The sequence below is a fragment of the Bowmanella sp. JS7-9 genome (assembly GCF_004329715.1).
Lineage (GTDB): Bacteria > Pseudomonadota > Gammaproteobacteria > Enterobacterales > Alteromonadaceae > Pseudobowmanella > Pseudobowmanella zhangzhouensis.
On the sequence record NZ_JXSY01000026.1, the window covers coordinates 1 to 57,671 of the forward strand.

The 57,671-nt window shown below is 49.9% G+C and carries 57 protein-coding genes (1 of these 57 running past the window's edge); 26 read left to right on the top strand and 31 right to left on the bottom strand.

Annotated elements, in window-relative coordinates; genetic code table 11:
- Nucleotides 1–131 precede the first annotated feature (131 nt).
- Entirely contained in the window at nt 132–596 is a 465-nt protein-coding gene (locus TK45_RS14520) for an RNA-binding protein (RefSeq protein ID WP_131259573.1), read from the top strand.
- 32 nt (nt 597–628) lie between these two features.
- Here TK45_RS14520 and TK45_RS14525 read toward each other — a convergent pair whose 3' ends face one another.
- Nucleotides 629–1,894, bottom strand: a complete 1,266-nt coding sequence (locus TK45_RS14525) for a DUF5610 domain-containing protein (RefSeq protein WP_131259574.1) — start codon at nt 1,892–1,894, stop codon at nt 629–631.
- Between the two features lie 138 nt (nt 1,895–2,032).
- Here TK45_RS14525 and trmA point away from each other — a divergent pair, with 138 nt between their 5' ends.
- On the top strand, nt 2,033–3,133 hold the full coding sequence (gene trmA / locus TK45_RS14530) for a tRNA (uridine(54)-C5)-methyltransferase TrmA (RefSeq protein ID WP_131259575.1): 1,101 nt from the start codon (nt 2,033–2,035) through the stop codon (nt 3,131–3,133).
- An 8-nt stretch (nt 3,134–3,141) separates the two neighbouring features.
- Here the strand turns inward: trmA and fabR are convergent, their stop codons facing one another.
- Nucleotides 3,142–3,735 (bottom strand): HTH-type transcriptional repressor FabR, encoded by a 594-nt coding sequence (gene fabR, locus TK45_RS14535; RefSeq protein ID WP_131259576.1) that lies wholly within the window; start codon nt 3,733–3,735, stop codon nt 3,142–3,144.
- 182 nt (nt 3,736–3,917) lie between these two features.
- Here fabR and TK45_RS14540 point away from each other — a divergent pair, with 182 nt between their 5' ends.
- The 3 genes from TK45_RS14540 to TK45_RS14550 all read left to right on the top strand — a co-directional run bounded on the left by TK45_RS14540 (nt 3,918) and on the right by TK45_RS14550 (nt 7,152).
- Nucleotides 3,918–5,039, top strand: a complete 1,122-nt coding sequence (locus TK45_RS14540; protein ID WP_131259577.1) for a fatty acid desaturase — start codon at nt 3,918–3,920, stop codon at nt 5,037–5,039.
- A 110-nt stretch (nt 5,040–5,149) separates the two neighbouring features.
- Entirely contained in the window at nt 5,150–6,580 is a 1,431-nt protein-coding gene (gene sthA, locus TK45_RS14545) for a Si-specific NAD(P)(+) transhydrogenase (protein ID WP_131259578.1), read from the top strand.
- A gap of 50 nt (nt 6,581–6,630) precedes the next feature.
- Nucleotides 6,631–7,152, top strand: coding sequence for a uracil-DNA glycosylase family protein (locus tag TK45_RS14550; RefSeq protein WP_371414283.1), 522 nt, complete (start codon nt 6,631–6,633; stop codon nt 7,150–7,152).
- Here TK45_RS14550 and TK45_RS14555 read toward each other — a convergent pair.
- From TK45_RS14555 to pspA, 10 genes are all read right to left on the bottom strand, one after another.
- Complete coding sequence (locus tag TK45_RS14555) at nt 7,138–9,387, bottom strand: EAL domain-containing protein (RefSeq protein WP_131259580.1); 2,250 nt, start codon at nt 9,385–9,387, stop codon at nt 7,138–7,140. The genes TK45_RS14550 and TK45_RS14555 overlap by 15 nt on opposite strands.
- Before the next feature lie 174 nt (nt 9,388–9,561).
- On the bottom strand, nt 9,562–10,308 hold the full coding sequence (locus TK45_RS14560; protein WP_131259581.1) for a phosphoadenylyl-sulfate reductase: 747 nt from the start codon (nt 10,306–10,308) through the stop codon (nt 9,562–9,564).
- Complete coding sequence (gene cysI, locus TK45_RS14565; protein ID WP_131259582.1) at nt 10,301–12,013, bottom strand: assimilatory sulfite reductase (NADPH) hemoprotein subunit; 1,713 nt, start codon at nt 12,011–12,013, stop codon at nt 10,301–10,303. Before cysI ends, TK45_RS14560 begins: the two co-directional genes overlap by 8 nt.
- On the bottom strand, nt 12,013–13,803 hold the full coding sequence (locus TK45_RS14570) for an assimilatory sulfite reductase (NADPH) flavoprotein subunit (RefSeq protein WP_131259583.1): 1,791 nt from the start codon (nt 13,801–13,803) through the stop codon (nt 12,013–12,015). Before TK45_RS14570 ends, cysI begins: the two co-directional genes overlap by 1 nt.
- Before the next feature lie 148 nt (nt 13,804–13,951).
- The gene (locus tag TK45_RS14575) at nt 13,952–14,710 is read right to left on the bottom strand and encodes a TIGR04219 family outer membrane beta-barrel protein (RefSeq protein WP_131259584.1); all 759 of its coding nucleotides are present in this window, start codon (nt 14,708–14,710) and stop codon (nt 13,952–13,954) included.
- Between the two features lie 4 nt (nt 14,711–14,714).
- Nucleotides 14,715–15,704 carry a DUF2333 family protein gene (locus TK45_RS14580; protein ID WP_131259585.1) on the bottom strand — a complete coding sequence of 330 codons (990 nt, stop codon included), beginning with the start codon at nt 15,702–15,704 and terminating at the stop codon, nt 14,715–14,717.
- 10 nt (nt 15,705–15,714) lie between these two features.
- Complete coding sequence (locus tag TK45_RS14585; protein WP_131259586.1) at nt 15,715–16,158, bottom strand: copper chaperone PCu(A)C; 444 nt, start codon at nt 16,156–16,158, stop codon at nt 15,715–15,717.
- A gap of 66 nt (nt 16,159–16,224) precedes the next feature.
- The gene (locus TK45_RS14590; protein ID WP_131259587.1) at nt 16,225–16,551 is read right to left on the bottom strand and encodes a hypothetical protein; all 327 of its coding nucleotides are present in this window, start codon (nt 16,549–16,551) and stop codon (nt 16,225–16,227) included.
- Between the two features lie 10 nt (nt 16,552–16,561).
- Nucleotides 16,562–16,783, bottom strand: coding sequence for a PspC domain-containing protein (locus tag TK45_RS14595; protein ID WP_131259588.1), 222 nt, complete (start codon nt 16,781–16,783; stop codon nt 16,562–16,564).
- Nucleotides 16,784–16,837: 54 nt separating this feature from the next.
- Nucleotides 16,838–17,491, bottom strand: a complete 654-nt coding sequence (gene pspA, locus TK45_RS14600) for a phage shock protein PspA (protein ID WP_131259589.1) — start codon at nt 17,489–17,491, stop codon at nt 16,838–16,840.
- A gap of 386 nt (nt 17,492–17,877) precedes the next feature.
- Here pspA and TK45_RS14605 point away from each other — a divergent pair, with 386 nt between their 5' ends.
- The gene (locus TK45_RS14605; RefSeq protein WP_131259590.1) at nt 17,878–18,204 is read left to right on the top strand and encodes a hypothetical protein; all 327 of its coding nucleotides are present in this window, start codon (nt 17,878–17,880) and stop codon (nt 18,202–18,204) included.
- Nucleotides 18,205–18,683: 479 nt separating this feature from the next.
- On the opposite strand, the gene TK45_RS16260 is transcribed toward TK45_RS14605, so the two are convergent.
- From TK45_RS16260 to dusA, 3 genes are all read right to left on the bottom strand, one after another.
- Nucleotides 18,684–18,824, bottom strand: a complete 141-nt coding sequence (locus TK45_RS16260; protein ID WP_165490799.1) for a hypothetical protein — start codon at nt 18,822–18,824, stop codon at nt 18,684–18,686.
- Nucleotides 18,824–19,111 (bottom strand): hypothetical protein, encoded by a 288-nt coding sequence (locus tag TK45_RS14610; RefSeq protein ID WP_131259591.1) that lies wholly within the window; start codon nt 19,109–19,111, stop codon nt 18,824–18,826. Before TK45_RS14610 ends, TK45_RS16260 begins: the two co-directional genes overlap by 1 nt.
- Before the next feature lie 174 nt (nt 19,112–19,285).
- The gene (gene dusA / locus TK45_RS14615) at nt 19,286–20,308 is read right to left on the bottom strand and encodes a tRNA dihydrouridine(20/20a) synthase DusA (RefSeq protein WP_131259592.1); all 1,023 of its coding nucleotides are present in this window, start codon (nt 20,306–20,308) and stop codon (nt 19,286–19,288) included.
- Between the two features lie 164 nt (nt 20,309–20,472).
- On the opposite strand from dusA, the gene TK45_RS14620 reads away from it, so the two are divergent.
- From TK45_RS14620 to TK45_RS14645, 6 genes are all read left to right on the top strand, one after another.
- A complete protein-coding gene (locus TK45_RS14620) occupies nt 20,473–21,036 on the top strand; it encodes a hypothetical protein (RefSeq protein ID WP_131259593.1) in 564 nt (187 codons plus the stop codon).
- 297 nt (nt 21,037–21,333) lie between these two features.
- Nucleotides 21,334–22,266 (top strand): LysR substrate-binding domain-containing protein, encoded by a 933-nt coding sequence (locus TK45_RS14625; protein ID WP_131259594.1) that lies wholly within the window; start codon nt 21,334–21,336, stop codon nt 22,264–22,266.
- 69 nt (nt 22,267–22,335) lie between these two features.
- Nucleotides 22,336–23,619, top strand: a complete 1,284-nt coding sequence (locus TK45_RS14630) for a hypothetical protein (RefSeq protein WP_131259595.1) — start codon at nt 22,336–22,338, stop codon at nt 23,617–23,619.
- A 31-nt stretch (nt 23,620–23,650) separates the two neighbouring features.
- Nucleotides 23,651–24,091, top strand: a complete 441-nt coding sequence (locus TK45_RS14635) for a transcriptional repressor (RefSeq protein ID WP_131259596.1) — start codon at nt 23,651–23,653, stop codon at nt 24,089–24,091.
- Nucleotides 24,092–24,153: 62 nt separating this feature from the next.
- Nucleotides 24,154–24,579, top strand: coding sequence for a secondary thiamine-phosphate synthase enzyme YjbQ (locus TK45_RS14640; protein ID WP_131259597.1), 426 nt, complete (start codon nt 24,154–24,156; stop codon nt 24,577–24,579).
- A gap of 20 nt (nt 24,580–24,599) precedes the next feature.
- Nucleotides 24,600–25,805, top strand: coding sequence for an OmpA family protein (locus TK45_RS14645; RefSeq protein ID WP_131259598.1), 1,206 nt, complete (start codon nt 24,600–24,602; stop codon nt 25,803–25,805).
- A 51-nt stretch (nt 25,806–25,856) separates the two neighbouring features.
- On the opposite strand, the gene TK45_RS14650 is transcribed toward TK45_RS14645, so the two are convergent.
- From TK45_RS14650 to proB, 12 genes are all read right to left on the bottom strand, one after another.
- Nucleotides 25,857–26,852: a Gfo/Idh/MocA family protein gene (locus tag TK45_RS14650; RefSeq protein WP_131259599.1), complete on the bottom strand. Its 996-nt coding sequence runs from the start codon at nt 26,850–26,852 to the stop codon at nt 25,857–25,859.
- Nucleotides 26,853–26,927: 75 nt separating this feature from the next.
- Nucleotides 26,928–28,319 carry a replicative DNA helicase gene (gene dnaB, locus TK45_RS14655; protein WP_131259600.1) on the bottom strand — a complete coding sequence of 464 codons (1,392 nt, stop codon included), beginning with the start codon at nt 28,317–28,319 and terminating at the stop codon, nt 26,928–26,930.
- Between the two features lie 96 nt (nt 28,320–28,415).
- Nucleotides 28,416–29,366: a DUF4097 family beta strand repeat-containing protein gene (locus TK45_RS14660; protein WP_165490800.1), complete on the bottom strand. Its 951-nt coding sequence runs from the start codon at nt 29,364–29,366 to the stop codon at nt 28,416–28,418.
- Nucleotides 29,367–29,381: 15 nt separating this feature from the next.
- The gene (locus TK45_RS14665; RefSeq protein ID WP_131259602.1) at nt 29,382–29,852 is read right to left on the bottom strand and encodes a hypothetical protein; all 471 of its coding nucleotides are present in this window, start codon (nt 29,850–29,852) and stop codon (nt 29,382–29,384) included.
- Nucleotides 29,845–30,411: an RNA polymerase sigma factor gene (locus TK45_RS14670; protein WP_131259603.1), complete on the bottom strand. Its 567-nt coding sequence runs from the start codon at nt 30,409–30,411 to the stop codon at nt 29,845–29,847. Before TK45_RS14670 ends, TK45_RS14665 begins: the two co-directional genes overlap by 8 nt.
- Nucleotides 30,412–30,520: 109 nt before the next feature.
- Nucleotides 30,521–32,602 carry an EAL domain-containing protein gene (locus TK45_RS16435; RefSeq protein ID WP_131259604.1) on the bottom strand — a complete coding sequence of 694 codons (2,082 nt, stop codon included), beginning with the start codon at nt 32,600–32,602 and terminating at the stop codon, nt 30,521–30,523.
- 252 nt (nt 32,603–32,854) lie between these two features.
- Nucleotides 32,855–33,307 (bottom strand): 50S ribosomal protein L9, encoded by a 453-nt coding sequence (rplI, locus tag TK45_RS14680; RefSeq protein WP_131259605.1) that lies wholly within the window; start codon nt 33,305–33,307, stop codon nt 32,855–32,857.
- Between the two features lie 29 nt (nt 33,308–33,336).
- The gene (gene rpsR, locus TK45_RS14685; protein WP_131259606.1) at nt 33,337–33,564 is read right to left on the bottom strand and encodes a 30S ribosomal protein S18; all 228 of its coding nucleotides are present in this window, start codon (nt 33,562–33,564) and stop codon (nt 33,337–33,339) included.
- A gap of 14 nt (nt 33,565–33,578) precedes the next feature.
- Nucleotides 33,579–33,965, bottom strand: coding sequence for a 30S ribosomal protein S6 (gene rpsF, locus TK45_RS14690; protein WP_131259607.1), 387 nt, complete (start codon nt 33,963–33,965; stop codon nt 33,579–33,581).
- A gap of 147 nt (nt 33,966–34,112) precedes the next feature.
- A complete protein-coding gene (locus TK45_RS14695) occupies nt 34,113–34,985 on the bottom strand; it encodes a DMT family transporter (RefSeq protein ID WP_131259608.1) in 873 nt (290 codons plus the stop codon).
- A 3-nt stretch (nt 34,986–34,988) separates the two neighbouring features.
- Nucleotides 34,989–36,200, bottom strand: a complete 1,212-nt coding sequence (locus TK45_RS14700; protein WP_131259609.1) for a serine hydrolase — start codon at nt 36,198–36,200, stop codon at nt 34,989–34,991.
- 51 nt (nt 36,201–36,251) lie between these two features.
- Nucleotides 36,252–37,355, bottom strand: a complete 1,104-nt coding sequence (gene proB / locus TK45_RS14705) for a glutamate 5-kinase (protein ID WP_131259610.1) — start codon at nt 37,353–37,355, stop codon at nt 36,252–36,254.
- A 102-nt stretch (nt 37,356–37,457) separates the two neighbouring features.
- Between proB and TK45_RS14710 the strand changes: the two genes are divergently transcribed.
- The 5 genes from TK45_RS14710 to TK45_RS14730 all read left to right on the top strand — a co-directional run bounded on the left by TK45_RS14710 (nt 37,458) and on the right by TK45_RS14730 (nt 43,615).
- On the top strand, nt 37,458–38,336 hold the full coding sequence (locus TK45_RS14710) for an acyltransferase (protein WP_131259611.1): 879 nt from the start codon (nt 37,458–37,460) through the stop codon (nt 38,334–38,336).
- Between the two features lie 6 nt (nt 38,337–38,342).
- Nucleotides 38,343–39,236 carry an acyltransferase gene (locus TK45_RS14715; RefSeq protein ID WP_131259612.1) on the top strand — a complete coding sequence of 298 codons (894 nt, stop codon included), beginning with the start codon at nt 38,343–38,345 and terminating at the stop codon, nt 39,234–39,236.
- A 2-nt stretch (nt 39,237–39,238) separates the two neighbouring features.
- Entirely contained in the window at nt 39,239–40,501 is a 1,263-nt protein-coding gene (locus TK45_RS14720) for a mechanosensitive ion channel family protein (protein WP_131259613.1), read from the top strand.
- Between the two features lie 89 nt (nt 40,502–40,590).
- Nucleotides 40,591–41,592, top strand: coding sequence for a porin (locus TK45_RS14725; RefSeq protein ID WP_131259614.1), 1,002 nt, complete (start codon nt 40,591–40,593; stop codon nt 41,590–41,592).
- Between the two features lie 16 nt (nt 41,593–41,608).
- On the top strand, nt 41,609–43,615 hold the full coding sequence (locus TK45_RS14730; protein ID WP_131259615.1) for a methyl-accepting chemotaxis protein: 2,007 nt from the start codon (nt 41,609–41,611) through the stop codon (nt 43,613–43,615).
- Nucleotide 43,616: 1 nt separating this feature from the next.
- Here TK45_RS14730 and TK45_RS14735 read toward each other — a convergent pair whose 3' ends face one another.
- Nucleotides 43,617–44,825, bottom strand: coding sequence for an ectonucleotide pyrophosphatase/phosphodiesterase (locus tag TK45_RS14735; protein ID WP_131259616.1), 1,209 nt, complete (start codon nt 44,823–44,825; stop codon nt 43,617–43,619).
- A gap of 137 nt (nt 44,826–44,962) precedes the next feature.
- Nucleotides 44,963–46,789, bottom strand: coding sequence for a translational GTPase TypA (typA, locus tag TK45_RS14740; protein WP_131259617.1), 1,827 nt, complete (start codon nt 46,787–46,789; stop codon nt 44,963–44,965).
- A gap of 417 nt (nt 46,790–47,206) precedes the next feature.
- On the opposite strand from typA, the gene glnA reads away from it, so the two are divergent.
- The 6 genes from glnA (at nt 47,207) to TK45_RS14770 (ending at nt 54,105) form a co-directional block, all read left to right on the top strand.
- The gene (glnA, locus tag TK45_RS14745; RefSeq protein WP_131259618.1) at nt 47,207–48,616 is read left to right on the top strand and encodes a glutamate--ammonia ligase; all 1,410 of its coding nucleotides are present in this window, start codon (nt 47,207–47,209) and stop codon (nt 48,614–48,616) included.
- A gap of 74 nt (nt 48,617–48,690) precedes the next feature.
- The gene (locus tag TK45_RS14750) at nt 48,691–49,209 is read left to right on the top strand and encodes a DUF4124 domain-containing protein (RefSeq protein WP_131259619.1); all 519 of its coding nucleotides are present in this window, start codon (nt 48,691–48,693) and stop codon (nt 49,207–49,209) included.
- A gap of 93 nt (nt 49,210–49,302) precedes the next feature.
- The gene (gene glnL / locus TK45_RS14755; RefSeq protein ID WP_131259620.1) at nt 49,303–50,367 is read left to right on the top strand and encodes a nitrogen regulation protein NR(II); all 1,065 of its coding nucleotides are present in this window, start codon (nt 49,303–49,305) and stop codon (nt 50,365–50,367) included.
- Nucleotides 50,367–51,770 (top strand): nitrogen regulation protein NR(I), encoded by a 1,404-nt coding sequence (gene glnG / locus TK45_RS14760; protein WP_131259621.1) that lies wholly within the window; start codon nt 50,367–50,369, stop codon nt 51,768–51,770. Before glnL ends, glnG begins: the two co-directional genes overlap by 1 nt.
- A gap of 102 nt (nt 51,771–51,872) precedes the next feature.
- On the top strand, nt 51,873–52,331 hold the full coding sequence (locus TK45_RS14765) for an Lrp/AsnC family transcriptional regulator (RefSeq protein ID WP_131259622.1): 459 nt from the start codon (nt 51,873–51,875) through the stop codon (nt 52,329–52,331).
- Nucleotides 52,332–52,542: 211 nt separating this feature from the next.
- Nucleotides 52,543–54,105 carry an aminotransferase class V-fold PLP-dependent enzyme gene (locus tag TK45_RS14770; RefSeq protein ID WP_131259623.1) on the top strand — a complete coding sequence of 521 codons (1,563 nt, stop codon included), beginning with the start codon at nt 52,543–52,545 and terminating at the stop codon, nt 54,103–54,105.
- Between the two features lie 85 nt (nt 54,106–54,190).
- On the opposite strand, the gene TK45_RS14775 is transcribed toward TK45_RS14770, so the two are convergent.
- Both TK45_RS14775 and TK45_RS14780 read right to left on the bottom strand, forming a co-directional pair.
- Nucleotides 54,191–54,898, bottom strand: coding sequence for an SDR family NAD(P)-dependent oxidoreductase (locus TK45_RS14775; RefSeq protein ID WP_131259624.1), 708 nt, complete (start codon nt 54,896–54,898; stop codon nt 54,191–54,193).
- A gap of 3 nt (nt 54,899–54,901) precedes the next feature.
- Complete coding sequence (locus TK45_RS14780; RefSeq protein WP_131259625.1) at nt 54,902–55,486, bottom strand: nitroreductase family protein; 585 nt, start codon at nt 55,484–55,486, stop codon at nt 54,902–54,904.
- A 117-nt stretch (nt 55,487–55,603) separates the two neighbouring features.
- Between TK45_RS14780 and TK45_RS14785 the strand changes: the two genes are divergently transcribed.
- The 3 genes from TK45_RS14785 to TK45_RS14795 form a co-directional block, all read left to right on the top strand.
- Nucleotides 55,604–56,494, top strand: a complete 891-nt coding sequence (locus TK45_RS14785; RefSeq protein ID WP_131259626.1) for a LysR family transcriptional regulator — start codon at nt 55,604–55,606, stop codon at nt 56,492–56,494.
- 95 nt (nt 56,495–56,589) lie between these two features.
- Nucleotides 56,590–57,288, top strand: coding sequence for a pirin family protein (locus tag TK45_RS14790; RefSeq protein WP_131259627.1), 699 nt, complete (start codon nt 56,590–56,592; stop codon nt 57,286–57,288).
- Nucleotides 57,289–57,344: 56 nt separating this feature from the next.
- On the top strand, nt 57,345–57,671 hold the beginning of the coding sequence (locus TK45_RS14795; RefSeq protein ID WP_254426637.1) for a cryptochrome/photolyase family protein. Its footprint extends 1,182 nt past the window's final position; 327 of the gene's 1,509 nt are visible here — the first part of the coding sequence; its start codon is at nt 57,345–57,347; its stop codon lies off the right edge, out of view.

Genomic DNA, 57,671 nt, shown 5'->3' on the forward strand with positions numbered 1-57,671 from the left:
GTTTGCGCAAGTTTTAAACAAGCTGATTATTTACCCGCCAAACACCTCTGTTTGTTTTGCATTCAAATTATTGGCTAAAGCTATTTAAATCAGTAAGATAGCCTTGTATTTCTATTTCCGGATGTATTTTCATGGATTCTCCAAAATTTGTTTCAGCTCTTGTATTACTGGTTGTCGCAGCCATCGCCTATTTTATTAGTGATAACTTTTTAACCCTTGCTCCAAGCGTAGCCATTGCCGTTGGCACTCTGCTGGGTGGCTTGACTGTTCTAGTGTTCTTCACTGTCGTGCCAGGCACCGCAGCTATACCTGAACATATCACCGAAGAAGACAACAACGACGACAAAGTCACATTATATGTGGGTAACCTGCCTTATCGGGTAAATGAAGGTAATGTGGAACAGCTGTTTAGTCGCTTTAGCCGTGTGTACTCTGTACGTCTGATGCGTGACCGTAAAACCGGTAAACGTAAAGGATATGGATTTGTCGAAGTCGATAGCATGTCTGCGGAAAAAGCTATTGGCCAGCTCAATGACAGTACATTTGAAGACCGAACCCTGAAAGTTCGTCTCGCCAATCAAAAAGCCGCGGAATAACCGCGGCTTTTTTTGTCACTCTATATAGGTATTTAAGGTTGATTTGCCGACGCTGGCTGATTTAACTCTTCCAGCCTTTGCTTGTTAAACCCATTAAAGCGATTAATTGCCGCGATAAGATCCGGCACTTGTACATCTTTCATCTGATTAATAATACCCGCTACCAGCGAGTCAAAGCTTTCCGGGCCAGACAGGGTTTTATCCGCGCGCTCGGCTACATCGACCATTTGCGATAAATATTCAGCAATTGGGCGAATACGGTTCTCAATACTCTGTGGTTGCTGCTTTTCCTCTTTTAGCGACGCTACGTCCTGGTAAGTTCGGGTTACCTGCGTCTGCTGCGTTTGGGTTAACTGCAACGCAAAGCTTGTCAGTGATTGCTCATCGAAACCAATCGATAAGGCTTTTTCAAACGCTTTATCTATATCACCGGCAAAAAACTCATCGGCAAGATCAGCCGTCTTTGCAACAAGATCGGCAATCGCAGTCAGTTCGTCCTCATTCAAATCGCCCTCTACGCTAAATTCAAAGCGCTTTGAAGCAGCCAGCACTGCATTGAATTCTGATGAGCGACTTGTCTCTGTCTCTGCGGGCTGTGGCGATGTTTCACCATTTTCATCAGCATTCTTTTGCTGATCACGCAATTGCTGGAATTGCACCGCCATACTGCGGATCGACTCGAAACTAATATTTACTTTGTCACCTTCTTTGGTTTCGATCGTTAACGAACCAGCCTGCAACTCGGAACTGGAGACGCTGAGACGTTCGGTGACAGACTGTTCACCAAAGATTTCTTTGCGCAGATCATGCAATCCTTCCGTAATGCGCTGATGACTTTTAACAATGCCATTATCTATTTCATCGTTCATCAGGCCGGCCAGATCTTTGCGCGCCATTTTTATACCTTTAGCAACGCCCGCCTCTGCCTGACCAAACATTTTTTCAAGTTCGGCATTATCTGCTCCCCCCGCTTTAGCACCACGAATAACGCCACCAACAAAGGACAGTACGTTTTTGGCGATTTCTTCAAAATCAAACGCACTCTTGGTATCAGCGTTTTCAACCGGAACGGGTATCTTTAGTGATTTGTCCGAGACCTGCAGTGACTGCATTAGCGACGCGGATAATATTCTCGCTCCCATCACACTGGATGATTGCAAGCTTAACGTCGTCTGTTGCACCAATGTCGTGGCCGCCGGCAATGGTTCACGAGTTGCCACGTCATTCGTTTTAGTGGTTTGCGGCGCAGACTCTCGTGATTCAGGACGAGCAACGCCCTTAAGTTCACCTATATTCATAAATAAATTCCTCTCAACCTCAACCGCTGTTATCGGCGCCTTTACTAAAAACTGTAGACTTTTTGTTCACTATTGATACTGGCAATTTAATCGAATGTCCGTAAAATCTGCCCCCCAATTTTACGACAGGCTTATTGTATGCGCGCAGATCAACTCTCTACTGACCTTTATCCAACTCAGCTCGAGGAAAAAGTTGCGCGGATCCGTGAGCAATTTGCCGGTTTTACGCAACTGTCTCCGGAAGTATTCACCTCTGAGCCAGCCCATTATCGCCAGCGGGCGGAATTTCGGGTTTGGCATGAGGGCGACGAGCTGTTTCACATCATGTTTGATGCGCACAGCAAAGAAAAATACCGGGTCGACCAATATCTGGCGGCAGACGAACGCATCAATCATGCCATGCAGGTCATTATTGACTACCTGCGCCCACGCCCAGCCCTGCGTAAAAAGCTATTTCAAATAGATTATTTGAGCACACTGAAGGGTGAATTACTGATTAGCCTTATTTACCATCGTCAGCTAGATGAAGAATGGATAAACGAAGCAAAGCAATTAAAAGCTTACCTTAATCAATTTGGCGATACGCACCTGATCGGCCGTGCGCGGAAACAAAAGATAGTGCTGGATCAGGAGTTTGTGGTGGAGTCCTTACCTGTTGCTGGCAGGCACTATCAATTCAAGCAAATTGAAAACAGCTTTACCCAGCCTAATGCCGGGGTGAACAGCAAGATGATTGAGTGGGCACTGGATGTCACAGTGGATAACAAGGGTGATCTGCTGGAGTTGTACTGTGGCCTGGGTAACTTCTCATTGCCTCTGGCACAAAACTTTCGACGGGTGCTGGCAACCGAAATCAGCAAACCGTCAGTTGCGGCTGCACAATATAATATCGCCGCCAACAACATCGACAATGTGACAATTCTGCGCATGTCGAGCGAAGAATTCACGGCTGCAATTACCGGACAACAAACTTTCAGTCGCCTCGAAGGTATCGACTTGGCCAGTTATCAGTGTGATACGATATTGGTTGACCCACCAAGAGCAGGCCTCGACGACGCGACGCTGGAGATGGTCAGTGGCTACCAGAATATTGTCTACATATCCTGTAACCCTGACACACTGGCAGACAATCTGGCAGTTTTGCAGCACACCCACGAGATCAAACGTTTTGCCCTGTTTGATCAGTTTCCTTACACCCACCACGTGGAAACCGGGGTTTATCTGGTGCGCAAAGCCTGAGTCCGAGGTTATTTAAACGCTGCGGCGCCGATGGCGATAATTCGTAACTGGCGGATTAATTGATCTGCCAATTGTTGGCGCTGTAGTTTATTCATATCGATCACGTCGGCCCCGGCGGCAAATACCAGCTTGACCATGGCATCGGCCTGTAATGCTGCGATTTCCTCACTGAGCTGGGTATGGGTTTCGATATAATCGGTCAGCTCCAGAGTGAAGTGCTTAATCTCGCGGGCAACCGCATCCCGAAACGCAATGGATGTGCCAGAGCGTTCACGTAACAGCAGTCGAAAAGCATTGGCGTTTGCAGTGACAAACTCCAAAAACGTAGTCACCGAGACTTTTATGACGTCACCGCCACTTTCAATCCGTTGTCTTGCCTGACGCATGAGCTGACGCAGTGCCAGGCCGCCTTCATCCACCAGTGTAAGTCCGAGCTCATCCATATCCGCAAAGTGCCGGTAAAACGAGGTTGGGGCAATGCCCGCTTCACGGGCGACTTCACGTAAGCTGATACTGGACAGACTGCGCTCCTCACTGAGCAAATTAAACGCTGCATTTATTATGGCGTGACGGGTGCGACGTTTTTGTTCCTGACGGTTCATGTAATTTTTTGATTATTAACCTTATCAGTAGTTTACCGCTAATTATCCACGGTTCACAGCAATACTGCACAATGGGGTATACACTTGTTACCTTATGAATTAAGACAAACTGTGCTTTTCGCTTGTTTAAATGCCCCGGCTAATTTAAATTAGCGTACAGTTGTAAGCTGTAATTTTTTACCATGCAAAAACCCAAAATTATCTTCATTAACGTTTTACTGTTTTCACTCACCGGGCTCGCTGCGCTATTTCTGGTCCCTATTGAAGCCATCATGCATGGCATCGACTGGAAAGAATGGTTGGCTTTCGTCCTGTTGGCCGGCTACGCAGGTATGTCGATTACCGCAGGGTATCACCGTTTATGGTCACACAAGGCCTATCAGGCGCACCCTGCCATCCGTTTTATTTTCGCGTTAGGCGGTGCACTGGCTTTGCAAAACAGTGCGCTGCACTGGTCTTCCGATCACCGTGTACACCACAAACATGTGGATGACATCGACAAAGATCCGTATAGCATTCGCCGTGGATTCTGGTTTGCACATATTGGCTGGATGTTGCGTGAGTATCAGGCAAACCGTTACAGCGATTACGCCAACTGTCGGGACTTGCAAAAAGACGCCATCGTCATGTGGCAACATAAATATTACCTGCCACTGGTAATAGTGATGAACATCGGCCTGCCAGTTGTGCTTGGCTGGTTGAATGGTGATGTCTGGGGAATGTTCCTGATGGCTGGGGTGTTGCGTCTGGTGTTTTCACATCACGTCACATTTCTGATCAATTCTGCCGCACATATGTGGGGTAAACGTACATACACAGAAGATAACACCGCACGAGACAACGGCGTATTGGCGCTATTCACCTATGGCGAGGGTTATCACAACTTTCACCATAAGTTTGAATATGATTATCGCAACGGAATTCAGTGGTGGCATTACGACCCGACCAAATGGCTGATTGCGGTCTTAGCGAAAATGGGATTGGCGACTGGCCTGCGTCGCTGCCCGCAAGAGAAAATTGAACAGGCAATTGCCAGTATGCAGCTTAAACAATACGAACAGCAGTTATCTCAGCTACCGAATGCCGACGAGTTGCTGGCTCGGTTACATGCAGAATATGACGCGCTGATTGAGCGTATCGGTGCCTACTATGACACCCGCAAACGCCTGCTGGAAATCAAACGCAAGCAACTGTTGCGAGCGTACGACAAATTCGATTTAGATATGCATTACCGTGAACTGAAAATGCAACTCCAGGTGCAGCGCTATAAATGGGCGCAATTTGGCAAACTTACCTGCGCCTGACTACCCAGCCCGCGATTGCGGGCTTTTTTATTTTGTGCTGATTATTTTTTCCCCGATGAATCCTGCTAATATCATTAAAACTATGATTTTATTGGCTTTTGGAGTTTACCGTGGGCAAGAGTTCGGCAAAAAAGAATAATAAAACCTCTTACCAGTATGATGCCATCGTAATAGGTACCGGCCCGGGCGGGGAAGGTGTAGCGATGCAACTGGCCAAAGCCGGCAAACAGGTTGCCGTGATTGAGCGCTACGATATGGTCGGTGGTGGTTGCACCCATTGGGGGACTATTCCGTCCAAGGCGCTGCGCCAGTCTGCTTCACGCTTGATTGAATACAACGCCAATCCACTCTTTAACGATGGCAACAATAACCGTCATTTGTCTTTTCAGGAAATGCTCGCCCACGCCAGTGCCGTGATCCGTAAGCAAACCAATTTACGCGGTGGTTTTTATCAGCGTAACCATGTAACAGTAGTACATGGCGAAGCCGCCTTCGTCGACGCCCATCATTTGCAGGTAAAACGCAATGATGGCTCACTGGATATGCTAAGCGCTGAATTTATTATTATCGCTACAGGCTCACGTCCCTATACGCCAGCGGACATCGATTTCAGCCATCCGAGAATTTACAACAGCGATACAATCCTATCGCTTAACCATGATCCAAAGTCGATCATTATTTATGGCGCAGGGGTTATCGGCACTGAATACGCATCGATTTTCCGCGGGCTGGGCGCCAAGGTTGATCTGGTCAATATGCGCGATCGACTGTTGTCGTTTCTGGATGCAGAAATTTCTGATGCGCTCAGCTATCACCTTTGGAATAACGGTACCGTCATTCGTCACAATGAAACCTACACCAGTGTCGAGGGACGCGATGATTGCGTGGTAATGAATCTCGACTCAGGCAAACGCATGCGTGCCGATTGCTTACTGTTTGCCAATGGCCGAACAGGCAATACCGACATGCTCAATCTGGAGGCTATTGGCTTACAAGCAGACTCGCGCGGCCAGATAAAAGTCAATGAACATTATCAAACGACGGTCAGCAATATCTATGCAGTCGGCGATGTGATCGGTTATCCAAGTCTTGCCTCTGCAGCCTACAATCAGGGGCGTTTTGCCGCAGAAGCCATCCTTAATGGCCAGTGTGATAAAGCCTTGGTAGAAGATATTCCAACCGGGATTTACACGATTCCGGAAATCAGTTCTGTGGGTAAAACCGAGCATGAGCTCACCGCCCTGAAAATCCCTTATGAGGTAGGCCGCGCCCAATTTAAACATTTAGCGCGCGCACAAATCGCCAACACATTGGTTGGTAGCCTGAAAATCTTATTCCACCGCGAAACCAAGGCAGTTCTGGGCATCCACTGCTTCGGTGAACGCGCGTCCGAGATTGTGCATATCGGTCAGGCTATCATGCAGCAAAAAGGTGAAGGCAATACCATTGAATACTTTATTAATAACACCTTTAACTACCCAACTATGGCAGAGGCTTACCGGGTGGCCGCTCTCAATGGTTTGAATCGTTTATTTGACTGATGCAACAGCTACTTAAGGAAATTCACCAGTGTCAAACGTGTGCAGGTGAATTGCCCTTTTCTCCTCAACCGATTATTCAGTTAGATCCAAAAGCATCCATACTGATTATTGGCCACGCCCCGGGCATGGCGGCACATAAGTCGGCAACTCCCTGGCGAGACCCATCGGGGGTCAGATTGCGTGATTGGATGGGTATCAGCGAGCAGCAATTTTATGATGCTAGTCAGGTGGCGATTATGCCGATGGGATTTTGCTATCCGGGCAAAGGGCGTAGTGGCGACCTGCCACCACGTAAGGAGTGCGCGCCACAGTGGCACAACAGGACCCTGGCGAAGTTACCTAACGTTAAATTGACGCTGATTATTGGCAGCTATGCGCAAGCCTATTATCTTGGAAATGCCTCCTCACTGACAGATAAGGTAAAAAGCGCTGCACAGTTTTTGCCAGCCAACTTTCCACTCCCCCATCCTTCACCGCGCAATAATTTGTGGCTAGCAAGACATCCATGGTTTGAACGGGACATCCTGCCAACCTTGCGTGCTAACGTGCAGTCGGCGTTAGGTAATATTTAGCGGCTGGTAATTTGCAATGTAATCCAGCAGTTGGTCGAACGGCATAGGTTTGGCATACAGGAAGCCCTGCGCCTCATCACACCCCAGATCGCGGATATAATGAACTTGCTCAGGGTTCTCCACCCCTTCAGCAATGGTCTCCAGACCGAGACGTTTCGCCAGCGTAACAATTGTGTCAGCAATAAATGCCGAGCTTTTCACATGCCCGACATCCTTAAGAAACGCTCTGTCGACCTTTAACCTATCCAACGGCAAACTTTGCAGATAACTCATCGATGAAAACCCGGTACCGAAATCGTCAATGGCGATACGGATCCCGAAATTTTTCAGCGTGGTTAATGAGTCTACAACGATTTTAGGTTCATCCATGGCCACACTTTCGGTAATTTCCAGCTCCAGCTGCGCCGGTTCGACACCATGCTGACTGATAATATGTTTTACCAGCGGCACAAAATCCGGATCGCGGAACTGCGGCACCGATATATTTACCGCCATACGTAGCCCTTCGTAGCCCTTTTTATTCAGCTCTACCAGACGACGACAAGCTTCTTCCAACACCCAATAACCAATGTCCACAATTAGCCCGGTATACTCAGCCAGCGGGATAAACACGGCGGGCGAAATATAATTACCATTGCCCTCAGGCCAGCGCAGTAATGCTTCCATACCAATTACAGATTCGTCTTTGAGGCTTATCTGCGGTTGGAACCATAGCTCTAGCTTGCGTGCAGTAAAATCGGTACGTAATTTACGCATCATGGCCAGCCGCTCATAGGTGTGCTGCTCCATGTCGGCCGCGTAATATTCAAAGTTGCTGCTGGCACTTTTCTTGGCACGATTCAACGCGATATTTGCCTGCTTAATCAGGGTCAGACCATCCGCCTGATCATCACGCACCCGAGTCAGGCCAATGGCAGCGTTGACTTGAATAAGCTGGTCGCCAGCTTCAAATGCCACTTTAAACAGATCGTTGATTACACTCGGGTTGACGTCCTGATCCAGACCAATCAAACCAAACACATCGGCCCCAATCCGCCCCTTGCCAACGCTGGGCGGTAAACGGGACAACAAACGCGTTGCTACGGCTATCAACAGCTGGTTGCCCACTTCCTGCCCCAGACCATCGTTAATATCAGCAAAATGGCTTAAGTCAATTAGTGCCGCGACGCGATTTTCACCGCTTTGACTGGTGTCACGCATCGCATCGAGCATATTGATAAATTCATTACGGTTAGGCAGCTTAGTCAGACTGTCACGGTAAGCCGCTAACTTTAACTCGTGGAACAGCCGGGCATTTTCGTAGCCTACTGCCACGCTGGATAAAAACACCTGAAGTAAGTCTTTTTCAACATTTTCAATACCGTGTCCTGAGCGAATAAATACCGCCGCTTCGTGACCGGCAGCACTCATATACAACACAGTAAAGCTTGGTTGGAAAATGTGCTCTTTTTGCAACAAACACTGAATCACGTTGTGAATAATCACCGAGTCATGCATGACTTCCAAACGCTGGTTGATGTACTGGGCGTACTCACCGGCCGCCCCAAGCACATAAACACCATTGTCATCGCGATCCAACAATGAGCCGGCACGTGCACACACCAGGCCTGCCGCATCCAAACCGATTAATGAACTGATTTGCGTGACGACCCCTTCGCAATAATCTCTGACCGAATGCTCTTCCAGCAGGTTAGCGGCTGATTCGATGACTTTACGTAGCCCACGACGGTTTTGGTTGATGGTAACAATCTGGCGATAAGAACGAATCGACGCGATCACTGTGGTTAACAAGCGACCCCGGGTTAACTCAGTTTTGGTCTTGTAGTCGTTAATGTCATAGTCTTTGATGACGCTTTCTTCCGGCGCGTAACCTGGCTGGCCAGTACGTAAAATAATACGGGGCTCTTCCAGACGCATTTCGCGGCGCATGGTTCTGACCAGAGTCAAACCTGCGTCGTCGGTTTCCATGACTACGTCAAGCAGAATAATCGCCAGTGAATTGCCATATTCCTGTAAAAACTCCAGCGCTTCATGGGCACTGTAGGCATGCAAAAAGCGCAACGGCCGTCCGGCAACGTCTACGTTAGACAATGCCAACCGGGTGACCGAATGAATTTCCTCATCATCATCAACAATCAGTATGTTCCAGAAATTCTCATCCGCGTGCTTACTGGCGGGTAAGTCATCATCATCCAGAAAAACTAATACATCGTCATCGTTTTCATGAGTCGTCATTTACAGGGAGATCCTAATTTATCAGGCGCGAACCGCATTGCGCATAACTTCGAAACCTTACTCATTCGGCGTAAGTTTTTTCTTACCTTACATGTTTAGCAGGGAACTTGCACACCTGCTCAACTATGACGAAAAATATTGAAATAAAAAAGAAAAAAGGCGCAACGCGCCTTGTTAAATTCCATCTCCAAACTCGTGTAAACCACATTCCCGTTTTAACCCGAAGAAGCGGGTGTCCTGCTCACTCATGCCAGCCTGTAAAGGCACACTGGTGTGCCAGTCTCCGACCGACACATAGCCCTGTTCCCACAGCGGATGGTAAGGGAGGTCGTGGGCCTTGAGGTACTCATGTACGTTACGATTCGTCCAGTCGACAATCGGCATGAGTTTAAAGCGCCCTTTTGTGTGCTGTAAGACAGGTAACGCCCCTCGTGTATCGGACTGGGTACGGCGCAAGCCTGCAAACCAGGTGCCTACCTCAAGCTCGTCCATGGCTCGCTGCATGGGGTCTACTTTGTTGAGCTTGTTGTATTGCTCGATACCCGGCACACCCTGCTCCCACAATTTGCCATAGCGCACTTCCTGCCACGCCGGCGAGATATCACTGCGATAGACATGCAGATTCAGCTTTAACCGCTCCGTCAGTTGATCAATAAACTGATACGTCTCAGCGAACAAATAGCCCGTGTCGGTCAGAATGACCGGAATATCCGGATACTGACGCGTCACCAGATGCAACATCACCGCGGCCTGAATACCAAAGCTGGAGGACAGCACCACCTGACCCGGCAAGTTATCCAGCGCCCAGCTGACTCGTTGTTCTGCATCCGCTTTTTCCAACTGTTGATTATGCTCAGCCAGATTGGCGATTAAATCCGCGTTAGATGGTTCAGATACGATGGCGCGAAGTTGCTCAGGCATAAAAATCCCTCGCCGAGTCGATGACTTCATCAATCACACCGGTACGGATGACAAAATCGCCGAAGCCTTCGCCAGGTTCACGATTTGCCGCCCAGGCGCCGATTAGACTATCCAGTTCCTGCATAATCTCAGCCGTACTGATATTCTCACGGTACATTTTCGGGATACGCGTGCCGGCACGGTTACCGCCTAGATGCAGGTTGTACTTACCCGGACCTTTACCTACCAGACCTACCTCGGCCAGCATGGCGCGTCCACAGCCATTCGGGCAGCCAGTGATACGGTAAATAATGCTGTCCTGCTGTAAACCATGTTTAGCCAGTATTCCTTCTAACTCGGTAACCGATTCAGGCAAATAGCGCTCAGCTTCAGCCATCGCCAACGGACAGGTTGGTAATGACACACAGGCCATCGAATCACTGCGCTGGCGGGTTAAGCTGTCTTCAATCAGGCCATGCTCGCGGGCGATTTGCTCGATGCGGACTTTATCCTGAACAGGCACACCGGCCACGATCAAATTCTGGTTGGCGGTCATACGAAAATCGCCCTGATGGATCTCGGCAATTTTGCGACAACCGGTTTTCAGCGGTTTGCCCGGGTAATCCAGAATCCGCCCGTTTTCGATAAACAAGGTCAGATGGAACTTCCCATCCACGCCCTCTGCCCAACCAATACGATCACCCCGTTCTTTAAATTCATAGGGCTTAACCGGCGCGAACAAAATACCTGCGCGCTTTTCCACTTCCGCTTTAAAGGTGTCGGTACCGACCCTGTCCAGCGTGTATTTGGTTTTGGCATTTTTACGATTCACCCGATTGCCCCAATCCCGTTGGGTGGTCACTACAGCTTCAGCAACAGCCAGCGTGTGCTCCAGCGGGATAAAGCCAAAGTCGTCTGCCTTACGCGGATAAGTGCTGGTATCTCCATGGGTCATGGCAAGGCCACCACCTACCAGTACGTTAAAGCCAATCAACTGCCCTTGCTCAGCAATCGCGACAAAGCTCAGGTCGTTGGCGTGCACGTCTACATCATTTTGCGGCGGGATAACCACTGCCGTTTTGAATTTACGTGGCAGGTACGTATCACCGAGGATTGGCTCCTGCTCGGTCGTCTCCAGCTTCTCTTCGTCTAACCAGATTTCTGCATAGGCGCGGGTTTTCGGCAATAAATGCTCACTGATCTTTTTCGCCCATTCATAAGCCTGCTGGTGCACCACCGACTCGACCGGGTTTGAGGTGCAAAGTACGTTACGATTGACATCGCCGGCGGTAGCAATGGAGTCGATACCAATGCTGTTGAGAGTTTGGTGCATCAATTTAATATTCGGTTTTAACACACCGTGAAACTGGAACGTTTGGCGGGTGGTTAAGCGAATACTGCCGTAGAGGGTTTTGTCATCGGCGAATTTATCAATCGCCAGCCATTGGGTCGGGGTGATAATCCCGCCCGGTAAGCGCGCACGCAGCATGACATTGTGCAGCGGCTCCAGCTTTTGCTTTTGACGCTCGGCACGAATATCCCGGTCATCCTGTTGATACATGCCGTGAAAGCGGATTAACTGGAAATTATCTGCACTAAATCCACCGGTCAGGTCGTTTTTAAGATCCTGCTCGATCGTTCCGCGCAAATGATTGCTTTCACGTTTAAGACGTTCGTTATCAGACAGAGGGCCGCTGACAATATTCGGGTTGTTTGACTCTGACATTAGTACACGTCCTTCTGGAATCGTTTGGCTTTACGTAACGCGGTTAAATATTCTTTGGCCTGTTCAGCTGTTTGCTGACCGTGCTGTTCAATCACACTCAACAGCGCCTGTTCGACATCTTTAGCCATACGGTTGGCATCACCGCAGATATACAGATGCGCGCCATCCTGCAGCCATTGCCACAGCTCTGCGCCCTGCTCCAGAATGCGGTGCTGCACATAGATTTTTTCCTGCTGGTCTCGGGAGAAAGCCAGCGATACGCGGCTTAATAAGCCATCCTTTACGTAACTTTGGATCTCAGTCTGGTAAAGGAAATCCTGAGTAAAATGCGGGTTGCCGAAGAACAACCAATTCTTGCCTTGTGCCTGCTGTGCCTGACGGTGTTGCAAAAAGGCTCTGAATGGCGCGATACCTGTACCCGGCCCGATCATGACGACTGGAGTATTCAGATCCTGCGGTAAACGGAAATTATCGTTGCTTTCCACAAACACACGAATTTGCTGATCCGCTTCGGCGCGACGGGTCAAAAAGCCAGATGCGCCACCTTCACGTGGTTGCCCGTTTACCTCATTGGCTACGCGAGCGACGGTTAAATGTACCTCCTCATCCACTTCTTCCTGACTGGAAGCAATAGAATATAGCCGCGGCGTCAGCGGGCGCAGGGCGTCAACCAGTTGCTGAGCACTCAGGCTACCAGGATGCAGTCGCACGATATCTACGATTTGCTTATCCGCCAGGTACACCCGCAAGGCGGCTTTGTCCTGTACCAAAGCAGTTAACTCAGGTAGCTCATTTTGCTCTGCATAGCGCTGTACAAACGTTGGATAGGATTGAGTCAATTCCAGCTGGTCAGTCAGTGCGCTATGTAATGACACAGTTTTACCCGCTACTGACACAGCCTCGCCAGCATCCAATTTTAATAGTTCAAGCAGCTCATCCACCAGCGCGGTATCGTTAGTGAAATAAACACCTAAGGCATCACCCGGTTGATAACGAAGACCAGAGCCCTCCAGTGAGATTTCTACATGGCGCACATCTTTGCCTGAGTCCCGACCGGTAATCTTCTGGCTTTCCAGCAAGGTGGCAACAAATGGCATCTCGCGGCCATAAACTGAGCTGGTTGCGAATGTCGCTGAACCCGCCACGCTGGGCGTATGGCTAACTGGTGCAGACTTGGCAAGCTCTGCCAGTAACTGCTCGCTCCAGGCGGCAACGGCAGGGGCATAATCCACATCGGCATCCAGACGTGGCAAAATTGAGGTTGCTCCGAGGGCAGTCAGGCGCGCATCAAAGTCTTTACCTGTCTGGCAGAAAAACTCGTAACTGCTATCCCCAAGTCCAATCACGCCATAGCGTACCTGTGGCAATTTCGCCGCTTTCTTTGAGGCCAGGAAAGCATGCAACTCAACGGCATCGTCCGGCGCCTCGCCCTCGCCATGAGTGCTGACCACCACCAACACCGTTGACTCATCTTTTAAACTACGCGGTTTGTAATCCGCCATACTTTGTAAATTTACGGTCAGCCCGGCTTGCGATAACTGTTCGGCAAGTTTTTTCGCTACCCCCCGGGCATTGCCGGTTTGTGAGCCATACAACAGGGTTATGCTGTTACTGGCAACCGTGGGCACGGGCACCTCGCTCGCGGCATGGGTGCTGAGCCCGGCAAAATAGCCGCTTACCCACAATAACTGTTGGGCATTTGCGCTTTGGGTAAAATCCGTTAACGCACGGATCTGTTGCTCTGTCAGCCCAATACCGGGATGCAGTGAAAGTGGAAGATTGGCCGTCATATCTCTGGTGCTTTGCTCATGTTAATGGCGTAAGCGTACCGGCCTTTTAAAATAACACTAAAGAATAAAAACTGATTTTTTATTCCAATTTTGCAGAAGTACAGACACAAAAAAACGGCCCTTAGGCCGTTTTTAATCAAAGCATTGATTAGAAATGAATTTCTACACCCGCAAATGGGCCAGTGAAATCCAGATTGGTGTATATACCATCCAGATCATTCAGTTCCATATTGAATGAGCGGTAACCCAGTTGCAGGGTCATATCCACCGCAATGTTATCCAGCACATCATAGGTCAACGCCACTTCGTATTCGGTCATGGAATGACCATCAAACGATAAGAAGTTACCCAGCGCATACGCACCAAAACCGGTACCTGGCACGCCAAATTTAGCGTGTGCATACACCAGTGGTACGAATCCAGAGAACGTCTCATCAGCTTTTTGGGTTGGATCATCCTGAGACTCGGCATAAATCTCGCCGTCGATGTCTTTCAACGTCAGACCCGCGTCAAAGCTGAACAAATCGTTATCAAACAATTCATAGTACAGAGTGTAATCTGTGTTGCTCATATCCAGCGATGACATCAGATCGGTGTCCGCCGCAAAAGTTTCACCATTGAAGGTAAACTGTGAGCTCAAGGTCACCAGGCCGTCGTTGGCCATTTCACTGCGACGCACGCGCACGTTTGGCAGCAGTGGAATTGGGTGCTCCAATGCCACATAAAACGAACCTTTGGTCTTTTTATCGAAATTGAAATCGACCAGATTATTGTCATTAGCGAAACCGCCGTCGGTACTCTGCTGCCAAGCCTGCCCACCAACATATAAACCCAGCAAAGTATCTGCTGAAGCCATTGGTGCTAACAATGCTGCACTAACGGCAGCTAAAACGAGTGATTTTTTCATAGTGTTAACCCTGAACAAGTAATTCCGTTAAATCGATAATCGCGGCATTGGCCCGGGAGATATAATTCGCCATTACCAGCGAATGGTTGGCGACCACTCCAAAACCGTTGCCATTTAAAATAACCGGACTCCAGACGGTGTCCTGTGTTGCTTCCAGCTCACGAATAATCTGACGTAAGCTGACGGTCGCGTTTTTCTTTTCTAATGTATCGGCAAAATCCACTTCCACTGCTTTAAGAAAGTGCAGCAGTGCCCAGCACGCACCACGTGATTCATAAAATACATCGTCCAGCTCCCACCAGCTGGTTTTGGTGTACAACTGGGCTTGTGCCGGGGTGGATTGCTGCGCACTGGCATCACCGGCCAAATCCGTATTCAGTCGCTCCTGCCCCACACTGGCACTTAAACGTTGCGACAAACTGCCCAAACGCTTCTCTACCTGTTTTAACCAATCACGCAGGTTATCGGCACGGGTATAAAATTGTGCACTGCTCACATCGCGGCTGGCCAACGAATTACGGTAGGCATACAGCGCCTCAATGCCCTCACGGTACATGGACTCAGAGGACGGCAGTAACCATTTATTGTGATCGTTATTAAACTTAGGTTGCGCTTTGGTCAGATCCGGATTTTCTACGCTTTGTGACTGCGACCGGCTGAAATCTTTGCGCATCGCCAAAGATAAGTCCCGCACCATCTCCAGCGCACCAAACTCCCACGCCGGCATGTTATCCATCAATACCGATGGCGGTAAAATGTCATTGGACAAATAGCCACCCGGTTTATCCAGCAGAGTTTCGCTCACATGAATCAACGCCGTCGTGGTGGTGAAACCCACCACAGGCTTCGATTCCAGCCCAGCCCACTGCTGGGCGGCTAGTTGACGTGGCTCGACCACATCCGGTTCACTGCTCCAGTAAACCGCCAGTAAATAAAACAACAGGAATACCACGCCTGTGCCAATCAGGATCCATCTAGTTGATAAACGTGACATTGTTCTCTCCTTAATGCTGATGCGAGTGCATCGACATGGTTTCGCCCGGTTTCACTGCAACCGCAGTAAAGGAATAACGATTACCGGTGGCGCTGATTAACGTGACTTGTCGATGTTCGCCCGGTTTAACCGACCCGGTTAACCCTAGCAGCATCACATGCAGTCCGCCCGGCTGAAATACCAGCGTCTCATGTGCATTTACCGTAATACTATCTAACTTACGCATCTGCATCATGTCGCCGGATTGTTCGTGGGTATGAATTTCAACACGTTTAGCGAAATCTGCTTCGCCAGAGACAAAGGTTATAGCTGTGTCAGTATCATTGGTTACCTCGAAATACGCGGCGGTGTTGGGCACACCAGGGGGCAACGCACGAATTTGGGTGTTGTTGAATAGCACATGGGCATTTACGCCAAAGCTACTCAACAACATCACTAACCAGATTTTTTTCACAGCCGACTCCTAAATATTTGCTTTACCTCAAATTATTCAGCAAAGCGTAGGATAAACCAAGCGGTTTCAGCTATGTTTGCGCCTATCTTTGGCAAGCAGGACAACCAGCATCAGCACCAGTATCACTGGCCAGAATGTCGCAATACCCGCCAGCATAATCGCCCCGAACACCATTGCCATAACAAATAGCACGACACCGGCGACGCTTACGGCAACGAACAAACCAATCAGCACCAGTAAAATGGCTACCAGCGCCAGGGCGCCCAATTCTCCCAATCCACTTAATGTGGTGTCGGCCACAATAATTTGCAGACCGAACAGGGTATCGACGATAGATTCAAAGCAATACACAAAGACAAACGCCAACAGCACTGCAATGAGGATCTTTTTCATCATAGCCTCCCTAGCGGGTAAAGCGTTTAATCGACGTCATTTCCGGCAGTAATATGGTTGCCAATAAGTAAGCGATGCCGGTTACCATCGGGGCAAATATTAATGCCACAACACTGATCACCCGCACGATATCCACATGCAGGTTAAAATGGTCGGCCACCCCGGCACAGACACCAGAGATCACTTTTTTATCACCATTTTTATATAACTTACGTGAACGAAATACACTCATGTTACGTCTCCAGGCAAACACAGGCAGGTTCTACCCTGCCTGCCAATTCGGGTGTTAAGCCACTTTCTTTTTCAGGGCGTCCAGTTCCTGCTGTAAACGCTCTTCATTTTCCAGCGCGCGGAACTGTTGTTCTAAGCCGTCATTACCCAGTTCCATGGCTTCTAGTTGTGCTTCCAGATGGTCTATGCGCGACTCATATTGATCGAACTTGTGCATTACCTGATCTACTGCCTCAGCCTGTTTGCGTTCCTGCACTTTAATGCGCACGCTGGCAGTTTGCTGGCGCATCAACAGCGCTTTTTCGCGCTGACGCGCTTCTGTCAGCTTGCTCTGCAGGCGACTGGTGTCTTCACCCAGCTTAGTCAGAGTGTCATCCAGATGAGTCAGGTCATCAGTCAGTGCATCGGCATTATCCTGCGCCTTTTGTTTCTCCAGTAACGCAGAACGCGCCAAATCTTCTTTACCCTTGCTCATGGCCAGTTCGGCTTTTTCATACCAGTGCGCAGCCTGCTGCTGCCATTGACGTTGTTTACGCTGCAAGCCTTTTTGCTCGGCGATATAACGGGCCGCAACTGAGCGCACCTCAACCAGGGTTTCTTCCATTTCCTGAATAATCAGGCGCACCACTTTTTGTGGATCTTCCGCCTTATCCAGCATGGCATTGAGGTTAGATTGCACGATGTCGCTGATTCGGGAAAACATGCTCATGGTTGGTTCCTTAACGTTTTAAAGTTCACAGAATCCTTTTCAATCCCCGTGCCAACTACACAACATGCCCTAACCTATTGTTTTAACTAAACAAAATAACATTCACTTGCAAATTCATCACCAACATCAAATGTGAGAGCATGTGGGTTTTAGTCAAATTCGCTAATAAAATGGTGAAAATGCGCACTGCCCGGCCGCAAGACATTAATCAGCGTATAACCACCCTAAAAACTGGGGTGCGGCATTGATTTAATGCGACAGCCAAGGACAATTTGGAGAGTGCAAAGTATCAAAGCTTGTGAGTGGGCAGTTAACGGATTACTGTTTGGCTTGACGCAAAATATAGCGTTGCTGAATTAAAAGTGATGTGACAAGGATGTAACCCAATGGAAAAGAAAGCCGCTGAAAAGATACTTGAAGAACTAGCAATTATTTCAGTAAACATCGAAAAACTATCTAAGAAAGTTTCAGTCGAGAATAGAAAGCTGTTTTCAAAAGATTTAGGCTCTCTGATGAAAGCTTGCTGCGCGATTGAATCAGAAATAGGTTTTATAGTACCGGAACTTCATCCTCATTACCTTGGCTGGGAAAACTATTCCAATTTGCGCAAAAAACATGAAGATCCCAATTTCCCAATTGACTTTCCGTCGACTCAGCAATTACAGGACGCATGCGAACAATGGGATAGAATTAAAAAAGCAAAAAATCTTTAATATCGCATTAAAGCACTATGGATAAAGCAACCAAATCTGCCATTTTCATCTTCTTAAGAGCCAATTTTTTATTGGGATTACCACTTTACATTGGCCTATTCGCCTGGTTGCAAAAACATACTTTGTCCAACGCGAATTTTGATGATCTCAAACTGATTGCAGAGTTAGGTCTTTTATTAACGTGTCTTAGCGCAGTAATAGGTGTCTCATCTTTGGTTCCTTTTTGGGTCATTGCCAAAAAATTTAGGTTTGCCTCCTACACGAGCATTACATTTTGCAGCGTATTACCTTCGTTTGTATTTTACCTAATGGGAAACGATAGATTTTACTTGTATTCACTAGTAATCAGTGCAGCAATTGGAGTTGCTTTTTTCAAAATGAATAAAACGCGAAACGATGAGATAACACGCTAAATCACCGAAAAACCATTCACTTTACCTTCTTTGCCCGCGACTCAAACAACCCATAAAAAAGGCCACTTAACAGTGGCCAGGACGGGAAAAAAATTTACGTGTGCGGGGACGCCAGTTTTGCAAACGGCTGGCGATAATTGCCGCGCCGGTGAAGGTGGCGACCGGGGCTAACAACAGCCCCAACAAATGCGCGTGACTGATTAACATTATTCAATCCTCAGCATGGCGGTCTGATCATCGGCATCGCTGGCCTCTATATCAACCTCGCTGGTCACCACTTCGCCATCCTTAATTGGCAGCTCAGTAGGCAGTTCGCTGAAGAAGTTATCAAGCGAGTGCTCCAGGCGTTGCTGTAGCTGGCTCTCCAGTGCATCGACCGCTTCGCTGATAACTTGTTGTGTCAGTGTGTTTACGGTGACTTCCTGACTATGGGCACTGACCGAAAGGATACCCATGCCAGCAACCAAGATGCTGGTGAAACTCTGCTTGAACATAATGTGCTCCTGCGCTTTTTTAATTAAGTCGCAGGAACTATTGCGATAGTTGTGCCAACCAATGAAAAAACCTTTAACATGCTGTTATTAAAGGATTTTTAATTTAAACCTCATTTCAGGGTTGCACTGGCACAAGTCAGAAACATTCGCCGATTAGCGAAATTGACCACCAACTTAGTCGATTTGACTACTTTCCAAAATATGTTGAGTGCGCGCCTGCCAGTCGGCATAGGCCGCCAGTAAGGTAGCGCCACTGGCATCGGCCGCGGGGCCGTTTTCACTGAGGTAACGGCGCCAGATCCGCGCGCCAGGCAAGCCCTGAAATAACCCGAGCATATGGCGCATGACATGCCAGGCTCGTCCGCCACTGGCAATATGCTGGTCGATATAATCCGCCATGGTGACGATCACCTCTTCGCGACTGGCTACGCGGTGGTTATCACCATAGATGCGTTGATCAGCCTCAGCCAGCATATAAGGATTGGCATACACTTCACGGCCAATCATCACCCCATCTACATATTGCAGATGTTGTTCGGCTTCCCACAGGGTTTTGATGCCCCCGTTGATACTGATATGCAAATGGGGAAACTGTTGTTTTAACTGATAGACGCGGTCGTAGATCAACGGCGGAATATCGCGGTTTTGCTTAGGGCTTAAGCCTTGCAGCCAAGCCTTACGTGCGTGAATGATAAAGGTATCACAGCCCCCTTCTATCACCTGTTCGGTAAAGCGGGTGAGATCTTCATATTCACACATATCATCGATGCCAATGCGGCATTTGACCGTAACCGGAATCGACACTTTGTCCTGCATGGCCTTCACACACTCGGCGACGACCTGTGGCGTGGCCATTAAGCACGCCCCAAACGCACCGTTTTGCACCCGATCCGATGGGCACCCCACATTGATATTCACCTCATCGTAGCCACGTTGCTCTGCCAAGTGTGCACACTGCGCCATATGCGTCGGATCCGACCCGCCCAGTTGCAGTGCCAGCGGGTGTTCCTGTTGGTTAAAACCCAGGTAATCGCCCTTGCCATAAATGATCGCGCCTGTGGTAACCATTTCGGTATACAGCAGAGTATGACGCGTGATGAGTCGCAGAAAATAGCGGCAATGACGATCTGTCCAGTCCAGCATGGGTGCAACGGACAAACGACGATTGAAATCTAATGACTGAGGCTGGCGCAACATAAACGACCTGAGGAAAACAAACCGGCGCGCAGTTTAGCAAAATTTCCGCCGTGTCTCACTCGTAAAACCCGTAAACAAAGACGCGTTTTTTGCCGCCTGTGCTAGCTTCAATACTGGTAATTCACCAAGTACAGCTTTTCACTTATTTATGCCAAGGAGGCAATATGAAATTTCCCCGGTTATTACCCCTTTCATTTTTGGTTATGGCTAGTTTCAGCACGCAGGCCGCAGATGATCCCGCCACCGCCTGCCAGCAGGCGGCCAAGCTTTATCAACAACAGGATATTAAAGCCGCCAAGGAAGAGGCTCAGTGGTGCGTCACCCTGTTGCAACAACTGATGGCAAAACAAACCCAACAGGTCTTTCCCGACAAAATCGGTGGATATACAGGTCAGGACATAGAGCAAAACAGTGCTATGGGCATGAATATCACCGAGCGCCGATACCAGAACAAGCAGGGGGAGATTAGCGTTAAACTCACCAGCGGAGATAACGGGGCGATGGCCAGTGCGTTATCTGCGATGGCACAATTTGGCATGAGCCCGGGTAAAGCTATCCGGGTGCAACGCTACAAAGGCACTGATTTAAGTGAAGATGATTTTACCCAGTTACAGTTTGCGTTAAAAAACGGTGCAGTATTGTCGTTTGAGTCCAGTGACGTCCCCCGCGACGAGGTCCTTAGCTTCGCCGAAAGCTTCCCGTTAGCAGAAATAGAACAGGCCCTGTGAGGGCCTGTTTTGCATAATTATTCACCTGCATGCAGATAACATCTGCTTGCGATTGAATATTATTTCAACTTAACTATATTTTCACTATTGAGCATTTTACTCATACTTGCCAACCAACGTTGACGTGAAGACATCAGCACGCTAGGTGCTTTTGCGTTAACTTTTGATTTACAATGATTTTCAACAATTTGCATAATTTCATTCCATCTGGACAGGGGCTAACCAACGCTGTTATTTTGCCCAATAACAAGCTAAAAAACGAACAACACCTGATTGGTATTAATATAAGCAAAACTTATGGATAAGCGTTTACGCCACATTGCCCTGCTGCGTTGTTTTGCGGCCGCGGCAAAATATGAGTCTTACAGTCAGGCGGCGCAGCGTCTGGCCATTACTCAAGCCGCGGTGAGCCAACAAATACGCTCGCTGGAAGAGGTCTTAGCGGTGAAGTTATTTGTCCGTCACGGCCGAAGTATGCGCCTCACCCCGCAGGGCAAAACCCTGTATCAACATGTGGACGACGCTTTTACCACGTTATCTGCCGGGTTCGACAAAGTGCAGGTGGAACCCGCAGAGGGCGTGCTGAATGTCACTACCGGGTTATCATTTGCCTCTATCTGGCTCGTACCGAAATTATGGAAGTTCTCCGCCCGTTACCCGGATATCAAAGTCAAAATCATTGTGTCCACTGAACTGGAAAGCCTGCGCTATTCGGATATCGATGTGGCTATCCGTCAAGGGGACGCCACCGATCACCGGGTGCATCAGGAAACTCTGTTTATCGATCCGGTGTTTGCGGTATGCGCGCCTCAGCTGGTGGAAACCGCTCGAATTGCCCAGCCGGCGGATTTACTCAATTGCTTACTGGTGGAAGCGGAAGATCCCGGGCGCTTTAGTTGGGCCAACTGGTTTTCCTTGTCCGACCTGACCATTCCACGGCATAAACGTGACTGGCTGGAGGTATCGACACTGGAGATGGGCATCAATGCCGTGCTGGCTGGTCAGGGGATCTGTCTGGCCTCCTATTGTCTGGTAAAAGATCTTATCAACAGCGGCTTGTTGGTGCGCCCATTCCCGTTGCAGATTGAACCGGGACAGCGGTTTTCGCTGTTATACGACCCCAACTCACCACGTAAACCGCGCATCGATATTTTTACCGATTGGCTAAAACAGGAACTGATTGACGACTGTATCGTTTCGCCGTCCGATGCCGGGCAATTTGCGCGCTAAACTGTAGGGTTTAGCGCCTGCCTCTGGCATACTTGGCGGCTGATTTTTACCTGTCTCGGGGAATGGGTTTTGCGAAAAGGGTTTGCGGCGTTTTTTCTGCTTTTGTTGTTGGTCACGCTGCCGATTGTGTTAGTTATCGATACCTCGCCGGCGGTGCGGGAGTTATCCAGCGCGCAGCTACAACAGGCGGATCGTATTCCAACCTTGATTGGCCAGCTAAAAGCTTTTACCGCCAACTCGTCGCGCCCTCAACAAATCACCCTGAACAAAGCGCAGATAGATAGCCTCAGCGCATTGATTGCCCGTGCCCGCTCTGGCTGGTTCAGCTCAGTGGCGCTTAGTCCCACAGCGGCAGAGTTAACCCTTTCCCTGCCGATTGCTGACAGCGGGCTGTTTTTTAATGCCCGCGCCAGTGTGCAAAGTGGCAACGGGCTGACGCTTGATAATGTGAAAGTGGGAGATCTACCGATTCCCGCCTCGCTGGCGCGCTGGCTGTTAGTTAAGATTGGCGACCGGGTGGTTAATCTCGATATCAGTGAACGGTTACTCAATCGGGTTGAAAAGGTTATCACCACCGACAATGCCATCACCATTACCCTGGCGCCGGTAGCTGATTTGTTGGCAGAGCTCAAATCCCGCCCGACGCAGCTGGATGAAGATTCCGAACAGTTTCGCCGCTTAACCACCCACTATCTGACATTCCTTGGCCAGCAGCCGCGACCTGCCCCTGAGGACGCCACTCTGACCTATTTACGCGCGCTGTTTGGCCATGTAGCGCAGCAAAGCCAGGGCGAAGATGCCGCATTGCATAATCAGGCGGCAACCATGGCCATGGCCATTTTTGCCGGTAGCCAGCATTTCAGCCGTTTCATTGGTGGCGTAGAACAACCCGTACTGGCCAACGCCAAATCACCGTTGCCGCTGCAGTTTGCCAATCGACACGATTTGTTTTTGCACTTTATTTTTTCTGCAGCCATCGAAATTCTGTCGGATCATCAGGTCACCTATGCCATTGGCGAGTTTAAGGAACTGATGGATCGCAACATGTCCGGCTCGGGATTTAGCTTCGCCGATCTTGCTGCGGATTTAACCGGCAGTAAATTCGCCCGCTGTCTGGCCAGCCCGGATTATGCACCAGAGCTGCAACAGCGCTTACCGGTGCTGTTTAATGAGCAGGCACTGTTCCCGCGCATCGATGACCTGCCGGAGGGCATGCATGAAGACGAATTCCAGCAAAAAATTGGCGGCGTCGATAGCCCGGTCTACCGTCAGTTAACCGAACAGATTCAGCAACGAATCGACGCTCTGCTGCTGTTCACCGCTCCCACTTCTAATATGATCCCGCTGTGTTAAACTGCGCGGGTCACAGCACAGAGAGTCAACAATGAGTATCAGCAGTCAGGTCAATAAAGCCCGCGAATATTGTGAGAAAAAAGGTGCGCGCTTTACCCTGTTGCGTGAAAAAGTCTATGCCCTGTTGGTGGAACGTGATGGCGCAACCGGCGCATACGAATTGCTCGATCGTCTGAAAGAAACCGAGCAAAGCGCTAAACCCGCAACCATCTACCGCACATTGGATTTTTTACTGGAATTTGGTCTGATCCATCGGATTGAATCCAGCAATGCTTTTGTTGCCTGTCACCATTTTGGCTGCTCCCATCCGGTACAATTTCTGATTTGCGACGAGTGTGGTGACGTGCGCGAAATTCAATCTGCCGGTTTACAGGAAACCCTCGACCGTCAGGCCAACCAACACGGCTTCCGCGTCCATACACAAACCATCGAAGCCCACGGCATCTGCGCAAACTGTCAATTACATCAGTAACTTGCACCTGACTCTGCACTCCATTAGCATGGTATGCAGCGAGTCAACTTCAGGTGGCAACTATGTGGCGACAACACATCTTGCAGCTAACTGCGCGTAAACGCGGTCTGCATTTGATCACCGATGAACTCATAAGCCAAGTACCCGACATTGCCGACTATCAGGTTGGTTTACTGCATTTGTTTCTTTGCCATACCAGCGCAGCTCTGACCCTGAATGAAAATGCCGATCCCAGCGTCAGGGTCGATATGCAGCGCTGGTTGAATCATACCGTGGCGGATAATACCGCTTATTTTACCCATACCTATGAAGGTCCGGACGATATGTCCGCACATATCAAAAGCAGCTTATTTGGCGCCAGCCTGACTGTGCCGATTACGGCCGGCAAATTAGCCATGGGTACCTGGCAAGGTATTTATTTATGTGAGTTTCGTGAGCATGGTGGTACACGACGACTCATCGCAACACTTCAGGGCGAACTACGCTGAATGACACCAACGAGGGACTAATGAAGATCACAACACGTTACGCAAGCGCATTACTGGCTGGCACACTGGCCGCCTCAGCCATGGCCGAAGAGACTCCCAAAGCAGATGGTTGGGTAGGATTATTTGGCGAATATTATTGGGTTGATAATGATAAACCTGAAGGGTTGGGCACCCTGGATAAAGGCCCGGGGGTTGGCCTGGAATTTGGCTTGCACTTTAGTGAGCAATGGGCCGGCCGTATCGAATGGTCTCATCTGAATATTGATGGCGAAAACGGTGGCAGTGACGAAAGTGGTGACCGGGTGGGCGTCGACGCGCTGTATTTCTTTAAACCCAATGGCAATGTGTATGCCTTTGCCGGGTTAAAAAATGAAAATCTCGACCAAACCTACCGTTTGGCCAACGTGGGCCTAGGTACCCATATGATGCTTGCGCCCCAGTGGCGCTTGATGCTTGAGGGCGCGCTGTACCACGATTTCGGCGAAGGATTTAAAGATTACTCGGTAAAACTGGGCATCGCCCGCGTATTTGGCGCGGATAGCCCGGCTGCACCGAAACCCGCACCTGTGGTTGCCAAAGCCAGCGATAGTGACAATGACGGTGTAATGGACGCCCAGGATGCCTGCCCAGACAGTGCAGCGGGCACTCGCGTAAATGCCAATGGCTGCAGCGACAGCGATAACGACGGCGTCATTGATGGACAGGATCTGTGTCCCAACTCGATGCCCGGCAGTGTGGTCAACGAAATGGGCTGCGCGGATGATGACAACGATGGCGTCGCCAACAATCTGGACAAGTGCCCCGCCACCCCGATGGAAGATAAAGTCGATGCCGATGGCTGTAGTATCTTCCAGGAAGAGTCGCTGAGTGTGACGCTGAATGTGTTGTTTGCCAATAACAGTTCGATCATTGGCAATAAGACCGATCCACAATTTGCCGACTTCGCCGCATTTATGCGCCGCTTCCCCAATACACAGGCTGAAATTGCCGGTCATACCTCGGCAGTAGGGTCGGCTGAATACAACCAGATGCTATCGGATAAACGTGCTAAAGCGGTACGCCAACTGCTGATTGACCAATATGGTATCGCGGCTGACCGCTTGACGGCCAAAGGCTATGGCGAAACCCGTTTACTGGATAGCGCCGACACGGCAGAAGCACATCGTAAGAACCGCCGCATCGAAGCCGAGATTACGGTGAAACAACAGACTGAGTTGAAACGCTAGAGTAAGACCTGCGTTCAGCGCCTATAAAAAACGCCGCAATTGCGGCGTTTTTTAAACCTTCTCAAACTCATCGCCATAATACAGGCCGATTTGCCGACGGACCTCATCCATCTGCGTCAACACTGCCAGCGTATCTCTGTGCGGCACCACATCCGACTGGCGTTTTCCGACCAGAATACAGCGGGCCATGTCCTCAATCTGGTACTCAAAGCCATTATGCGCCCAGGGCAATGTCAAGGTTTGTATATCATCCCCCCGTTGCAGGCTAACCTGTGAGCCAGACCAAAAACGCGGCTCAAGGGTAATCGTGCCTTCACTACCATAGACATGTAATGCGTTTTGCTGCTGGCTGACAATCGAGGTCGCAAACTGGGCAAGTTGCCCACCGCTGTATTGCACTGTCGCCATCACACTCTCATCCACGCCATCGGCAGACAGTTTCCCCAACGCCTGGATAGCGGTATGCGACTGGCCGAGCATAAACTGACTCAGCGACAAGGCATACACCCCCAAATCCAGCATGGCACCACCGGCCAGCGCTTTATTGTTAATCCGGTGCTCGGGGCCATGTTCAAACGCAATACCAATGGAGGATTGAATAGATTGCACCTCGCCAATTCGCTTGTCTGCCAACCACTGTTTGGCCTGCGCCACATAGGGCAAGAACCGACTCCACACCGCTTCCATCAACATGCAATCATGTTGTTCAGCCAGCTCGCAAAGACGGGCAAACTGGGCTGCATTCACACAGGCAGGCTTTTCAATCAATACATGTTTTCCGGCCTTAAGGGCACGCATGGCGGCCGGATAATGATAGTTGTGCGGCGTGGCAATATACACGGCCTGCACCTGAGGATTGGCCAGTAATGCTGCTTCATCGTCGTAGGCATGCGCCAACTGCCAGCGACTGGCGAATGCGTCGGCATTTTGCTGGGAACGACTGGCCACCGCGACCAGTTGATTGTGATCACAATATGCTAACGCATCGGCAAATTTGTGCGCGATTCGGCCGGGACCGATGATGCCCCAGTGGAGCGTCGTGGACATGACGTTTGCTCTCCTTAAACGGTCAACTTTGAGAAGCGGGATTCAGCAAATAATAATGCGCCCGCAGGCGCATTATTAATATTCATCGTCGTAATCGGGGCCGGTGTAATTGTCGAAACGGGAATACTGGCCCTGGAAGGTCAAACGTACCGTACCGATGGGGCCGTTACGCTGTTTACCGAGAATAATTTCGGCGACGCCTTTTAATTCACTGTTTTCGTGATATACCTCGTCACGATAAATAAACATGATTAAGTCGGCATCCTGCTCGATGGAGCCGGATTCACGCAAGTCCGAGTTCACTGGGCGTTTGTCCGCACGTTGTTCAAGGCTTCGGTTTAACTGGGATAGCGCCACCACGGGACACTCCAGCTCTTTGGCCAGCGCTTTGAGTGAGCGGGAAATCTCCGCGATTTCCAGGGTACGGTTATCCGATAGTGAAGGCACCCGCATTAATTGCAGGTAGTCGACCATGATTAGGCTGATGCCCCCATTATCACGGGCGATCTTGCGCGCTCGGGTGCGCACTTCCATCGGTGTCAGGCCGGAAGAGTCATCAATAAACAAATTATTGCGATCTTTCAGGTTGGCCATGGTCTGCGACACCCGGGTCCACTCTTCATCGTTGAGCTGTGCGGTGCGGATGCTGGTCTGATTAACCCGGCTTAGTGACGCCAACATACGCATCATGATCTGTTCGGATGGCATCTCTAAACTGAATACCAGCACTGGCTTGGTTTCTGCCATCATGGCATTTTCCACCAGGTTCATCGCGAAGGTGGTTTTACCCATGGACGGACGCGCTGCGACGATAATCAGATCCGATGGCTGCAAACCCGAGGTCTTTTTATCTAGGTCGACAAAGCCGGTGGTCACCCCGGTGACTTCCCGGTTATCTTTCACCAGTGCTTCAAGCCGCTCAATGGTTTTACCCAGCACCTGTTCAACATTGCGCGGGCCCTCATTCTCGCCGGTACGTTTTTCGGCAATTTCGAAAACCTTACTTTCGGCAAAATCGAGGATCTCAGAGGCATCGCGGCCCTGGGGGTTATAGCTGGTATCAGCTATTTCATTGGCGACCGCAATTAATTCACGGGCAACGGCACGCTCTTTAATGATTTTCGCGTAGGCCACCACGTTAGCGGCACTGGGCGTGTTTTTTGCCAGCTCACCTAAATAGGCGAAGCCGCCTACTTCGTCCAGTTGTTCGGTGTTTTCTAGCTGTTCAGAAACGGTAATGACATCAACCGGCTGATTGGCCTTGAGCAGCGCCAGAATCGCAATATAAATAATCCGGTGAGAGCGATTGTAAAAATCGTCCTCGACCAGTTGCTCGGTGACTTTGTCCCACGAGTCCGGTGCAATCAACATACTGCCGAGTACAGACTGTTCCGCTTCAATGGAGTGAGGCGGTATTTTCAGCTTTTCTATGCTGACTTCGGCTTTTTTACTGCTGGTCGATTTCACGTGCACCGATCTGGTTTAATTAGCGGAGGGTTATTATGCGTGAAAATATTCCATTAAAAAAGGCGCAGTTACTGCGCCTTTTGCTAATGCTGTTGCTTAGCGATGTTGCAGCGTAATCTTGCCGCCCACCGTGGTGACTTTAACCCGCCCTTCACCGCTACCTGAGGTAAAGCGCAACCATTTGGCCGGGCCGTATTTGGCTTCTTCTGTGCGATCATCAGTGAGTTTATTGATGATTCGGCCACCGTGTGAGTCTACATCGAAGCGCGCTGACACATCGTCCTGGAAGCTCAGAGTTAAATCTCCGCCCACACTTTCTGCCGCGATACGTCCGTCGGTGTCCAGTCGAAAGCGCATTTGGAAATCACCATTCACGGTTGAAGCAGACAAGTCTTTAACCCGCTCCAGATACAACTCGCCATCGCCATTTACGCTTTCGATTTTAACTTCCTGATAATCCGCGTTGACTTTGATATCGCCATTGACGGTGTCCACCACCAGACGCTCGCCCACTGAGCCATCATCATCCAAATCGCCGTTTACACTTTCCAGTTTCACATTGCCTTTTAGCTGACGACTTTTCACGTCGCCATTGACGGTCTCTATCTGAATCTTGCCGCTTAAATCATCGGCGCGGATATCGCCGTTCACCACATCGATATCCACCCCGTTGCGCAGACCACTTAGGGTGAAATCAGTGTTCACGCTGTCCACCTCAAGATGATTTGTCGCAGGCAGATACACCTGCAGATCATCGCCTTTAGAGTCATTGTGCCAACCCCAGCCGCGACTTTCCTTAAGCTTAATCTTGATCAGAATCTGCTTGCCTGAACGTTCGAAGATAAATTTCTCCATGCGGTCATCCAGTTCACCACTGACCCGCACCTCGTTTTTATCCCAACTGATAAATTCGACCTGACCATTAACATTCTCAAACTGCACATAACCATCCGCGGCGGCATCCAGGCTTTTATCGACTTTTTCACCTGCATAGGCCAAACCAGAACATACGCTGACTAATGCAATTACACCTTTAGTTAGTTTCATAATCATTCCTGCCTGTTAAATTTGCTGCCACTGAGGCGCATGAACTTTTTCAATTAAATCAATTTGTTGCTGGTGGACCTGAGTAAGCATTTTCAGCAACGCCATATTATCCGGATCTTCTTTGAGTGCTTTTTTGATCGCACTGGCCGCATCATCCAACTGCTGTAACTGTGCCTGCCAGTTATCCGTCAATGCCGGTTGCTCGGCGTATTTAACCAGTAAACTATCCACCTGCTGCTTGTGCTGACTGGATAACTGCGCCAATAAACTTTGCTGCGCGTCATCCCGTTGCTGCACCACCACAAGGGTGCCAACCAGGCCAAATAATGCGATGGCTGCGGCAATCCCATAAGGACGTTTTTTAGGCGCAACATGTGTGTCGATACCGCGCTCAATGGCCTGCCATAAATCACGTTCTGGCCGAACGTCTTTCGGTAGTGCGTCAATCTGCTGCTGCAGTTGTTGATCAAAACTTTGCTTATTCATGACCCATCCACTCTTTTATCATCTGCTTGGCACGGTGAAACTGTGCCTTGCTGCTGCCTACAGCCATATTTGTCATCTGTGCAATTTCTTCGTGGCGATAACCATCGATAGCATGCAGGACAAACACGATACGGGTGCGTTCCGGTAATCTTGCTATCCAAATCGCAAGTTTATCTTCCTGGTGATCTTCCACTTCTGGCGCCGCAACGTCGGAAATATCCACCTCTTCGCTACTAAACACACGTGATAACCAGCTTCGCTGTTTGCGTAACTGACTGATCGCCACATTCGCCGCCACACTGTGTAGCCAGGTGCTGAACTTACTATCACCTCGAAAGTTGCTCAGCTTGTGCCACAACTGGATAAACACTTCCTGAGTCGCATCTTCCGCTAATGCACGATCCACCATCAGCCGCAAACATACGCCATACACCATGCCCAGATAGTTTTCGTATAAACGGTGAAATGCCTGTTTATCGCCTTGCTGAGCCGCACTTATCAGGGCGGCTTCAGGATCGAAACGCTGTTGGGCATCAATCACTGAGGCTGTTGAATTCAATTTTTCTTCCACTGAATGACGTTCTTGTTGAGTTAGTCGCGGGCTACCCTAGCAAGGTTTACAGACAAGAAAAATTATTTTTGAAAAAGGCGGAGAATTCCGCCTTTGATTAGTGCGAATTAACGCACAAATTAGTACTGATATACGTTTGCATCGCATCAATCGGCATCGGCTTGGCGTACAAATATCCCTGACTAAAGGCACAGCCCTCTTGCAGTAAAAATTCATGTTGCTCGGCAGTTTCCACCCCTTCCGCAATCACCCGCAAATTCACCGCATCGCCGAGCTTAAGAATCGCACGGGCGATTTCAATATCATTAGTTTCGTGAGGGATCTCACTCACGAATGAGCGATCCAGTTTCAGCCGGGTGATTGGCAGGCGTTTCAGGTAAGACAATGAAGAATAGCCGGTACCGAAATCATCGATGGCGATGCCGACGCCTAGTTCACGCAAGGCTTGTAACTGAGCAATGGCAAATTCACTTTGATGCATAACGAAACTTTCTGTCAGCTCCAGCGTGATGCGCTGAGGTTCACAGCCCGTTTCGGCAAAAATAGCCGCAACCCGTTCGACGAAGTCCGTTTGCAATACCTGTTTGCCCGACACGTTAACTGCCAGAAATTGCAAGGGAACGCCATTTTGTATCCACTGCTGCATTTGCATGCAGGATTGCTGCAACACCCATTCGCCCAGGGGCACGATCAAATTACTTTCCTCGGCCAGCGATATAAATTTATCTGGTGGTATAAAACCCCGCTTAGGATGCTGCCAGCGCAATAATACTTCCGCCCCGACGCAGCGCCCGCAACTGAGATCAATCACCGGCTGGAAGTAAAGTTCCAACTCAGTCTCTTCCAGCGCGCGGCGTAAATCAGCAGTGAGTGCCACCCGCTCCTGCACATATTCAGTCATGCTGTGGTTATAAAACTCGACCCTATTGCGGCCCGCCTCTTTGGCTTTGTACATTGCCATATCGCCGTTTTTTAATAAGGTCTCACTGTCGTCGCCGTCATCCGGGTAACAAGCAATACCTATACTGGCGGACACAAACAACTCTGTTTCACCCACCAAAATGGGGACCGCCAGTTCAGATAGTAACTTTTGCGCCAGCGTCGCGGCGGCACGATGCTCTGACAAGTTTTCCATCAGGATAAGAAATTCATCGCCGCTTAATCGCGCTACGGTGTCGCTTTCCCGCACGGTCGCTTTCAAACGTTCAGCCACACTGCAAAGCAACTGATCTCCATAGCTATGCCCATAGGTGTCGTTGATTTGCTTAAAATTATCCAAATCGATAAACATCAACGCAAAACGTTGCTGCTCGCGCTTGGACTTATCCAGTGCATGGGCAAAGCGATCCATAAACAAAATTCTGTTTGGCAAAGAGGTCAGTACATCATAATGAGCCAGGTAGTAAATCCGCTCCTGCGAAGACTTTTGCTCACTGATGTCATACATAGTGACTAAGTACTTTTCCAGCGACCCATCAAGCCTGTATAAAGCGGTGACACTCAGCCAGAGTGGGATAACCCGACCGTCACGATGACGATTCCAGACTTCACCCTGCCAACGGCCATTTTGATTGGTTTGAGTCCAAATCGTTGAAAAATCTTCGGTCTTTTGTCTTGCTGCTTTAAGCATGGAGACTGGCTGATTCAATACGCTGGCGCCGGAAAAGCCCATGATCCGCTCAAACGCGGCGTTGACTTTAACAATTTTCAGGTGCTCATTGAGGATCAGAATCCCATCCAGCGTATTTGAAAACACATTCGCAGCCAGACGCAGTTCTTCTTCTGCGTGTTTGCGGTAAGAAATATCCGTCACCATTACCACCACACCATCATCTCCGGCGGAGACAGGCGCTAGCGCAACTTCAACGGGAAACTCGTGGCCATTCTTATGCAAGGCAAATAGTTCACGCCCATCCCCCATACTGCGATTTACCGGATTACGTGAATATTTTTTACGGAGATATAAATGCGAGCTGCGAAAGCGCTCTGGCAACAGCGTTTCAAGCGGTTGCCCTTCCAACTCTTGCTGGGTATAGCCAAACACCAATTCCGAACGCGGATTACAGATACGGATAAGGCCATTGCCGCCGACGACTAATATCGCTTCGGGCATCACCGCCATCACCTGACGGACTTGTTCATCACTCTGGCCATTGGCTATCAAAAGATTACTTTCCATTTCCTATTACTCTAAGGCCCTCAACAAAAACACATATACCACTTGGCATTTGGTTAAAAGCACTGCTGCCCTGCACAACCGAGTCATTGCGTTACTCTATGGCGTGTAACCGACTCGTTGAAAGCTAAGCGTAGTGCAAATTCGAAGCTGGAGAGGAAATAATCAATTTTGTAAGAAATATCCGATTGAGGCGATCTTGAGACAAAAAAAACACCGCACTAGGCGGTGTTTTCTTGATACCGGAAAGGTAACTTACGCTTCTGCGATAACAACTACTTTGATAGTTGCTACAACGTCAGAGTGCAGTTGCACGTCCAGTTCAAATTCGCCAGTTTCGCGAATTGTACCGTTAGGCATTTTAACTTCTGACTTAGTCACAGCTACACCAGCAGCAGTGATTGCATCAGCAACGTCACGCGTGCCAACAGAACCGAACAGTTTACCTTCGTCACCAGCAGGTGCAGCAATTGTTACTTCAGCCAGCTCAGCGATTTTCGCTGCTTTAGCTTCTGCAGCCGCTAACGCGTCAGCCAGTTTGGCTTCCAGTTCTGCACGACGTGCTTCGAACTTTTCAACGTTAACTTTAGTTGCAGGAACTGCTTTACCCTGTGGGAACAGGAAGTTACGTGCGTAACCAGATTTCACAGAAACCTGATCTCCCAGGCCGCCCAGGTTGGCGACTTTGTCTAGTAGAATGATATCCATCGATGCTACCTCTTAATTATCGCCAACAATTACTTGTGTGAATCAGTGTATGGCAACAGAGCCAGGAAGCGCGCGCGCTTGATGGCAGTTGACAATTGACGCTGATACTTAGCACTGGTGCCAGTGATACGGCTAGGAACGATTTTGCCATTCTCAGTGATGTAGTTTTTCAGCAGAGAAGTGTCTTTGTAATCGATTTCTTGCACGCCTTCAGCTGAGAAACGGCAGAATTTACGACGTCTGAAAAAACGAGCCATGGTGAATTCTCCTATTATTCTGCAGCGTCAGCAGATACTTCTGCTGGCTTTTCTGCGCGTTTTTCACGACGCTCTTCACGAGCGCTTTCTTTAGCCATTGGAGAGGCTTCAGTTACCGCGCCTTTAGTGCGGATAACCATGTTACGCAGGATGATGTCGTTGAAACGGAAAGCAGTTTCGAGTTCTTCGATTGCTTCAGCAGAGGCTTCAGCGTTGATCAGAACATAGTGTGCTTTGTGCAGTTTTTCGATTGGGTAAGCCAGTTGACGGCGGCCCCAGTCTTCCAGACGAGTGATAGAACCACCGTCCTTCGTGATAATACCAGTATAACGCTCGATCATACCTGGTACCTGCTCGCTTTGATCCGGATGGACCATAAATACGATTTCGTAATGACGCATAATAGCTCCTTACGGTTGTAGCCTCTTCAGCACAGCCAAATCACTGGTGGAGGCAAGGAACAAAATTGGGTTTAGGCTGTTTTAAGGCGGCGAAGTGTATAGAAATCCGCCGCTTAACACAAGCATTTCCTGTGACAATAACCTTGATCAGGCCAGTACCATCACCGCAACCCCGACCAGCGCCAATAAAGACCAGCCAGCCGTGTGACGATTGACCGGCTCACCGAGTATTTTGGCGACGCCCAGCGATAGCACCACACTGGTCGCGAACAGGGTTTGCACCACTGCGGCTTTGGCGTTTTGCAGTGCAAGCATTTGCAAAAACAGCGCGGCAAACGTGCCGACCACAGTCGCCCAGAAAAACGTAATCCAGGTCTTGCGTAGGTTATTGGTCACGGGTAGCCAGGCTTTGCGTTGCCACAGCATCAACAACACAATAATGACGATCCCGCCGAACAGTCGTTGGGCACTGGCATTGGCCGGATCGATGCCCGTACGGGTCAGTACATCGCGGCTGATTACCGCACCGACGGCCTGACACAACGCAGCCAATGCCGCATATACATAACCCGTCAATTCAAACAGGTGCATTTGCGCGCGCTTTTGGACTTTCACCACCATATCTACCGACAGGATCACCAACGCGACACCCAGCCATTGCTGCCAGGTTAACCATTCATTGATCCAGGCCAGAGCTATCAGCGCAGTAAAGATGGGCGCCAAGGTTTCCACCACCAGAATGGATTGACTGTCACCGATTTTATTCAGACTCTGAAAGAAAAACGTATCGCCCAGACCGATACCAATCGCCCCGGATAGTGCCAACCACAGCATATCGTTAGTCGATAGCGTAACAGTTGGTAACGCAAACCAAATCAGCGGCAACAGGATCACCAGTGCCGCAATGCCTTTCCATAAATTTAGGGATAATGGCGAGAAGCTGCTGCCCAGCACACGAAATAAACGAGCGGCCACAGCCCAGCACAGCGCGGTCGACAGCGCTGCGATTTCACCTGTCATAGATTACTCCGAATAGTATTGACTGATGGCGCGAAACAGCGCCTGATGTTTGTCCTGCCAGCGCAGAGACTGGTCATTATACCTGTGATTCGCCGAGGTTTTCACGATCACAATGTGTTTATCCGGGTCGATAACGATATATTGACCGTAAATCCCCTGCCCCTGATATTCATCGTCTCGTCCGTCCGGCAGCCACCATTGATAGCCGTAGCCATATTTGTGTTTTGAGGCCGGGTTATCACCCGGTTGCAGATGCGGGGCATCCGCAGTCACAGAATCGTGTATCCAATGAGACGGCACGATCTGCAGGCCATCACGTTGGCCGTTATGCAGGTAGAGTAAGCCGAAGCGCGCGTAATCACGCAATGTGACATTTAAGCCCCCCAGCGCCAGCTCCATACCGGTAAAGTCAGTCAAATAATAGGCCTGACTGGCCATACCGGCTGGTTGCCAGATTTTTTCCTGCAAGTATTCGGTCAGTGGCTTGCCGGTCGCATTCACCAGCACCATGCCCAGTACCTGGGTGTCTATGCTGACATACTGATTATACGTACCTGGCTCAAACTCACGTTGTAGAGTCGTAGCAAACTCATTAAATGGTTGCCCCAATGCGACTGTGCGCGAAAAACGATTAATATCTGAGAAAAAATCGCCATAATCTTCATTGAACCCCACGCCAGAAGACATCTGTAATACATCTTTGATGCGCACACCGTCATAGCCTGAGCCTTTCAGCTCTGGTGCATATCGGGTCACAGGCTCTTCGATGCTGCCAATGGCGCCTTCCTCCACTGCAATCCCAATCAACGCAGATAAAAATGACTTTGCCAGCGAAAAAGACATATGGGTTGAGTCGTCACTCATCCCCTGCCAGTAGTGTTCATACAATATTTGCGCATCTTTGAGCACGATAAGGCCCGTTGTGCGACTGTCAGCCAGAAACGCCTGGGTATCCAGCATATGCCCGTCAAATTCAAATTGCGCGGGTAACTCCGCTAATGCAGGTGTTAATAGCTGTGGATTGCTAGAAGGCTGTAACACCTTGGTGGGAAACGCGTCTTCCATATGCAGGAAGTTATTAACGATTTTGTCTTCGTCATACAGGGTGACGACTTTGTACAGGCGCACCAGCAGTGGCCATTGCCACGCCACGTAACAAGCGCCAATAACTAACACCAACAGGCCAATTCGCGACCATCTGAACCCCGACTGCATACCACATCCCTTTTTTAAAATTTTTTATTTCTTGCCTATAAATGCCTGGCCTCAGAGTAACACTAAATCATCACGATGCAGAGCTACTGCCTGCTGGCTATATCCCAGTACGGTGGCGATTCGCTGGCTGTGCAATCCTTTTATTTGCTGTAATTCAGCACTGGAATAGGCGCTTAACCCTCTTGCCACCAACTGCTTACCGAGACACACATCCACCGCATCCCCCGCATTGAACTTGCCCTCAACGCCAATAATCCCGGCCGGAAGCAAGGAAGCGCCGCGCTCTTTAAGCGCATTATGTGCGCCTTCGTCGATCAGTATTTGTCCCTGCGCCTTTAACGAATGTTTTAACCAATGTTTCTTGGCGCTGGCAATACTTTGCTGCGGTAACACGCGGGTACCTGCTGTCTGCCCTCGGGCGAGCGCGGCCAGCGCTTGTTCATTCTGGCCATTGCAAATAAAGGTTTGAATGCCTTGTGCACTGGCTTTTTGCGCTGCCTGCAATTTGCTTAACATGCCACCTGTGCCAACTCCACTGCTACTGCCCCCCGCCATTGCCAGCGTTGACTCTGTGATCTGTGTCAGTTCGGCCAGCAGACGGGCATCGCTGTGACTACGCGGATCTTTATCAAATACACCCTCCACATCAGTGCAAATGACCAGCGTATCCGCATCGGCAACCAAGGCGACCTGGGCGGCCAGGTTGTCGTTATCGCCAAACTTAAGTTCTTCTGTGGCAACCGTATCGTTCTCATTGACGATGGGCAGGACCCCATTATCCAGCAGCTCGCGCAGGGTATTTTTGATATTCAGATAACGGGCACGGCTGGCAATATCCTGATGGGTTAACAGAATTTGCGCACAGGGAAAATCAAATAACCTTGCCCAGTTGGCCATCATCCTGGTTTGTCCAACCGCCGCCATGGCCTGCTTGCCGGCCAGACTGAGTGGGGCATGGTGTGCAATCGCATTACGCCCCGCCGCTACCGAGCCGGAAGACACCAAAATAACCTGTTTGTCTTGGTGGCGCGCGGCAATAATGAAGCGCGCGATGGCGAGTAAGTGCTCCGTCTTACAGCCATTTCCATCGGGTGAAATCAGCGCACTTCCAACCTTGATAACCACACGTTGCCATGCAAATTGCGCTTTTTCCACGAACAATCCTGCCTATTAATGGATGAAATTTGTCAACAATGTGCATTAAAATACGCGCTTGTGACTTGGATAAGCAATAAGCAAACGGGTATTTAATTGCACATGATGTATACACTTCGCGGAATACTGGCCTTGCTGGTGTACGTTTTCAATACACTCTTCTGGTTTGTACCGATTATTCTCGGCGCCGTGCTGAAGCTGATCCCAATAAAGGTCTGGCGGGTGTGGCTAAGTCGCTTTTTAGATATGTGTGCCACCGCATGGATATCAGTCAACTATCTGATTCAACGCGCTTTTACCCGCACAAAAGTGGTTGTGCATGGCCTCGAACAACTATCCCGAAAGGACTGGTATCTGGTTATTGCCAATCACCAGAGCTGGGTCGACATTCTGGTGTTACAGCGTATTTTTAATCGCAAAATCCCGTTTTTAAAATTCTTCCTGAAAAAAGAACTCATCTATGTGCCGGTCATGGGACTGGCATGGTGGGCGCTGGATTTCCCGTTTATGCAACGCTACAAAAAGGCATTTCTGGAGAAAAATCCCCATCTGAAGGGCAAAGATCTGGAAACGACGCGTAAAGCCTGTGAAAAATTCCGTCATATGCCGGTCAGTGTGATGAACTTTGTCGAAGGCACGCGCTTTACCCGCAATAAACATGCACGTCAGCAAAGTCAGTTTACTCACCTGTTGAAGCCAAAAGCCGGTGGTATCGCATTCGTGTTGTCGAGTATGGGTGAGCAACTGCATAAGTTGCTGGATGTAACCATCGCCTACCCCCATGGGATCCCGAATTTCTGGGACTTTATCTGTGGTAAAGTCAAACAGGTCAATGTCGATGTGCGGGTATTGCCCATCGATAAGAACCTACTGGGTAATTATTTTGAAGATGCCCTTCAGCGTGAGCGTTTTCAGCTATGGCTGAATCAACTGTGGCTGGAAAAAGACAACAAACTCAAAAGCCTGACGGTGCTGGATTAACCTTTTATGCTGTATTTTCTTCCCACTCTGATTATTTACCCGTTTAACGTGGTTACCCAGATCCTCAATCTGATGTTTTGGGCGTCGCTGATTATCATCACCGGCTTAATCAAGCTAATCATACCCTATGCGCCGGCACGCCATGCACTGACCCGTTTGATGAACCTCTACCTCAGTGGCTTTGGGAAAGGCTGTTTCTGGCTGTTGTCGCTGACGAACCGCCTTGAGTGGGATATCAAAATCGATGGCCAGCTACATAAAGACGGCTGGTACCTGATTATGGCCAACCATCTTAGTTGGCTGGATATTATGTTACTGGCCGATTTCTGCAGTGGCCGCATTCCGGCCCCGAAGTTTTTTATTAAACAGGAACTCATCTGGATGCCGTTTGTGGGTTTAGGTGCGTGGGCGATGGATATGCCATTTATGAAGCGCTACAGCAGCGAATTCATTGCCAAACACCCACACCTGAAAGGTAAGGATATCGACACCACTCGCAAAGCCTGTGAAAAGTTTCGGGATATCCCCACCACAATGGTGAATTTTGTTGAAGGAACCCGCTACAGCGAGTCAAAACTCAAAAGACGCCCTAGCCCATTTAAACATCTGATGCCGCCTAAAGCGGGTGGCGTGGCATTTACTTTGGCCACAATGGGTGAATTGTTCAGCAATGTGCTGGATATCACCATCGCCTTCCCCGATAACCCGGGTAAAATAATGCATCAGGCGCTGCTGGGTAAGCTGCGCCGTGTGGTTCTGGATGTCAAAGTAATGCCGGTCGACAGTTCCATGGTGGGTGATTACTTTAATGATGATGAATTTCGCCAGCAATTTCAGGGTTGGCTCAATCAAAACTGGATACAAAAAGACGCCTTACTCACCAGTATCAAACAAGGATAGTTATGTCAGCCCCAGGTCGTTTGCAGGAAATATTATTAACCACGCTCCAGCAAATAGGCTGGGTTGAGTCTGCCGCCAGTCATACCTATTTGGCTATCGCACTGGGCAGCATAGTTATTTTGGCTGCGCTGATGTTTTATGTGGCCAATAGCGTGCTGCGTTCGACAGTGGCCAACATGGTGGCACGCAGCAAATCCCATTGGGATGATGAACTCTACCAGCACGGTTTCTTTTTCCATCTGGCCCATATGGTACCGGCGGTGGTTATTCAACTGCTCACCCCACAACTTTTAGAGCCGGGGCTGTTTATTAGTGCATTTGTCAGTAAAGCGGCATTGGTTTACCTGATAGTGGCCGGATTGCTGACCCTCAATGCGCTGCTCAATACCGTAGGCGACCTCTACAATCAGTCGGAACTGGCCAGGCGCGCGCCGATTACCGGCTTTATCCAGGTGGTTAAACTGGTGCTGGCTATCGTTGCCTTGCTGATCGTAATTGCCAATCTGCTGGACCGTTCACCGATTATTCTGTTATCCGGTTTAGGTGCGGTGACTGCCGTGCTGATGCTGGTCTTTAAAGATGCCATCTTAGGCTTCGTAGCGGGTATTCAAATTGCCGCCAATCGTATGGTCACCAATGGTGACTGGATTGAAATGGCAAAATACGGTGCGGATGGCACGGTACTGGAAGTGGGGTTAACCACAGTTAAAGTACAAAACTGGGACAACACCATCACCACCATTCCCACCTATGCGTTGATTTCCGAGTCGTTTAAAAACTGGCGCGGCATGCAGGAGTCCAGTGGCCGGCGGATTAAACGCTCCTTGCTGATTAACCTGCAATCGGTGCGTTTTTGCGACGATGAACAACTGCAACGATTTAAACAAATTCGCTATATCAGTCAGTATGTAGAAAACAAAGTGAGCGAACTGGCCCGTTATCATCAGGATAACCAAATCACCGAGCAAGATTTACTCAACGCACGCCGGCTGACCAATTTAGGAACATTTCGCGCCTACATGGAACAATACCTGCGCCATCACAAAGCCATTCATCAGGAGATGACTCTGATGGTGCGGCAACTGGCGCCCAGTGAAAAAGGCCTGCCGCTGGAAATCTACTGTTTCAGCAGCGACAAAAATTGGGTGAACTACGAGAAAATTCAGGCCGATTTGTTCGACCATTTTATCGCCATGCTGCCGGTGTTCGACCTGTTGCCTTATCAGGCCATCAGCGATCAGGTCAGTATCGACAGAACCGTTTGATCCAAAACTCCCCCACACCCCACAGTTTACTGGCGTTTGGTAAATATTAACTATACTTGGTGACCTTATCGGCCAAGAGGTCACCGGGTATGCGAATTCGCAGTGCAGTTTGTGCGGCGCTATTCAGTAGCGCCGCGTGTGCCGCCGACATTTCGGCATTTTTTACTACCGATTACTCCAATGTGATAACCGGCGGGATACGCGAAGACTCAACATTACGGGCATTAGCCGGTTTAAGCATTGAACGTCAACTCAGCGATGACTGGTTATTTTATGCCGAAGGGCAGCTGCAACGTGGCAATAACGGTAGCGACAGCGTTGGCGATCTGCAGGCGTTTTCAAATATTGATGAAGATGATTTCAGTCGTTTATATGCCGCCTGGCTGCAATGGCAAATTCATGAAAACTGGCAGCTCACCGTTGGCCAGCAAGATGCCAACGCCGAATTTGCCGTAGCAGATAGTGCCGGTGAGTTTATCAACTCCAGTATGGGTTTTAGTCCGACTATTGGTTTTTTACCCACCTACCCCTTACCTCGTCTGGCCATCACCAGTGCCTATCAGCAGGATAACCATCGGTTCTCAGCCGGTCTGTTCGCCGACGATGATAATCGCCTCGATGCGCCATTTTATATTGCTGAATATAAGCTAGCCGGCGAGCTCATTTGGAAGCTGGGGTTGTGGCACAAGCGCAACGCCGACAGCTTGCAAGGCGAAAAAAATATCACCGGTGGCTACGCCGTATTGCAACCTGCAAAGACGCAATCCTCGCACCTTGGCAATTGGTACATACAACTTGGCGCAAGCCCAAATGATGCGGAAATCACCCGGCATTTAGGCGTAGGCTCCAGCTGGGCGAGCGTGCCATCCCGGCCAGACGACAGCTGGGGACTGGGTGTGAGTCACGTTCAAACCAGCAAACTCGCCAGCGAACTGCGCCGCAGCGAGAGCAGCATAGAGCTTTATTATCGCGCGCAAATCTATCCGCAACTGGCGGTAAAACCCGAGTTGCAATGGATTCAACATCCTGCTGCGGCCCCCGAGGCGGATGATGCGCTGGTTTTTACCCTGCGTTTTGAACTGACTCTGTAACATAAAGGACATCCTGATGACCATTGCACGTAAAACCCTGTTAGCCACTTTAATCTTTGCGGTGATCGTGGTGATGATTGGCGGGGCCAGCTTCTGGAGCCTGAGCCGTATGTCATCGATTCTGACCTTTATCAGTGGTCCCGCCTGGCAGACCGCTCAAAGCACCTCTGAGGCATCTCAGGCAGTACAAAATCAGGTGCTGTATATGCAAAAGTATCTCAATGGCGATGTGGAAAGCCGCAATCAAATTGAAGAAAATGGCCGTATCGCCAACCAGGCATTACAAGCCTTACGCGAGAGCGCCGTCGTCCCTCAGTCACAACTCAATGCACTGCAGGATCAGCTACAGCGCTATCAGTCACTGCGTTCGCGCCTGATGACTGAGCATCTGGCATTCAGCAAAGCCAATGCGTTATTTGAACGGGAAGTTGAGCAATTCGTCCAATTAGGTGAAATTCTTGAAGAGCGCGGCGACGGCGCAGTAGAAGAGTTGCGCAGTCAGCCATCGCGGCAAATTAGCTGGCAGTCAGGTTTGCAGCAAAAATGGGAAGCGGCTGACGGTGGCATGGAGGCCAATATTGGCATGCTTACCGCCCTCTATTATCTGCGCATTTATCTGGCCAATGCCCCTTCTGACAGTATCCGCGAGGAAATTAATCAGGCGCTGGCGTTTCAACAGGAAGCGGCGGACGGCATGCTCGCCACCGGGCAATTTGATATCAATGTGCCCGCCCCTTTCAGCGGCACGATGGCAAGCAGCTATCGGGCCGCATTCAAGCGATTTCAGGATGAGCTGACCCAGGTTGTCGATACCTATCGGGGCTTTTACAGCGCTAATCAGGAGTACCAGCTTGCTGCGCGCAAATTGCTTAACGATTTGTCTGAATTTCGCAACCTGAGCCAACAAGCGGTCGAACAACGTCTGGACGACGTCAGCGGTACAACCACCGCGGCCTACTCGATAAACACAATAATGATGTTGTTGGGTTTAGGTTTAACTGTTTTGATTATCTGGCTGAGCCGCTTACAACTGGTTCGCCCGATTTATCGGCTTAATCAAAATCTTAAAGATATTGCACAGGGCGAGGGAGACCTGACCCGCAGAGTACGTACCTATTCCAATGATGAGCTGAGTGAACTGGCAGGTTATTTCAATACCTTTGTGTCGAAACTACACACCATAGTCGGTGATGTACTGCGTGCCAGTGAAGCGATCTCCGGTAGCGTGAATCACTGCCTTGGCCGTACTGACAAAATTAATCTGGAACTCCGGCATATGACAGCGTTGAGTCAGGAAGTGGCCGCCGCCAACAATCAAATAGCCCAAGCGGCAAAAGACATTGCCGAACGTTGCAGTGAAAGTGCCTCCAGCGCCGGTAAAGCAGCGCACTACGCAGAAAGTGGCCGGGATATCGTTGCAAAGGTCGATTCTGGCATGAATGAGGTGGTAAAAAGCGTTGATCTGTCCGCGCAACGAATTGATGCCCTCAAGACCCGCGCCGATAAAATTGGCCAGACCGTTGGCGTCATCAGCGATATTTCTGAGCAAACCAACCTGTTGGCGCTGAATGCCGCCATTGAGGCTGCCCGAGCGGGCGAGCAGGGCCGTGGATTTGCTGTGGTCGCGGATGAGGTGCGCACGCTGGCACAACGTACCGCACAATCAACCAAAGAAATTGCCGATGTAATCGGCTCGATTCAAAGCGATACCAATCTGGCGTTTGATGCTATGCGCAGCTGTCAGGAGCAGGTGTCAAGCAACACCACTTTATCAAGACAGGCGCAGCAGGCATTATCCGATATCGCCAGCCATATTGAGAATGTCAGTCGGTCGGTGGATATGGTCGCGGTAGCCGCGGAGCAACAAGCGGTGACCATTGAGCATATCAATGAAAAATCCACCTCCATCGCCGACCGTATCAATAATGTGCATGATATGGCGGAGGAGAACGCAACCTTATCCTCGCAAATGCATGCCAATACCCAGAAGGTCAGCCATGCATTGGGGCAATTTAAACTGTGAGTTAATTCAGTGCCGGTAGCAGTGGCGTGATATCGCCATCTACCGGTGCCATTAATTCCAATCCAAGAATACGCGCAATTGAGGGATAGATGCTTAGCGCGTGGAGTTCACCCACTGACACACCTTGCTTAAATGCCGGCCCTGTCGCCACAAACAGCGCGCCCATATCAGCCAGTTCAGGCGGATAACCATGGGCACCAATGTCTAGTTTTTTACCCTTGGAAAAACGCGCCGGTGGCACGGCTTCAATCAAAATATCACCGCCACGATTGCGCTGCTCCAGGCCCCGACGCTGACGTTCTTTCACATCCACCACCCGAAAACGGTTGTCCTGTAACTGACTTAAGCGCGCAACCTCACTCTGTAAACGGGCATCTGAGGTGTCTTCATTGCCGTAGATCATCAGGTGACTACCATCATTGACCCATTGAAAATTCTCGCCATCCAATTCCAGCTCGTCCAGCTTAATCGCCTGGTTCGGATCCGTATACGTCATGCCGTGATCAGAAACCAAGACCAGATTCACCGGTAATCCCAGCTGCAAAATACCATCGTAAAGTTGGCCCACTAAGCGATCGACTTTTTGCACTGCCGCCCGGGTTTGCGCGGCATCCGGTCCATATTCATGGCCCTTACTATCGACGATAGAAAAGTAACCGGTAATAAAATGCGGGCGCTGTACTTCAGGCAGACGCAGCCAGTCGAGGATCTGTTCCACCCGCCACTGATAATCGGCATTATGTGCATAGTGGTAAAAGTAACTGGGCGTGCGGCCGTTAATTCTGGCATCCGACTCAGGCCAGAACATTGCTGCCGCTTTAATGCCTTGCATTTCCGCCAGATTCCAAAGCGGGATCCCTTCTACCCAGGAAGCATCCTGTTTACCCTGCCCCATCTCATAATATTCGTTGCGCTGTTTGTCGTAGAATCGGTTCGCAACGATGCCATGGTGCCCCGGGTGTAAACCGGTCACGATAGACAAATGGCTTGGAAAGGTATTGGCTGGATACACCGGGGTCAAACGCTTGGCGCGAACACCATTGGCCGCAATTCGGGCAATATTCAGTGCCTGATGTTTTTCAATATAGTCCCAACGAAAACCATCGATCGACACCAGTACCACGTAGGGTGAGTCCGTTGACGTCTCTGCTGCATCCGCGTGGGTTAATCCCAGCACCAACCATATGCCGATGAATATCAATCTGGCCATTTACCTCTCCCTTAGCTTCCCTGGTAACAACAACTGCATTTGTATGATTTCCGCCAATGATGTCAATCCTAGCTTAAGCGATGAAAGACACCCACAAAAAAGGCCGCGAATGGCGGCCTTTTTTACGACTATATCACTTACGCTTTGGTACGTGATGCACGCTTACGATCGTTTTCAGTCAATAATTTCTTACGAATACGGATGCTCTTAGGCGTCACTTCTACCAGTTCATCATTGTCGATAAACTCCAGTGCCTGCTCAAGAGACATACGAATAGGTGGTACCAGTGTCTGTGCTTCGTCCGTACCTGCGGCACGTACGTTAGTCAGCTGCTTACCCTTAAGAGCGTTAACCGTCAGGTCGTTATCACGGCTGTGAATACCAATGATCATGCCTTCGTACACTTCCACACCGTGGCCGATGAATAAACGACCACGCTCCTGCAGGTTAAACAGGGCGTTAGTCAGGGCTTTACCGGCCGCATTGGCAATCAATACGCCGTTCTTACGCTGGCCGATCTCGCCGCCTTTGTGCTTATCGTAATGACTGAATGTATGGTACAGCAGGCCAGAACCTGAGGTCATGGTCATAAACTCAGTCTGGAAACCGATCAAGCCACGGCTTGGCATCATAAAGTCCATACGGATACGGCCTTTGCCATCCGGCGACATGTTGGTCATTTCGCCTTTACGCAGACCCATCTGCTCCATGATCGAGCCCTGATGCTCTTCTTCACAGTCGATGGTCACAGTTTCGAACGGCTCTTGCAGTTCACCGTCAACTTCACGCAAGATTACTTCCGGACGAGAAACCGCTAGTTCGTAACCTTCACGACGCATGTTTTCAATCAGGATACCCAGGTGCAATTCACCACGACCTGACACACGGAATTTATCCGGATCTTCGGTTTCTTCCACACGCAATGCTACGTTGTGGATCAATTCATCTTTCAGACGCTCAAGGATGTTACGCGACGTCACGTACTTACCTTCTTTACCTGCAAATGGCGAGGTATTCACCTGGAAGGTCATCGTAACCGTTGGCTCATCCACAGACAGCGGTGGCAAGGCTTCTACCAGGCTATTGTCACAGATAGTGTCTGAAATTTTCAGCTCACCCAAACCAGTTACCGCGATAATGTCACCAGCGGTAGCCACTTCGACTTCATGACGTTCCAGACCCATGTAACCTAATACCTGACCCACTTTACCAATGCGCTTCTTACCATCGGCACCAATCACAGTGACGGCCTGGTTTACTTTCACGCTACCGCGTTTAACACGGCCAACGCCGATTACGCCCACGTAAGAGTTGTAGTCCAGCTGAGAAATCTGCATCTGGAACGGACCGTTAACGTCAGCATCTGGCGCAGAAACCTGGCTTACGATGGTCTCAAACAATGCGGTCATGTCTTCGGCTGGCGTGTCAGCATCGTGGCTGGCCCAACCGTTCAGGGCAGAAGCGTATACCACCTGGAAATCCAGCTGGTCATCGGTCGCACCCAGGTTATCGAACAGGTCAAATACCTGATCCATTACCCAATCAGGACGCGCGCCTGGCTTGTCAATCTTGTTAATGACCAGAATAGGCTTCAAACCCTGAGCAAACGCTTTTTGCGTAACGAAACGGGTTTGCGGCATCGGGCCTTCCTGTGCGTCAACCAACAGCAGCACAGAGTCAACCATCGACATGACACGTTCTACTTCACCACCGAAGTCGGCGTGTCCAGGGGTGTCCACGATGTTGATACGGTAATCGTTCCAACGAATGGCGGTGTTTTTCGCCAAAATAGTAATACCACGCTCTTTTTCCAGCGCGTTGGAATCCATTACCCGCTCCTGCATTTCACCACGGCTTTGCAGCGTGCCTGATTGTTGCAGAAGTTTGTCTACCAGGGTGGTTTTACCGTGGTCAACGTGGGCGATAATCGCAATATTGCGTAAGTTAGAAATGTCTTGACTCATAAAGGATGCTGTCTAGTTAGTTACTGACCGAACCAAGATTAGCTTAGCCCGGGCAAAAGTGGCGCGGATTGTACAGGGTTATTCCGCACTTTGCGACCACAATTCGCGCAAATATCCAGCGTATTCACCAGATAGCCTGCTGCAACATTTTCGCGCAATTTAGCGGGTTTTCCGCTTTACTTAATCACCATGCTTGCTGAGAATGCATCGACTTGGATCATTTCAGTGCGAACAAGCACCATTTTGGTGCAAATGCACGGAATGATTTGCGTCTGGGTGGGCACGCTCGTCATATTTTATGCGGATTCGCGCCAACCGAAAATGTTGGCACGTTACTGGCTTCAACGCTGGCAACAATAAAACGTTTCACCTTGTGAGCCGTTAAGGACACAACCCGTCGCACTCGTGGAGGACACAATGTCAATTCAAAAGGTTATCGACCTGATTAAAGAAAGCGAAGCTAAATTTGTCGACCTGCGTTTTACCGATACCAAAGGTAAAGAGCAGCACGTATCGATCCCGGCACGTTTAGTCGACGAAGAATTCTTCGAAGAAGGAAAAATGTTCGACGGTTCATCAATCGCGGGCTGGAAAGGCATTAACGAATCAGACATGGTTCTGATGCCAGACGCATCTACTGCTATGTTGGATCCGTTTGCTGAAGAGACTCAGGTTAATATCCGCTGTGATATCCTTGAGCCGTCTACTATGCAAGGTTATGACCGTGACCCACGCTCTGTTGCTCGCCGAGCAGAAGAGTACCTGAAGTCTACCGGTATCGGTGACACCGCGTTCTTCGGCCCAGAGCCAGAATTCTTCATGTTCGATGACGTGAAATTCAACTCAGAAATGAAAGGCGCGTTCTACGAGATCGACTCCAGCGAAGCGAAGTGGAACTCAGGTTCTGAATACGACAACGGTAACAAAGGTCACCGTCCAGGCGTAAAAGGCGGTTACTTCCCGGTACCACCAGTTGACTCAGCTCACGACATCCGTGCCGCCATGTGTTTGGTGATGGAAGAAATGGGTCTGGTTATCGAAGCGCACCACCACGAAGTAGCAACTGCCGGCCAGAACGAAATCGCCTGTCAGTTCAACACGCTGGTGAAAAAGGCTGACGAAATTCAGATCTACAAGTATGTCGTTCACAACGTAGCGGATGCGTACGGCCTGACTGCGACCTTTATGCCTAAGCCACTGGTTGGTGATAACGGCTCTGGTATGCACGTTCACCAGTCAATCAGCAAAGATGGCAAAAACATCTTCGCCGGTGACAAATATGCCGGTCTGTCTGAAGAAGCCTTGTACTACATCGGTGGTATCATCAAACACGCTCGTGCACTGAACGCGTTTACCAACGCTTCAACCAACTCGTACAAGCGTTTGGTACCTGGATTCGAAGCACCAGTTATGCTGGCTTACTCAGCCCGTAACCGTTCCGCGTCTATCCGTATTCCACACGTAACCAGCGCCAAAGCGCGTCGAATCGAAGTTCGCTTCCCGGATCCAACAGCCAACCCATACCTGGCTTTCGCCGCTATGATGATGGCTGGTCTGGACGGTATCCAGAACAAGATCCACCCTGGTGATGCGATGGATAAAGACCTGTACGATTTGCCAGCAGAAGAAGCGAAGCAAATCCCAACCGTTGCCAGCTCGCTGGACATGGCACTGGCTGCACTGGATGCAGACCGTGAGTTCCTGACCCGTGGTGGCGTAATGACTGACGACATGATCGACGCTTACATCGAGCTGAAAAAAGCCGATATCGAGCGACTGGCCATGACACCGCACCCGGTTGAATTCGAAATGTACTACAGCGTATAAGCGCTGATACACAAGATTAAAAGCCCGCACCCTGCGGGCTTTTTTATTCCTGCAATCCGGCATACACTGTTGATATGAAAGCACTTTATCTGACACTGTTGGTAGCCAGCCTGTCTGTACAGGCAAGCACCCTGTATAAACTCAAAAAACCGGATGGCAGCATCATCTATACCGACCAACCGGTACCTGGCGCCGTGCCTGTGGATTTATCCAAAACCAACAGTGCCGTTATGCCAGCCTATCAGGGCAAACTACCGGCACGTACATCAACCACGCGCACCAAAACCGACGCGGCAATTGATTACGCCATTGATATCGTTAACCCGGCAGAACAACAGGCGATTCGCTCGAATCCCGGAGACCTAACGGTACAGGTGAATATCAAACCCGCCTTCAGCGGCCAACTGCAATTATTGATGGATGGTAAGGTCGTCAAAACTCAGGCAAACCGCGAATTTTTGCTAAATAACGTCGACCGTGGTGAACATCATTTACAAGTGCAACTTATCGACAATTCGGGCAAGGTTATTGCATCGAGTCCTGTAAGGGTGTTCTACCTGTTGCGGGCAACTATCTTAAACCGCTCGCAATAGGGCAAAACTGCCACATCTGGCAGCATTTTTTTCAGAGCATCCGCGACTGGCAAAATCAGTGCACCAAATTAGTGCATGCTTTATAGTGACAGGATGCAGAACGATCATATCGCCCAACATCTACTCCAATCCATGACGACAGCTCTGGTGCTGGTAGATAACAAACTGGCCATTCAGCGCGCCAATGCCGCAGCTGAAGCCTTATTGCGTGCCAGTGAACAACGTTTACTCGGGCAGCGTTTGCCCGACCTGTTGCTCTATGCCAGTTTGCCGGTCATTCGCCTTTACCGGGCAGCCCGGCACCCCCGCAGTTTTTCCGACAGTGAAGTGCAGGTCAGTTTCCATGATGGCCGCCATTCGCTTATCGACTTTACCGCCTCACCGCTGGAGATTGACGGCGCTATTTACCTGCTGCTGGAAGTCAAAGTGATCGATCAGCAACGACGTATTAGTCAGGAAAATGTGCAATGGGCACAGCAACAGGCAGCCAAAGAAATGGTACGAGGCCTGGCCCACGAAATTAAAAATCCTTTAGGCGGATTGCGCGGTGCCGCACAGTTACTGCAACGTCAACTGGATGAACCGGAACTGCAGGAATTTACCCAAATTATTATTGAGCAGGCCGATCGCCTGCGCAATCTGGTCGACCGCCTGCTCGGTCCAAACCGTCCGGCGCAGTTTACCTGGCAGAATATTCATGCCGTGATTGAAAAAATCCGCACGCTCATCGCACTGGATGATATTCAGGACACCGTCATTATTCGCGACTATGACCCCAGTATTCCCGATGTATTTATTGATGCGGAGAAAATGCAGCAGGCTCTGTTAAACATCGTGCGTAATAGTGTGCAGGCTCTGCAGGGGCGTGGACAGATTAGCCTGATTACCCGCGTTCAACGCCAGCAAATGATCCACGGCCGCCGGGTACCGCTGGCGGTGGAAATTAAAATTATTGATAACGGTCCGGGGATCCCGGAACACCTGCGCGATACCCTGTTCTATCCCATGGTGACCGGCAAACAGGATGGCACCGGGCTGGGCCTGTCTATTGCACAAAACATAATTGACCACCACAAAGGCAAAATCGAATGCGTTAGCTGGCCGGGTCATACCGAATTTGTGATTTATTTACCCCTCGAACATAAGGAGCACAGCTGATGGAATACGCACCGGTCTGGATCGTAGATGACGACAGCTCAATCCGCTGGGTACTGCAAAAAGCTCTGCAGGCAGAACGCCTGGAGTGTTTTAGCTTTGCCGATGCCCGGGATGTGGTGCGCCAGTTAGATGCGGGCCAACAACCCGAAGTGATCATCTCGGATATCCGAATGCCCGGCATGGATGGCATGCAACTGCTCAGTGACGTCCACAGCCGCTTTCCAAACTTGCCGATCATTATCATGACAGCCCATTCGGATCTGGACTCCGCGGTTAACGCCTTTCACGGCGGTGCATTCGAATACATTCCCAAGCCGTTTGATATCGACGAAGTAGTCGCGCTGGTGCAGCGTGCATTGCTACAGGCGCGGGAAAATGCCCGTCGCCAGCAGGTCGATGCGGCACCGACAACCGATATCATTGGCGAAGCACCTGCCATGCAGGAAGTGTTTCGTGCCATTGGCCGCCTGTCTCGCTCCAGTATCAGCGTATTAATTAATGGCCAGTCCGGTACCGGTAAAGAGTTGGTGGCACGCGCCCTGCACCGTCACAGTCCACGTGCGCAAAATGCCTTTATCGCCCTGAATATGGCGGCCATCCCGGCGGATTTAATCGAATCTGAATTATTTGGCCATGAAAAAGGCGCGTTTACCGGCGCACAAAATGCCCGCCAGGGACGTTTTGAACAAGCCAATGGCGGAACCCTGTTTTTGGATGAAATTGGTGATATGCCACTGGATGTGCAGACCCGATTATTACGGGTGCTGGCAGACGGGCAATTCTATCGGGTTGGTGGTCACAGCCCGGTCAGCGTCGATGTGCGCATCATTGCCGCGACGCACCAAAATCTCGAGCAACGGGTTGCTGACGGGAAATTCCGCGAAGATTTATTTCACCGTCTGAATGTTATCCGCGTACATTTGCCGTCGCTGGCAGAACGCCGCGAGGATATTCCGGCATTGGCGCGTCACTTTTTGCTGCAAGCCAGCAAAGAACTGAAAGTCGATGCCAAGACTTTGAATAAAAAAACCGAAAAGGTCCTCACTGACTTGCCCTGGCCGGGTAACGTGCGCCAGTTGGAAAACCTGTGTCGCTGGCTGACGGTCATGGCTTCGGGTCAGGAAATTTTGCCGGAAGACTTACCACCAGAACTGCACCAACCCACCATGCTCAGCAGCACCCAGCCCACTGTGGCCCAGTGGCATGAGTTACTGGCGGCATGGGCCGATCAGCAACTGCATAATGGTCGCAAAAACCTGTTAGATGATGCCCTGCCTACTTTCGAAAAAGTGCTGCTGGAGCGAGCCCTGCATTTTACCCGCGGGCACAAACAGGAAGCGGCCAAATACCTCGGCTGGGGGCGCAACACCCTGACTCGTAAGCTTAAAGAACTGGATATTTAGCCAACCGCTAACGGGCAGAATGAATTTTCTGCCCCTTTCTCCTCTTTGTTTGCATGGGTTGTCTGATATAGTCTTTTTATAAAACGTTCGTTTCGTGAAACTATGGATAATACCGACAAACTCATTCTGACTACCCTGCAACACAATGGCCGCCTGTCTGTTGCTGAAGTTGCCGATCAGGTTGGTTTATCTAAAACCGCTTGCTGGCGCCGCATCCAGAAACTGGAAGAAGATGGCGTTATTGATGGCAGTGTCACGCTGCTCAACAAGGAAAAGCTGAATCTTGGTCTGACCGTATTCATTTCAATCAAGACCAACCAGCATAATACCCTGTGGTATCAGAATTTCTGTCAGGTCGTAGCAGGGATTGCCGAAGTGATTGGCGTGTATCGGATGAGCGGCGAACTGGATTATCTGATTCAGGCGGTGGTACCTGATATGCGCGGCTATGACGCCTTATACAAGCGCATCATTGAGGCCGATTTACATGATGTCAGTGCCAGCTTTGTCATGGAAACCATCAAGCACACCACGGCGCTGCCACTTGAGCATATTAATTAAATTTTTTTCAAAATTTTTTAAAACGTTCAGACACAGAAAACGTCAAATTCGCAAGTTTTTTGAACTATTGTTTCGACAAACATTCAATTAGCAACCTATCGTTCCGAAAAGAGACAAAATAACAAAACGAACAATCACAACCCGCATTGTAATACGCACCACTCGCTTTATAATCGCCTCATCTGAGTGTCCGGTTAGACGATAAAAAGCCATGTCTCTTGAACAAACGTTCCAACAATATCGCAAACACATTATTGGTGAACGCCTGCGCCATACTATCAATGGTCAAAGCCGCGATATCTTGTATGCCGACTGGACTGCCAGCGGACGTTTGTACCAACCGATTGAAGATTTTATCAGCCAGCAGTTGGGGCCTTATGTGGCCAATACGCATACAGAGACCAATCTGACCGGCACGACCATGACCCACGCCTACCATCAGGCGCAGAACATCATTAAACGTCACGTAAATGCCAACGATCAGGACGTGTTAATTGCTGCCGGTTCAGGCATGACCACAGTCATTAATAAACTACAGCGCATTTTGGGCCTGCGTATCGCCGAAAAATGGCAGGAACGCATAAATCTCAGTGAAGAAGAAAAGCCGGTAGTGTTTATTACCCACATGGAACACCACTCAAATCAGACGACCTGGAATACCTGTGAAGTTACCGTAGAAGTGATCCATCCCGACCCGCGCGGCTTGCCAGATAAAGGCCACTTGCTGGCTTTGCTGGAGTTATATCAGGATCGTCCACTCAAAATTGGTGCATTTACCGCCTGTTCAAACGTGACCGGGATTAAAACGGATTATCATGGTCTGGCAAAAATCATGCACCAGCATGGTGGTTTGTGTTTTGTGGACTTCGCCTGTTCTGCCCCCTATGTGGATATCGATATGCATCCGGAAGATGACGACGAACGTCTGGATGCGATCTTTTTCTCACCGCATAAATTTCTTGGCGGCCCGGGTAGTAGCGGCGTGATGGTGTTTAATCGCAAACTCTACGCCAACAAAGTGCCCGATCAACCTGGCGGTGGCACGGTGCGCTGGACCAATCCTTGGGGCGGTCAGGGTTTTTACGATGATATCGAAACCCGTGAGGACGGCGGCACGCCGGCATTTTTACAAACCATTAAAGTAGCGTTGGCGATCCAGTTAAAAGAACAGATGGGTACCCAAAAAATTGCTGCCCGTGAGCAACAGTTGGTGCGTATTCTGATGGATGGTCTGGCGGAAATTCCGCAAATACACATGCTGGAACCCAACGTACGTGAGCGCCTGTGCGTGGTGTCATTTTATGTCACCCATATGCATTACAACCTGGTGGTACGCCTGCTTAACGACAAATTCGGCATCCAGGTACGCGGTGGCTGCTCCTGCGCTGGTACCTACGGGCACATCCTGCTGAATGTGGATCAAAACCAGTCCTGCAGCATTACCAACAAGATTGATGCGGGTGATTTAAGCGATAAGCCGGGCTGGATCCGCGTTTCGCTGCACCCCACCAATACCGATGCCGAAGCACGCTTTATTGTCAAAGCGATTCGTCAGGTAGTGGAGAACGCGGACAAATGGCGGGATGAATATCGCTTCGACCCGACGCTGGGAGATTATGTTGCCCTGAACGCCACGCCTTCAGAACTGGTTACGCTGGAGCAGATTGACTTGCTCCCGACTCAGGCAGTGGCCGCGAAGTCATCCATGCTTAAGCGGGTATTTACCGGCCTCAGACTGAAACGGGAAACCGCCCCGCTACAGCACCTTAATTAAGTTGCCTTGGCAGGGTGTCAGGACAATTTTTACTAGTTTGAGTAGTAAACATGTTCCTGACATCCTGTTCTTTTTGAATTGACCGCTACCACGGGATGGGTTTGCCATCCCAGTCCAGATAACTCAACTGACCATCGGCTTCGGCTGCGTGCATCATGCTGGCCAGCCGCTTAGCAACAAACGCCGGGGTAAACAATTTCTCAGCCGGCACGTTGGCCTGAAACGGTTTGGACAAATTAGTATCCGTCGTGCCGGGATGAAACGCGATCAATTTGCATTGTTTTGCACGCCTCGCCAGTTCCACCGCTGCACATTGCAGCCCCATATTCAGCGCAGCTTTGCTCATGCGGTAGCTATACCAACCACCGAGGCGATTGTCGCCAATACTGCCGACCCGCGCCGATAACACCGCGACGGTTACTGGCTTTTTGCCGCTCAGCAGCGGTATCAGATGCTTCAGCCACAACAACGGCAATTGCGTATTGATGGCAAATACCCGCTGCATCGCAGTGTCGGTCAGATCTTCAAGGCGTTTTTCCGGGGCAAAAGTGTTGTCATGCAGCACACCGGTCGCGATAACAATGTGACGGAATTGCCTGCTCTGTGCCACCCAGCGCTGACAAAGCTCGGCAATGCCGGACTCTTCGCCATTATAATGTTGTTGCTGTACCTCGTCCGCCAGCCCGGACACAGTTGAACGAGACACGGCAATAACGTCATGTCCCTCTGCACAGAATTGATTGGCACACGCAGAACCAATACCGCCGGCGCCGCCAATAATCAACACCGACATGGGTTAACCCCGAGTTACCATAGTCGCCAGCGGATGACGCTGATTCGGCGTTTCTTTTTCCCGGGTATCAGCGTCGGCGCTGCTGAGATCACCCAGCTTGCCAATGGCGAAGCCCATAATCACCTGTTCAGCATCAGGATCGAGACCAAATCCATCGATGATCTTATCTGTCTCAATGCCGCCCATGCCATGTACATACCAGCCAAGCTGATTGGCCTGAAGGCAAAATGCCATCCACGCCGCACCACAGTCAAACGCAGCGAAGCCGTTAGGTTTGCCATTACGGCTGAACTGCTGACGCGCGGTAATAAAACCAATCGCGGAGGTATGTTTTGCCCACGCTTGATTACCTTCCACCAGCATGTCCAGATAGCGCGCAAAGGAACGCTCATCACTGATGTAAAAATGCCACGGCTGTTCGTTGTAACAACTGGGTGACCAACGCGCGGCATCGAGCATCACATTAATCTCATGATCAGAGATTGGCACCGGTTGAAAATAGCGCGGAGACCAACGCTGTACGAAGCGTGGATCGGTATCAGACAGGGGATCTCGCTTGCTGAGGTCGACGGCTGGCAGGGTATTCATATTCTATCCTTTCGAATGAAATTAACGGTAAACAGCTTGCTACTTTCTATTGTGTCGGTTTAACTAGTCTAGTCACTACGCAATAAATCGCGAAATCGCTCAACCCGAGATCCAATTATGCTCAAAAGTACCCTTGAACAATGGCGCATGTTAAAAGCAGTGGTCGACCATGGCGGCTTTAGTCAGGCCGCTGAGGCGGTGCACAAAAGCCAGAGCACGGTGCACCATGCGGTGCATAAGCTGGAAGAGTTGTTAGGGGTCAAACTCTTGCAGGTGAATGGCCGTAAGGCTGAGTTAACCGAAGCTGGCGAAATGATGCTGCGCCGCGCCAGTTATGTGTTGCAGGAAGCGCGTAAACTGGAAGTGATTGCCAACAACCTGAGTAAAGGTGTTGAAAGCCGGTTAAAAATTGCGGTAGATGAGGCCTTTCCCCAATGCCATGTATACCATGCGCTGAATGAAGTCTCGCAGCGTTACCCTCATACCCGGGTGGAAATTTATGAAACCATTCTGTCTGGTGCCCATGAGTTAATCAGCAGCGGCAAAGTAGATATTGGCATCAGTGGTTTCCTGTTATCCGTGGGCAGTAATGAACAGCTGTGTGCTGCGCCGTTCGTGGCGTTGGCCCACCCTGCCCATCCGCTGCATCAACTGGGAACGCTATCGTTTGAAGATTTAAAATCTTACCGCCAGATTGTGGTGCGGGATTCCTCTGCCACCCAAAGCCGTGATTCCGGCTGGCTGGGCGCCGAACAACGCTGGACGGTAAGTAACCTGCGCACCAGTATTGATCTGATCAGCAAAGGTTTCGGCTTTGCCTGGCTGCCCCAGTCTGAAGCGCAGCAAGCCATCGACGCCGGACTGCTTAAACCTCTCACTCTGGAACATGGCGCAGTACGCACCGAAAACTTCTATCTGAATATCAAAGACAGCGACCAACTGGGACCCGCGGGGAAAACCTTTGTCGATCAATTGAAAGCATCAGTTGAGGCAAGCACATCAGAATAATTCTATTTATTAGAAAATAAACGTCGTTTATTTCATCTTTTATTCTAATGAATCGGTTATAAACTATCCTCACATCAAAACGAGAGGAGTTTATTATGGATTATTTCCGTCCGGCATCTGCCCGCGGCCGAGCCGATTTTGGCTGGCTGCGCAGCGCACACAGTTTTTCGTTCGGCCGTTATTATGACCCTCAGCACATGGGATTTTCTGTATTGCGTGTGATTAATGATGATTGGGTTGCCCCTGCCAGCGGCTTTGACATCCACCCGCACCGGGACATGGAGATCATTTCCTATATCACCGGTGGCACCATTGAGCATCGCGATAGTATGGGTAACGCCTATCAAATACCAGCTGGGGACATTCAGGTGATGAGTGCGGGCACTGGCATTACTCATTCTGAATACAACGCGTCAAAGCAAGATCCCCTGACCTTTTTGCAAATTTGGATCACACCGGCAGTCAACAGCGTGACGCCCAGTTATGCGCAGCAGGCGGTATCTGACCAACCCGGATTAGTGTGGTTAGTCAGCCGAACCGGTGAGCACGGCACCCTGAAAATAAATCAGGATGCGCGTATTGCCCGCATTGCACCGAATGACGCGCAACCTATTGAGTTGAATACCGCTCAGCGCTTTGGTTATTTGCACGTGGTGCGCGGATCAATTCAGGTCAATGGCCAGTTGCTAACGACGGGCGACGGTGCAGGCTTTGTGCAGGATCGTGCTGTCACGCTGACGTTTGCCGAGCAAGACGCCGAAGCACTGTGGTTTGATCTGCCCGCCGCAGACTAACGTAATACCCACCTATTGTTACCAGACCAAATTCTGCTGTGAAACTAGGTGTTATTTTGGGTGACCAGCTCAGCCTTGAGCTGGCCACCCTTCGGGCGCTAAACCCACAATCTGACCTGATTATGCTGGCCGAAGTGCCGGTTGAAGCCGGTTATGTCAAACATCACAAGCAAAAGATTGCATTAATATTTTCCGCTATGCGCCATTTCGCAGAGGAGTTGCGTGAAGCAGGCTGGCAGGTCGTCTATTTTGCTTATGGCCAGCATCCCCATCAATCGTTACTGGATGCGCTAAGCACTACCTGCCAGCAACATACCATCGACGAAGTGGTGATTACCCAATGTGGTGAATACCGTCTCCAGCATGAAATTGATAGTCGTTGG

Coding starts and splice junctions, on each gene's coding strand:
- TK45_RS14520 (WP_131259573.1), top strand. CDS start 132: ATGGATTCTCCAAAATTTGTTTCAGCTCTTGTATTACTGGTTGTCGCA.
- TK45_RS14525 (WP_131259574.1), bottom strand. CDS start 1,894: ATGAATATAGGTGAACTTAAGGGCGTTGCTCGTCCTGAATCACGAGAG.
- trmA (WP_131259575.1), top strand. CDS start 2,033: ATGCGCGCAGATCAACTCTCTACTGACCTTTATCCAACTCAGCTCGAG.
- fabR (WP_131259576.1), bottom strand. CDS start 3,735: ATGAACCGTCAGGAACAAAAACGTCGCACCCGTCACGCCATAATAAAT.
- TK45_RS14540 (WP_131259577.1), top strand. CDS start 3,918: ATGCAAAAACCCAAAATTATCTTCATTAACGTTTTACTGTTTTCACTC.
- TK45_RS14555 (WP_131259580.1), bottom strand. CDS start 9,387: ATGACGACTCATGAAAACGATGACGATGTATTAGTTTTTCTGGATGAT.
- TK45_RS14560 (WP_131259581.1), bottom strand. CDS start 10,308: ATGCCTGAGCAACTTCGCGCCATCGTATCTGAACCATCTAACGCGGAT.
- cysI (WP_131259582.1), bottom strand. CDS start 12,013: ATGTCAGAGTCAAACAACCCGAATATTGTCAGCGGCCCTCTGTCTGAT.
- TK45_RS14570 (WP_131259583.1), bottom strand. CDS start 13,803: ATGACGGCCAATCTTCCACTTTCACTGCATCCCGGTATTGGGCTGACA.
- TK45_RS14575 (WP_131259584.1), bottom strand. CDS start 14,710: ATGAAAAAATCACTCGTTTTAGCTGCCGTTAGTGCAGCATTGTTAGCA.
- TK45_RS14580 (WP_131259585.1), bottom strand. CDS start 15,704: ATGTCACGTTTATCAACTAGATGGATCCTGATTGGCACAGGCGTGGTA.
- TK45_RS14590 (WP_131259587.1), bottom strand. CDS start 16,551: ATGAAAAAGATCCTCATTGCAGTGCTGTTGGCGTTTGTCTTTGTGTAT.
- TK45_RS14595 (WP_131259588.1), bottom strand. CDS start 16,783: ATGAGTGTATTTCGTTCACGTAAGTTATATAAAAATGGTGATAAAAAA.
- pspA (WP_131259589.1), bottom strand. CDS start 17,491: ATGAGCATGTTTTCCCGAATCAGCGACATCGTGCAATCTAACCTCAAT.
- TK45_RS14605 (WP_131259590.1), top strand. CDS start 17,878: ATGGAAAAGAAAGCCGCTGAAAAGATACTTGAAGAACTAGCAATTATT.
- TK45_RS16260 (WP_165490799.1), bottom strand. CDS start 18,824: ATGTTAATCAGTCACGCGCATTTGTTGGGGCTGTTGTTAGCCCCGGTC.
- TK45_RS14610 (WP_131259591.1), bottom strand. CDS start 19,111: ATGTTCAAGCAGAGTTTCACCAGCATCTTGGTTGCTGGCATGGGTATC.
- dusA (WP_131259592.1), bottom strand. CDS start 20,308: ATGTTGCGCCAGCCTCAGTCATTAGATTTCAATCGTCGTTTGTCCGTT.
- TK45_RS14620 (WP_131259593.1), top strand. CDS start 20,473: ATGAAATTTCCCCGGTTATTACCCCTTTCATTTTTGGTTATGGCTAGT.
- TK45_RS14625 (WP_131259594.1), top strand. CDS start 21,334: ATGGATAAGCGTTTACGCCACATTGCCCTGCTGCGTTGTTTTGCGGCC.
- TK45_RS14635 (WP_131259596.1), top strand. CDS start 23,651: ATGAGTATCAGCAGTCAGGTCAATAAAGCCCGCGAATATTGTGAGAAA.
- TK45_RS14640 (WP_131259597.1), top strand. CDS start 24,154: ATGTGGCGACAACACATCTTGCAGCTAACTGCGCGTAAACGCGGTCTG.
- TK45_RS14645 (WP_131259598.1), top strand. CDS start 24,600: ATGAAGATCACAACACGTTACGCAAGCGCATTACTGGCTGGCACACTG.
- TK45_RS14650 (WP_131259599.1), bottom strand. CDS start 26,852: ATGTCCACGACGCTCCACTGGGGCATCATCGGTCCCGGCCGAATCGCG.
- TK45_RS14660 (WP_165490800.1), bottom strand. CDS start 29,366: ATGAAACTAACTAAAGGTGTAATTGCATTAGTCAGCGTATGTTCTGGT.
- TK45_RS14665 (WP_131259602.1), bottom strand. CDS start 29,852: ATGAATAAGCAAAGTTTTGATCAACAACTGCAGCAGCAGATTGACGCA.
- TK45_RS16435 (WP_131259604.1), bottom strand. CDS start 32,602: ATGGAAAGTAATCTTTTGATAGCCAATGGCCAGAGTGATGAACAAGTC.
- rplI (WP_131259605.1), bottom strand. CDS start 33,307: ATGGATATCATTCTACTAGACAAAGTCGCCAACCTGGGCGGCCTGGGA.
- rpsR (WP_131259606.1), bottom strand. CDS start 33,564: ATGGCTCGTTTTTTCAGACGTCGTAAATTCTGCCGTTTCTCAGCTGAA.
- rpsF (WP_131259607.1), bottom strand. CDS start 33,965: ATGCGTCATTACGAAATCGTATTTATGGTCCATCCGGATCAAAGCGAG.
- TK45_RS14695 (WP_131259608.1), bottom strand. CDS start 34,985: ATGACAGGTGAAATCGCAGCGCTGTCGACCGCGCTGTGCTGGGCTGTG.
- TK45_RS14700 (WP_131259609.1), bottom strand. CDS start 36,200: ATGCAGTCGGGGTTCAGATGGTCGCGAATTGGCCTGTTGGTGTTAGTT.
- TK45_RS14710 (WP_131259611.1), top strand. CDS start 37,458: ATGATGTATACACTTCGCGGAATACTGGCCTTGCTGGTGTACGTTTTC.
- TK45_RS14715 (WP_131259612.1), top strand. CDS start 38,343: ATGCTGTATTTTCTTCCCACTCTGATTATTTACCCGTTTAACGTGGTT.
- TK45_RS14720 (WP_131259613.1), top strand. CDS start 39,239: ATGTCAGCCCCAGGTCGTTTGCAGGAAATATTATTAACCACGCTCCAG.
- TK45_RS14725 (WP_131259614.1), top strand. CDS start 40,591: ATGCGAATTCGCAGTGCAGTTTGTGCGGCGCTATTCAGTAGCGCCGCG.
- TK45_RS14730 (WP_131259615.1), top strand. CDS start 41,609: ATGACCATTGCACGTAAAACCCTGTTAGCCACTTTAATCTTTGCGGTG.
- TK45_RS14735 (WP_131259616.1), bottom strand. CDS start 44,825: ATGGCCAGATTGATATTCATCGGCATATGGTTGGTGCTGGGATTAACC.
- typA (WP_131259617.1), bottom strand. CDS start 46,789: ATGAGTCAAGACATTTCTAACTTACGCAATATTGCGATTATCGCCCAC.
- glnA (WP_131259618.1), top strand. CDS start 47,207: ATGTCAATTCAAAAGGTTATCGACCTGATTAAAGAAAGCGAAGCTAAA.
- TK45_RS14750 (WP_131259619.1), top strand. CDS start 48,691: ATGAAAGCACTTTATCTGACACTGTTGGTAGCCAGCCTGTCTGTACAG.
- glnL (WP_131259620.1), top strand. CDS start 49,303: ATGCAGAACGATCATATCGCCCAACATCTACTCCAATCCATGACGACA.
- glnG (WP_131259621.1), top strand. CDS start 50,367: ATGGAATACGCACCGGTCTGGATCGTAGATGACGACAGCTCAATCCGC.
- TK45_RS14765 (WP_131259622.1), top strand. CDS start 51,873: ATGGATAATACCGACAAACTCATTCTGACTACCCTGCAACACAATGGC.
- TK45_RS14770 (WP_131259623.1), top strand. CDS start 52,543: ATGTCTCTTGAACAAACGTTCCAACAATATCGCAAACACATTATTGGT.
- TK45_RS14775 (WP_131259624.1), bottom strand. CDS start 54,898: ATGTCGGTGTTGATTATTGGCGGCGCCGGCGGTATTGGTTCTGCGTGT.
- TK45_RS14780 (WP_131259625.1), bottom strand. CDS start 55,486: ATGAATACCCTGCCAGCCGTCGACCTCAGCAAGCGAGATCCCCTGTCT.
- TK45_RS14785 (WP_131259626.1), top strand. CDS start 55,604: ATGCTCAAAAGTACCCTTGAACAATGGCGCATGTTAAAAGCAGTGGTC.
- TK45_RS14790 (WP_131259627.1), top strand. CDS start 56,590: ATGGATTATTTCCGTCCGGCATCTGCCCGCGGCCGAGCCGATTTTGGC.